At 37.4% G+C, this 57,671-nt stretch carries 40 protein-coding genes and 2 pseudogenes (2 of these 42 cut by a window edge); 10 read left to right on the forward strand and 32 right to left on the reverse strand.

What is annotated here, in order from left to right; translation table 11 throughout:
- On the forward strand, nucleotides 1–464 hold the 3' portion of the coding sequence (locus prwr041_RS03295; protein ID WP_207154941.1) for a helix-turn-helix domain-containing protein. The gene continues 436 nt to the left of window position 1, outside the view; 464 of the gene's 900 nt are visible here — the last part of the coding sequence; its start codon lies off the left edge, out of view; it ends in the stop codon at nucleotides 462–464.
- An 827-nt stretch (nucleotides 465–1,291) separates the two neighbouring features.
- On the opposite strand, the gene prwr041_RS03300 is transcribed toward prwr041_RS03295, so the two are convergent.
- Both prwr041_RS03300 and prwr041_RS13760 read right to left on the reverse strand, forming a co-directional pair.
- Entirely contained in the window at nucleotides 1,292–1,780 is a 489-nt protein-coding gene (locus prwr041_RS03300; RefSeq protein WP_025883598.1) for a C-GCAxxG-C-C family protein, read from the reverse strand.
- A 291-nt stretch (nucleotides 1,781–2,071) separates the two neighbouring features.
- A complete protein-coding gene (locus tag prwr041_RS13760; protein ID WP_394370805.1) occupies nucleotides 2,072–2,449 on the reverse strand; it encodes a 4Fe-4S binding protein in 378 nt (125 codons plus the stop codon).
- Here prwr041_RS13760 and prwr041_RS13620 point away from each other — a divergent pair.
- The 4 genes and pseudogenes from prwr041_RS13620 to eutC all read left to right on the forward strand — a co-directional run.
- A pseudogene (locus prwr041_RS13620) lies at nucleotides 2,349–2,593 on the forward strand (transposase); the annotation flags it as partial. The gene prwr041_RS13760 and the pseudogene prwr041_RS13620 sit on opposite strands and share 101 nt — an antisense overlap.
- 283 nt (nucleotides 2,594–2,876) lie before the next feature.
- Nucleotides 2,877–4,349, forward strand: a complete 1,473-nt coding sequence (gene eat / locus prwr041_RS03315; protein ID WP_018464445.1) for an ethanolamine permease — start codon at nucleotides 2,877–2,879, stop codon at nucleotides 4,347–4,349.
- The gene (locus prwr041_RS03320) at nucleotides 4,315–5,706 is read left to right on the forward strand and encodes an ethanolamine ammonia-lyase subunit EutB (protein ID WP_018464444.1); all 1,392 of its coding nucleotides are present in this window, start codon (nucleotides 4,315–4,317) and stop codon (nucleotides 5,704–5,706) included. The genes eat and prwr041_RS03320 overlap by 35 nt, the downstream gene beginning before the upstream one ends.
- Nucleotides 5,699–6,532, forward strand: a complete 834-nt coding sequence (eutC, locus tag prwr041_RS03325) for an ethanolamine ammonia-lyase subunit EutC (RefSeq protein WP_207154944.1) — start codon at nucleotides 5,699–5,701, stop codon at nucleotides 6,530–6,532. The genes prwr041_RS03320 and eutC overlap by 8 nt, the downstream gene beginning before the upstream one ends.
- A gap of 60 nt (nucleotides 6,533–6,592) precedes the next feature.
- Here the strand turns inward: eutC and prwr041_RS03330 are convergent.
- The 5 genes and pseudogenes from prwr041_RS03330 to prwr041_RS03350 all read right to left on the reverse strand — a co-directional run.
- A pseudogene (locus prwr041_RS03330) lies at nucleotides 6,593–6,874 on the reverse strand (transposase); the annotation flags it as partial.
- A gap of 98 nt (nucleotides 6,875–6,972) precedes the next feature.
- Entirely contained in the window at nucleotides 6,973–7,332 is a 360-nt protein-coding gene (locus tag prwr041_RS03335; protein ID WP_207154947.1) for a MarR family winged helix-turn-helix transcriptional regulator, read from the reverse strand.
- An 11-nt stretch (nucleotides 7,333–7,343) separates the two neighbouring features.
- Nucleotides 7,344–7,814, reverse strand: a complete 471-nt coding sequence (gene trxA, locus prwr041_RS03340; RefSeq protein WP_025883595.1) for a thioredoxin — start codon at nucleotides 7,812–7,814, stop codon at nucleotides 7,344–7,346.
- 211 nt (nucleotides 7,815–8,025) lie between these two features.
- Entirely contained in the window at nucleotides 8,026–8,976 is a 951-nt protein-coding gene (locus prwr041_RS03345) for an alpha/beta hydrolase (RefSeq protein WP_207154949.1), read from the reverse strand.
- Nucleotides 8,977–8,989: 13 nt separating this feature from the next.
- Nucleotides 8,990–10,492 carry an acetyl-CoA hydrolase/transferase C-terminal domain-containing protein gene (locus tag prwr041_RS03350; RefSeq protein ID WP_018464439.1) on the reverse strand — a complete coding sequence of 501 codons (1,503 nt, stop codon included), beginning with the start codon at nucleotides 10,490–10,492 and terminating at the stop codon, nucleotides 8,990–8,992.
- A 348-nt stretch (nucleotides 10,493–10,840) separates the two neighbouring features.
- Between prwr041_RS03350 and prwr041_RS03355 the strand changes: the two genes are divergently transcribed.
- Nucleotides 10,841–13,399 carry a DUF3943 domain-containing protein gene (locus prwr041_RS03355; protein WP_207154950.1) on the forward strand — a complete coding sequence of 853 codons (2,559 nt, stop codon included), beginning with the start codon at nucleotides 10,841–10,843 and terminating at the stop codon, nucleotides 13,397–13,399.
- 354 nt (nucleotides 13,400–13,753) lie between these two features.
- Here the strand turns inward: prwr041_RS03355 and prwr041_RS13700 are convergent, their stop codons facing one another.
- From prwr041_RS13700 to prwr041_RS03410, 12 genes are all read right to left on the reverse strand, one after another.
- Nucleotides 13,754–13,888 (reverse strand): four helix bundle protein, encoded by a 135-nt coding sequence (locus tag prwr041_RS13700; protein WP_262897003.1) that lies wholly within the window; start codon nucleotides 13,886–13,888, stop codon nucleotides 13,754–13,756.
- 67 nt (nucleotides 13,889–13,955) lie between these two features.
- Nucleotides 13,956–15,683, reverse strand: a complete 1,728-nt coding sequence (locus prwr041_RS03360; RefSeq protein ID WP_207154952.1) for a DUF4906 domain-containing protein — start codon at nucleotides 15,681–15,683, stop codon at nucleotides 13,956–13,958.
- Nucleotides 15,684–15,708: 25 nt separating this feature from the next.
- Complete coding sequence (locus prwr041_RS03365; RefSeq protein WP_237072291.1) at nucleotides 15,709–16,614, reverse strand: FimB/Mfa2 family fimbrial subunit; 906 nt, start codon at nucleotides 16,612–16,614, stop codon at nucleotides 15,709–15,711.
- A gap of 32 nt (nucleotides 16,615–16,646) precedes the next feature.
- Nucleotides 16,647–17,747, reverse strand: coding sequence for a hypothetical protein (locus tag prwr041_RS03370; protein ID WP_207154954.1), 1,101 nt, complete (start codon nucleotides 17,745–17,747; stop codon nucleotides 16,647–16,649).
- Nucleotides 17,748–17,880: 133 nt separating this feature from the next.
- Nucleotides 17,881–18,984, reverse strand: a complete 1,104-nt coding sequence (locus prwr041_RS03375) for a hypothetical protein (protein WP_237072292.1) — start codon at nucleotides 18,982–18,984, stop codon at nucleotides 17,881–17,883.
- A 44-nt stretch (nucleotides 18,985–19,028) separates the two neighbouring features.
- Nucleotides 19,029–20,498: a tetratricopeptide repeat protein gene (locus prwr041_RS03380; RefSeq protein ID WP_207154955.1), complete on the reverse strand. Its 1,470-nt coding sequence runs from the start codon at nucleotides 20,496–20,498 to the stop codon at nucleotides 19,029–19,031.
- A 28-nt stretch (nucleotides 20,499–20,526) separates the two neighbouring features.
- On the reverse strand, nucleotides 20,527–21,126 hold the full coding sequence (locus prwr041_RS03385) for a DUF3575 domain-containing protein (protein WP_207154957.1): 600 nt from the start codon (nucleotides 21,124–21,126) through the stop codon (nucleotides 20,527–20,529).
- Nucleotides 21,127–21,539: 413 nt separating this feature from the next.
- The gene (locus prwr041_RS03390) at nucleotides 21,540–22,418 is read right to left on the reverse strand and encodes a tyrosine-type recombinase/integrase (protein WP_207154959.1); all 879 of its coding nucleotides are present in this window, start codon (nucleotides 22,416–22,418) and stop codon (nucleotides 21,540–21,542) included.
- 1,530 nt (nucleotides 22,419–23,948) lie between these two features.
- Nucleotides 23,949–24,425: a hypothetical protein gene (locus tag prwr041_RS03395; RefSeq protein WP_207154961.1), complete on the reverse strand. Its 477-nt coding sequence runs from the start codon at nucleotides 24,423–24,425 to the stop codon at nucleotides 23,949–23,951.
- A gap of 290 nt (nucleotides 24,426–24,715) precedes the next feature.
- On the reverse strand, nucleotides 24,716–25,312 hold the full coding sequence (locus prwr041_RS03400; protein ID WP_207154963.1) for a porin family protein: 597 nt from the start codon (nucleotides 25,310–25,312) through the stop codon (nucleotides 24,716–24,718).
- A 119-nt stretch (nucleotides 25,313–25,431) separates the two neighbouring features.
- On the reverse strand, nucleotides 25,432–26,082 hold the full coding sequence (locus prwr041_RS03405) for a hypothetical protein (protein ID WP_207154964.1): 651 nt from the start codon (nucleotides 26,080–26,082) through the stop codon (nucleotides 25,432–25,434).
- Nucleotides 26,083–26,188: 106 nt separating this feature from the next.
- Nucleotides 26,189–26,731: an outer membrane beta-barrel protein gene (locus prwr041_RS03410; RefSeq protein ID WP_207154966.1), complete on the reverse strand. Its 543-nt coding sequence runs from the start codon at nucleotides 26,729–26,731 to the stop codon at nucleotides 26,189–26,191.
- A gap of 385 nt (nucleotides 26,732–27,116) precedes the next feature.
- On the opposite strand from prwr041_RS03410, the gene crcB reads away from it, so the two are divergent.
- Both crcB and prwr041_RS03420 read left to right on the forward strand, forming a co-directional pair.
- Nucleotides 27,117–27,494 carry a fluoride efflux transporter CrcB gene (gene crcB / locus prwr041_RS03415; protein ID WP_018463119.1) on the forward strand — a complete coding sequence of 126 codons (378 nt, stop codon included), beginning with the start codon at nucleotides 27,117–27,119 and terminating at the stop codon, nucleotides 27,492–27,494.
- 2 nt (nucleotides 27,495–27,496) lie between these two features.
- Nucleotides 27,497–27,862: a DUF190 domain-containing protein gene (locus prwr041_RS03420; protein ID WP_207154968.1), complete on the forward strand. Its 366-nt coding sequence runs from the start codon at nucleotides 27,497–27,499 to the stop codon at nucleotides 27,860–27,862.
- 21 nt (nucleotides 27,863–27,883) lie between these two features.
- Here prwr041_RS03420 and prwr041_RS03425 read toward each other — a convergent pair whose 3' ends face one another.
- The 4 genes from prwr041_RS03425 to prwr041_RS03440 are packed head-to-tail and all read right to left on the reverse strand — an operon-like array spanning nucleotide 27,884 to nucleotide 35,195.
- Nucleotides 27,884–29,830 (reverse strand): glycoside hydrolase family 97 protein, encoded by a 1,947-nt coding sequence (locus prwr041_RS03425; RefSeq protein WP_237072293.1) that lies wholly within the window; start codon nucleotides 29,828–29,830, stop codon nucleotides 27,884–27,886.
- A 9-nt stretch (nucleotides 29,831–29,839) separates the two neighbouring features.
- The gene (locus prwr041_RS03430; RefSeq protein WP_237072294.1) at nucleotides 29,840–32,437 is read right to left on the reverse strand and encodes a glycoside hydrolase family 31 protein; all 2,598 of its coding nucleotides are present in this window, start codon (nucleotides 32,435–32,437) and stop codon (nucleotides 29,840–29,842) included.
- 40 nt (nucleotides 32,438–32,477) lie between these two features.
- Nucleotides 32,478–33,788 (reverse strand): glycoside hydrolase family 43 protein, encoded by a 1,311-nt coding sequence (locus prwr041_RS03435; protein WP_207154969.1) that lies wholly within the window; start codon nucleotides 33,786–33,788, stop codon nucleotides 32,478–32,480.
- 39 nt (nucleotides 33,789–33,827) lie between these two features.
- Nucleotides 33,828–35,195, reverse strand: a complete 1,368-nt coding sequence (locus tag prwr041_RS03440) for a glycoside hydrolase family 43 protein (protein WP_207154971.1) — start codon at nucleotides 35,193–35,195, stop codon at nucleotides 33,828–33,830.
- A 289-nt stretch (nucleotides 35,196–35,484) separates the two neighbouring features.
- Between prwr041_RS03440 and mutY the strand changes: the two genes are divergently transcribed.
- Both mutY and prwr041_RS03450 read left to right on the forward strand, forming a co-directional pair.
- Nucleotides 35,485–36,501, forward strand: coding sequence for an A/G-specific adenine glycosylase (gene mutY, locus prwr041_RS03445; RefSeq protein ID WP_207154972.1), 1,017 nt, complete (start codon nucleotides 35,485–35,487; stop codon nucleotides 36,499–36,501).
- 249 nt (nucleotides 36,502–36,750) lie between these two features.
- Nucleotides 36,751–37,419, forward strand: a complete 669-nt coding sequence (locus tag prwr041_RS03450; protein WP_237072295.1) for a hypothetical protein — start codon at nucleotides 36,751–36,753, stop codon at nucleotides 37,417–37,419.
- A gap of 1,200 nt (nucleotides 37,420–38,619) precedes the next feature.
- Here the strand turns inward: prwr041_RS03450 and prwr041_RS03455 are convergent.
- The 9 genes from prwr041_RS03455 to prwr041_RS03495 form a co-directional block, all read right to left on the reverse strand.
- Nucleotides 38,620–40,731, reverse strand: coding sequence for a glycoside hydrolase family 43 protein (locus tag prwr041_RS03455; protein WP_237072296.1), 2,112 nt, complete (start codon nucleotides 40,729–40,731; stop codon nucleotides 38,620–38,622).
- Nucleotides 40,732–40,944: 213 nt separating this feature from the next.
- Nucleotides 40,945–43,557: a hypothetical protein gene (locus prwr041_RS03460; protein ID WP_207154974.1), complete on the reverse strand. Its 2,613-nt coding sequence runs from the start codon at nucleotides 43,555–43,557 to the stop codon at nucleotides 40,945–40,947.
- Between the two features lie 31 nt (nucleotides 43,558–43,588).
- Entirely contained in the window at nucleotides 43,589–44,521 is a 933-nt protein-coding gene (locus tag prwr041_RS03465; protein WP_207154975.1) for a BT_3044 domain-containing protein, read from the reverse strand.
- A 29-nt stretch (nucleotides 44,522–44,550) separates the two neighbouring features.
- Entirely contained in the window at nucleotides 44,551–46,533 is a 1,983-nt protein-coding gene (locus prwr041_RS03470) for a RagB/SusD family nutrient uptake outer membrane protein (RefSeq protein WP_207154976.1), read from the reverse strand.
- A gap of 15 nt (nucleotides 46,534–46,548) precedes the next feature.
- Nucleotides 46,549–49,620 (reverse strand): SusC/RagA family TonB-linked outer membrane protein, encoded by a 3,072-nt coding sequence (locus prwr041_RS03475; RefSeq protein WP_207154977.1) that lies wholly within the window; start codon nucleotides 49,618–49,620, stop codon nucleotides 46,549–46,551.
- A 39-nt stretch (nucleotides 49,621–49,659) separates the two neighbouring features.
- A complete protein-coding gene (locus tag prwr041_RS03480) occupies nucleotides 49,660–51,009 on the reverse strand; it encodes an NHL repeat-containing protein (RefSeq protein ID WP_207154978.1) in 1,350 nt (449 codons plus the stop codon).
- A gap of 744 nt (nucleotides 51,010–51,753) precedes the next feature.
- Complete coding sequence (locus tag prwr041_RS03485; RefSeq protein WP_207154979.1) at nucleotides 51,754–55,788, reverse strand: hybrid sensor histidine kinase/response regulator transcription factor; 4,035 nt, start codon at nucleotides 55,786–55,788, stop codon at nucleotides 51,754–51,756.
- Nucleotides 55,789–56,267: 479 nt separating this feature from the next.
- Nucleotides 56,268–57,050 (reverse strand): acyl-ACP--UDP-N-acetylglucosamine O-acyltransferase, encoded by a 783-nt coding sequence (gene lpxA / locus prwr041_RS03490; RefSeq protein ID WP_207155567.1) that lies wholly within the window; start codon nucleotides 57,048–57,050, stop codon nucleotides 56,268–56,270.
- A 100-nt stretch (nucleotides 57,051–57,150) separates the two neighbouring features.
- Nucleotides 57,151–57,671 carry the 3' end of an efflux transporter outer membrane subunit gene (locus prwr041_RS03495; RefSeq protein ID WP_207154981.1) on the reverse strand. Its footprint extends 880 nt past the window's final position, so the window shows 521 of its 1,401 coding nt (coding positions 881–1,401); the start codon falls outside the window, past its right edge; its stop codon occupies nucleotides 57,151–57,153.

A 57,671-nucleotide genomic window follows, 5' to 3' on the forward strand; every position in this document is an offset into this window, starting at 1 on the left:
TATTTCACAGACTTATAGAAGATGCATGGCTGATAATACATTCAAACAGTATTGACAAAGATACGTTCTTTTGTGTTACGAAAGCAATACTATGCATGTATAGCAACTTAAACAGCAAAACAGGAGTTAATGGCGAAGTGCATACTCATGAACGTGAGGTATTTCTTAAATTTATAAACCTTGTACATAAATTCAGTAAAAAAGAACGTTCACTTGGTTTTTACGCAAACAAGATGTGCATGTCGCAACGCTATCTTGGAACATTAATAAGTAATGCCAGCGATACTACAGCAAAAGAATGGATAGATAAATCGGTAATCGCTGAAGCTAAGGTTATGCTTAAACATTCAGATATGCAGGTTTCACAAATCAGTGAAGCGCTAAACTTTCCAAATGTAAGTTTTTTCTGTAAATTCTTCAAACGCTTGACTGGTACAACTCCACAAGGATATAAAAACGAATAGTTGAATCTTTATCATACAGCATCTGTTAAACATAATGACTGGTGCTATGAGAAAAATGCAAATTATGACTAATGCTATATATTATATAAATAATGTGCGCGCACATGCGCGCGCACTAAAGGGTTTTCAAAATACTAGCGTCGAACTGACGAAAAACTGACTATCAGCAACTTAGATATGATTTTCTCAAAAATGAAGTGTCGTAATATGCGTTATCAATTTTTAGAAAAACAAAAGCAGCTTTTTTTCATAATCCTCAATTTCTTACCTAAAAATAGATGTTTTTGCACCGTAAAAATCGCCTCTTTATCATGCCCTATTTTGCATTTCATCGATATAAAGCATAAAATTACGTCTCTTGCCTGATACTTATCTTCGCTAAAAAAGCATTCTAACTAACTGATACACAGCCATTAGACACTTTGACACTATTTATTTTAAAAAACTATAGGGGGAGATTATGCTAATCAGCAATATATGTAAATGGACAAAGCACTATAAATCGCATCTGAATTAAGACAAAACGATGCTTCTTATCATATTGTTACTGTTGACAAGAAGCATTTAAAGATTCAGAAATCCGTTTCTACGATATAAAGTTTGCGTTACTACGACATAAAGTTTACGTTTCTACGACATAAAGTTTACGTTACTACGACATAAAGTTTACGTTACTACGATATAAAGTTTACGTTACTATATGGAATACTGCAAAATAAACTAGATATCTTATTAAGAAATGATGTAAGATATCAACAATATGCGTAACATCCTAAAGCATAATTTTCAGCTACTCTTATTCCTCTAAAATATTGTTATCGCTTAAACTATTTCTGTTTATCCTCTGCTATGCCTTTACTTTTAAGATAATCTTCAAATATCTGAGCGGCTAACTTTACCTTCAATGCACACGGTCTGCCTTTATATGCTTCTGGTATTTCCTGATGCTGAGCAGGACCTTCAGCTTTAGCATATCCCTTCAAACCTAAGATTTCACCACATGTCACAGATCCATACTGCTCTTTAAACTTTTCAGTCATCATCTGTATAGCATTGAATGTAGTTTTCACCTTATCCTTTTCTCCAGGTACGGAATTACCATCTTCAAGCCCAGCCAAGACCCCCATTCCCATAACAGCACCACAAGTGAGTCTCTGGCGTCCCAATCCACCACCAAAAGCGGCAGTAATCTGTGAAGCCTGCTCCTTTGAAAAGCCATAACGTTCAGCAAAAGCCACAACCAAAGCTTGACCGCAGTTATATCCGTTATTATAATTATCTGCGGCTATATCCGCAAGAGTTCTTTCCTGATTCATATTTATTCTTTGTTTTTTAATTTGCAAATCATTTGTGTCATATTTCCCATTGGACAACACACACCATGTCTGCGGTCTATATATTAATGACTTTATATCCTTTGCTACAAGGACTGTTGCATAAATCATATTGAGAAAGAATGTCATGAAAAACACAAGGAAACCATTTCCGAACCATTTTGAAGACAACCATCTTGGTGCTGCCTTTCACTTAGACATTCTTAATTTGTTGCCAATAATAAGGAATATCTGTCCACGTCCACATATAATCATACCAATGCGTTATCTTCTTCATGCAACCTTAACATTATACATTACACCAGCTGGACAAGACTTTTCACACAGTCCGCATACTATACACACCTCGTCATTTACTATAACGTGAGTTCGATGAATTATAAATATGTAAAATTTGATGATTAGTGAAAATTGCTGTAAATTTAATGTGTTAAAAATCAAAACATTACAAACAATAATCACAATGATCACCGAGGACAAAGTTACTGAAATATTTTGTATTGCAGATGATTTCTGCAAGTTTTTTGATGCTATGATAGTAAAATACACATTGAAGAATAACATGAAAGGAGCTATTATGAAAGGCTCAGATAAGTTACTCTTAAGGAAAAGGGCTAACATTGAGACTATGAATGAAGAACTTAAGAACATTGCACAAGTGGAACATTTATGACATCGGTCTTTTGATAATTATATTATCAATACACTTGAAGCATTGGCTGCATACTGCCTTTTCCCTAAGAAGCCTAAATTAATGTTGAAAGAACTATTGATAGACAATTAACTTTGTTTTAAATTCGTCGAACTCACATTAAATAACAATTTAAACTTATAATCGCTATTTTGCTTACTATTTGCATACAAATAACAAGTAAAAAGTATCAAAAACGAATATTCGAATATTAATTACTTACTTTATGCTACAATTTATTTTGTTATCGTTTCAAAATGCTGTATCTTTGTACTATTAAGATTGCAACATGCTTTATATTTACACCATTAAGATTACAAAATGATATTTGCGGATATCATAAACAACACACACATAATAACACAACACAATTAAAACAAATTAGGTATGGGTAAGCAAAAGTCAACATTGAAGCGTAAGTTGAACGCTTTTCATTTGTGGGGAATAGCTGTAGGATTGGTTATTTCAGGAGATTATTTCGGATGGAGTTACGGTTGGGCATCAGGAGGAACCCTTGGGTTCTTAATAGCAACTTTATTTGTTGCGGTGATGTATGTAACTTTTATATTCAGTTTTACAGAGATGTCATGTGCTATTCCTCAAGCAGGAGGTCCGTTTGCCTATGCTCGCAGAGCGTTTGGACCCATTGGGGGATTCTTTGCGGGTACATTTACACTTATAGAATATGTTTGCGCACCTCCATCCATAGCATTAGCTATCGGAGCATATTTCAGTGATCTAGTACCAGGATTAAGCCCTGTTGCTATCGCAATTGTAGCTTACGGACTTTTTGTTGCCTTAAATCTTTGCGGAGTTTCAGCGGCTGCTACATTTGAACTCGCTGTTACGATAATAGCTATATGCGAGTTGCTCGTCTTTATGGGCGTAGTGGCACCTGGTTTTGAATTAACAAACTTTCTTTCACACGGCTGGGCCGGTTCAGACACATTCTCTATGGGGACGATAGGTGGTATATGCGCTTCAATACCGTTCGCAATATGGTTCTTCCTCGCAATAGAAGGAGCCTCTATGAGTGCAGAAGAAGCAAAAAATCCACAAGTTACAGTTAAGAAAGGATTTATTACGGGTATTATAACTCTAGTAATTCTTGCTGCTGGCGTAATGATGTTTGCTGGTGGATCAGGTGATTGGAAACAATTATCCAACCTAAATGACCCTCTGCCTAAAGCTATGATGATGGTAGTAGGTCAAAAGAGTAGTTGGGTACATATGTTAGTCTTCCTTGGACTCTTTGGACTCTTGGCTTCATTCCATGGAATAATAATGGAGGCTGGTCGTCAGATATTTGCACTGTCACGTGCTGGTTATCTACCAAAGTCATTAAGCTGGGTTAACATACGCGCTGTTCCACATTGGGCAATCATAAGTACAGCCGTTTTCGGTATCATCTGTGTTCTATGCAATGGTTTTGATCCATTCTTTAATGGTCAGTCGCTTACTGCAAATATTATAACACTGGCATGTTTTGGTTCCATCACAATGTATATCATATCAATGATGTCTCTATTCAGACTCCGTAAGACAGAGCCCAATCTGGAACGTCCTTACAAGGCAATCTGTTACCCTGCCTTCCCTATAATAGCATTGATAGGAGCTGTGATATGTTTTGTACTGATGATATACTATAATTTCAATGTATTTGTTGCATTTATAATAATAATGGCATTATGCTATGGTTACTATGTGTACAACCGTAAAGCTATAAAGGAAGACTTTGTTGTAATAGACGATAATGCGCCAGAGGTAGAAGACGAGATTGAGTCAGATGTAGAATCTGAAGGTGAACTAATAGGAGAGACAGTATATGTACAAGATAGCGATAGGAAACATAACATATAGATTTGATAATCTGAAAGATGTCATGGCAAAGGCAACACCAGCTCGTTCTGGTGATGACCTTGCCGGAATATCTGCTTCAAACATGGAGGAGAGGGTGGCTGCAAAAATGGTCCTTGCTGAAATACCACTTCAAAGATTCCTTGAAGAGCCTCTTATTCCTTATGAAGAAGATGAGATTACAAGATTAATTATTGATACTCATGATCAGAAAGCTTTTGCTCCGATAAGCAGTCTCACGGTGGGTGACTTTCGAAATTGGTTGCTAAACGACCATACCACAACCGACGATCTTTCGTATGTAGCTCCAGGGATAACGCCAGAGATTGCAGCAGCAGTTAGTAAAATAATGCGTAATCAGGATTTATTATTAGTGGCACAGAAATGTAGTGTCGTAACTAAGTTCAGAGATACAATCGGTCTGCCAGGCAGATTGAGCGTGAGATTACAGCCTAATCATCCTGTAGATGACCTGAAGGGTATTGCTGCAAGCATAATAGATGGACTTATGTACGGTTGCGGAGATGCTGTTATCGGTATTAATCCTGCCAGCGATAGTATACCGGTGTTGATGAACCTGAACTATATGTTGGATGATATAATACATAATTATGATATACCTACTCAGTCGTGTGTGCTCACACATGTCACAACTTGCACCGAATTGATAAACAGAGGGGCACCGGTAGACTTGTTGTTTCAGAGCATAGCAGGAACAGAGAAAGCCATGGCCGGATTTGGTGTTAATCTTAAGATGCTAGACGAGGGGTACGAAGCCGTAAAGAGTCTTCATCGTGGAACTATCGGAGAAAACTGCATGTATTTCGAAACAGGACAGGGTTCTGCTTTATCATCAGATGCAAATTTCGGAGTAGACGAACAGACGTGCGAAGCTCGCTGTTATGCAGTGGCCCGCAGGTATCATCCTCTTCTTGTAAATACAGTGGTTGGTTTTATAGGTCCCGAATACCTATACGATGGTAAACAGATAACAAGAGCAGGACTTGAAGATCACTTTTGTGGTAAGCTGATGGGAGTGCCTCTAGGCTGTGACATCTGTTATACAAATCATGCCGAGGCTGATCAGGATGATATGGACAATCTACTCACATTACTCGTAGCCGGTGGGGTTAACTATATTATGGGTGTCCCCGGAGCAGACGATATAATGCTTAACTATCAGAGTACATCTTATCATGATGCCCTGTATGTGAGAAAACTCCTGAACAAAAGGCATGCACCTGAGTTTGAAAGTTGGTTGAAAAAAATAAACCTAATAGACGAAAAAGGAGATATTCTGCCATTCAAACCAACAAATAAATTATTGCAAATAGAGAAAATGGAGGCTGTAAATGGATGAAAATCATTATTTAACCGTAAAGGCAGAAAATATAAGAGAGAACGACTGTTGGGAAAAACTAAAATCTTATACCGATGCTAGAATTGCCCTAGGTAGGACTGGATGCAGCATACTGACAAACGACTATTTGGCATTCAGTCTGGCGCATGCCAAGGCACGTGATTCTATAAAGATGCCTTTCGATAGAGATAGAATAGGAAAAGAATTACATGCAATGGGACTTGAAACTATAAATGTGGAAAGTTGCGCTGCCAATAGGGAAATATACTTGTGTCGTCCTGACTTTGGCAGACGACTAAGTGAGAGAAGTAAACTTCTACTAGATGAGCTGAATTATCAGGGAGCTGATGTATTGTTAGTTATAGGTGACGGATTGTCATCAAAAGCTGTTCATAAACAAGCCGTTCCATTCATACGGCAATTTTTACCATACATGGATGAACTTGGCATGACGGTTGGACCGGTGGTGCTCGCAAAGGAGAGCAGAGTAGCACTAGGTGATGATATCGCGGAGAGGATGCATTGCGGACTGGTTGCTACACTGATAGGCGAACGCCCTGGCCTTTCATCTCCCGATAGTCTGGGAGTGTATATGACATACAAGCCCTATTGTGGCAGGATGGAAAGCGAACGTAACTGTATATCAAACATACGTCCTGAGGGATTGAGCTATGGTAAGGCAGCATTTAAGTTGGCTTGGCTTATAGAGAATGCATATAATATGAAGAAAAGCGGCACAGCTCTGAAAGACCAGAGTGATGATATACAGCATTATCTTACATTGAAACCTCATATAAAAGATACAGATATACTGAATATTGTTTAAACAGAAAAAAAAATGTTGTTTGACTAGGCCATCTCCTAGATTAACGTGAGTTCGACGAATTTAGAACAAGGTTAATTGTCTATCAACAGTTCTTTCAGCATTAATTGTAGGTTTCTTTGGGAAAGGCTATATGCAGCCAATGCTCCAAGTGTACAGACAAGACCGATGTCTTGAATATTCCACTTGTGCAATGTTCTTAAGTTCGTCATTAATAGTCTCAATGATAACCTTTTCCTTTAAGAGTAACTTGTCTGAGACTTTCATAATAGATCCTTTCATGTTATTCTTCAACTTAAGAATGAGTTGTATGCCGTCAAAGAAAAGCCTTTCAAACAAGTATTTGTACATACACCACAGGCAACGCATCGCCCACGGTCATTTTCAGCTATATATTTTTTCTTTCAGCTTTTTGTAGCTTGTTATATTGATCAAGATACTAATCAATCTACTGATAAATTAGTAAGATTTTCTGGCAACTGGAATCTTTCGCAATTAACTTTGGCCAATAATTCCTCACCTTCTTTTGTAATTGTAAAACGCATGCAGCGCTTGTCTTCTTTACAAAGTTTGCGATGAATATACCCGGACTTTTCCAAAGAAGCAATTACCTTTGAAGCATTTGAATTTGAAAGTTCCATTTCCTCGGCAATCTCTCCTGAAGATATGTTTTCCTTTTCAGATACAATGCAAAGCATCGTTGCCTCATTTATATTAAGACCAAGCTGCTTTTGGAACTCGGTTTCAAAAGCAGCTATGGCACGATATACATTTCTTATTCTGCAAATACAATTTTTATTCATTATATCTTGTCTTATTTCAATAAAGTATTTTTTATTGCTTTTTCAAGATCTATTCTTCCCATTGCGCCAACCTGCATCTTTGGCTCGCCTTTCATCGGAATGAACAGCAATGAAGGTATTGAGCGGATGCCAAATATTGATGCTAGTTCCTGTTCCTTGTCAACATCTACTTTATAAACATCGATTTTACCCTGATACTCTTCAGCCAAACTGTCAAGGATTGGAGCTGTTGCTTTGCAAGGTCCACACCATGTAGCATAAAAATCTATTATTGCAGGTTTATCACCTTTAAAGTCCCAACTTTGAGGATTCTTCTCATAGTCCATCACTTTGTTTTTGAACTCTGATAGTGTCAATTCTGTTGTATTCATTTTCTTAGCCTCCTGTTTGTTTATTATTTTTTGTTTCTGTTTAGCGCTAGTGCAACTTGATGAAAAAAGTGCAGCTATCATCATAATCATTATAAATAATTTGTTATGCATAATTATTTTCTTTTAATTAATAGTTTCTACTGGAAAACATTTACAAAGGTATAAAATTAATTTGTTCAAACAAATTTCCAAAGGCAAACATTATAAGCTATAACAGACATTAACCAAATATATAACATCGTTAACATTTTCCAACGGAAAACAATATTCAAAGGATTACTTTAAGATCTAAACAGAGAACAATATAAACAAGGCAAATATATCATTTGATATACTTGCCTGTAAATTGCGCAACCTTATTGATGTATGCTTTTTGATTTAACTGGAATGACTTTGCATGTGGCGCCCCCTGCACAATCCATATTTCTTTAGGTTGCGGTTTTGCCTTATAAAGCGGATAAACCATTCGTGTAGGCACGTAGTCATCTGCCGAACCGTGAATAAAGAGCATTGGCAGTTTGCATTTCGCTACTTGATGCAAAGCCGAAGCCTCACCGAAACTCCAACCATACAATAGTTTGCATAATGCACTTGACGAATACATTAATGGAAATGCAGGAAGTCCGAACATCTCTTTTATCTCATAATTGAATTCATCCCAGACACTTGTATATCCGCAGTCGTCAACAAAGCATTTAATATAAGGTGGAAGTTTTTCACCAGACACCATCATTGTTGTAGCACCTCCCATTGAAATGCCATGCACAACAATTTCGGTATTGTTACCAAAAAGTGTATTTGCAAGCTTTGCCCATAGCAATATATCCTTGCGGTCTTTCCATCCCATGGTAACAGCCTTACCATCACTCTTACCATGGTATTGCAGATCTGGCAACAACACGTTGTATCCCAGTTCATGACTGTATATATACGCAATAGGCATCATGGTATAAGCACAGTCTTTATATCCATGAATAAGAATGGCTGTCTTACGCGTCGGTTTTGTCGACTTAATATAATAACCATTCAGTTTCAGACCTTCACTGTTGATAATCGTTGTATCATGAATTGCTTTAACCTTGTTAAGACTATCTGTCCAGGGTTTCATAAACGAATATATTGAATCGTTTTTATGAGTAACCTTTTCTACATTATCTTTTTCTGACGGTAGCAACGCAAAGTTTATCAGATAAAACGAACCACCTATTGTATATATGCAAAACAATATTACAACAGACAGTAATGTCCAAAGGATTATTTTCTTCTTTTGCATAATGTATATGTTCTTACAGATACTCGCTGAAATCAGTCAGTCGCATATCCCCTTTCTTCAGGAATGTATCGTGAAACGCAAGAGCAGCACGCATACTCTGAGGTTCGTGTCCGTGTTCTGCTATTTTAAGATAATCTCTCAGCAACGGGCGATAACTAGGGTGAGCACAGTTTTCTATTATTTCTTTTGCACGACGCAGAGGTCCCTTTCCTCTAAGGTCAGCGATTCCCTGTTCTGTCACAATCACGTCAACATCATGTTCTGTTGAATCTACATGACTACACATTGGAACAATAGCACTGATGCAACCATTTTTAGTTGTACTCTGTGTGGTGAATATACTGATATATCCATTACGTTCGTAATCACATGAACCACCGATACCGTTCATTAGTCTGCTACCACATATATGACTTGAATTCTCATTGCCATATATATCGCATTCTATTGCCGTATTCATTGCAATAACTCCAAGACGACGTATCACTTCTGGAGAGTTACTTATCTCACTTGGGCGAATTGTTATATGCTTTTTAAAATAGTCAATTTCACTATATATCTCTTGCAAAGTATCATTAGTCACTGTTAGCGACGAACAACTTGCATCCTTTATTCGTCCTTCCTTCATATACTTCACAACGGAATCCTGAACAACCTCCGTGTAAACTGAAAATACAGGCACCAAAGGGTTTTGACCTAATGCCTCAAGAACAGCATTACTTGTTGTGCCCACTCCACTTTGCAACGGAAGGAACTGTGAAGGAATAAGTCCACGTTTAAGGTCAGCTACAAGAAAATCAGCAACATTGTGTCCCATCTGCTGTGTAATTTGGTCAAGTGGTTTAAATGCTCTTGCCTCTTCAGGAATATTGCATTCAATAACACCCACAATTTTCTTGGCATCTATCTCAACATACTCTTTTCCTATACGATCACTTACCCCAAGAATTGGAATAGGTTGACGAAAAGGGCACTCACCTATTTCATATACATCATGAAGATAGCGTGAAGCCTTACTATGAAAGGCGTTCTTCTCAATTATAATCTTTTTTGCCAGACGCGCAATAGTCGGAACTATTCCTCCAGCACTGGTTAGGAAAGCCTTACACATGCTTTCACCCTCGTCAATATCACTGACTTCAATTATTGCCCAGTCTATTTCTCCGTAAAAGCCACGACGCAGACGTTCTGCCATGTGTCCCAGGTGCATATCTTCATAATCTATCTCACCTGCATTAGTATGGTTTCTAAAATCTTTATTAGTGGAAAACGGTGCCCTGAACTTTATAGCATTGACACTTGCCATATCGCCCTCAATACTCTGACTGGTTGATGCACCAGTAAGAATACCAACTTTAAAAGGTCTGCCAGCTTCATGTTCCGAAACGGCACGCTTTGAAAGTTCACGAAATACAGCTTTTGCTACGCCGTTTGGTGTGAACCCAGATAATCCTATATTATCATTATTATTTATCATTGCCGCACCTTCTGCAGCAGTAATTCTACTATATGCCATTTATCTTTTGTTTTTTCTTGGTGCAAAGATACAATAATTTTAATAAATATACTATATTTGAAAGAATATTTGCATATATATCATCATTACATGTATATATATACTATTTATATATCAAAATAGTCTTTTTTGTGCATAAATCGTTTGCTATTAAATCATGATATCACAGTTATTGGTTTCAAAGCAGTAAATTTATCTAATCTTTTTTGAAAAAGCAAGTCTTTATAGTTATTTTTATGTCTGCACATTTTATTTTGTAATTCCATACAACAATACTATTTTTGTAAGAATAGTTTTCATTTTTCATCTATTTTATTTATATTTGCATAAACTAAGAATTAACTTGTTATGAAATTAAGGCACCTGACATTGGCTTTATTCTTATTACTTGACATTGCATATTCAATGGCACAGCTATCACCTGTGAAGCGAAACACAAATATTGCATTGGGAATAAACAGAAGAGAAAAAGACAGTACCCTTGTTAGTAAGTTAAATATTGGACTTGTTTCCAACGTGGATTCTCTACACGGATTTCAGTTTGGTGGATTATCCAGCGTTGTAAGACGTGAGGCTAACGGATTAAACATTGGAGGGCTGTTCTCATATACGGCAGGTGATGTTAATGGAGCACAATTATGTGGTGCGATAAATTCTGTAAGCGGTAACTTATCTGGTTTCCAATTTGCTTTTATCAACAACATGGCTCATTCGCTAAACGGTGTACAACTTTCTGGATTTACAAACATAGCAACAAGTCCATTCCGAGGTGTGCAATTAAGTGGAATCACCAACATTTCTATGGGGGTGAAAGAGGGTATGCAGATTAGTACCATTGCCAATATCTGTTCTTCTTACATGCGTGGGCTTCAGGTTGCCGCATATAATTATGTAGATACGCTCAATGGTTCACAGATTGGACTGATCAATGTGTGCAGCTCGCATCCTAGAGGTGTGCAAGTGGGACTTATAAACTATAGCCGCGACACGATTGCGCACAAAGTGGGACTGGTAAATGTAAATCCCAAGACCAAAATAGACGTGATGTACTATGCCGGCACATCAACCAAACTGAACTTCGCCATGCGCTTTCGTAACCGAAGTACATATAGTATGGTCGGTGTAGGAACGCATTATATGGGACTTGACAAACGTTTTTCGGGAGCTTTGTTCTATCGTCTAGGTCAATATTTTGAAATTGCACCTCGATGGACAGTAAGTTCAGACATAGGATTTTTCCATATCGAGACATTTCAAAATAATGAGGATAAGCCGAAACGACTATGTTCATTGCAGTTGCGTGTGAACACAGATTATCAGATAAACAATTATATGAGTGCTTTTGCTTCTGTGGGATATGGAGACACTCGCTATTACCATCATCTAAAAGAATATCGCAATGGTGCTATCGTGGAAGCTGGTATAGCTGTGAGATACAATAAGAAGAAATATCCACTCATGACTGGTTATGAGGCCCCAAATGCAAAGACTACTAATAAAGAAGATGCAGACACGGATAGCACATACGCATATAATGCTCCTTACATGCATAGAAAATATTTATGGAAAGGCATTGCCGAGGCAACTGGAATAAATGTGGCTGTGCATTGTTTCGATAGGTTTGTGATGAACGAAGATTTTGCGAAAGTAAACCTTCACACTATTCATCATAATATAAAAACGGGCTTTGTATGGGACAACGACCAATTTTCTACTAATCTATTTGCACACCCTTATCATGGCAGTCTTTATTTTAATTCTGCCCGTTCAAGTGGAATGACGTTTTGGGAGTCGGCACCGTTTGCTTTAGGTGGAAGTTTGATGTGGGAGACATGTGGTGAAATTGAACCACCTGCTATCAACGACCTCATGGCGACAACATTTGGTGGTATATGTATTGGAGAGGTGACACATCGCATCAGCGACATCATTCTTAATGACAGTCAGCGTGGCTTCCGCCGCTTTCTGCGTGAGTTTGCAGCAACAGTGGTATGCCCAATGAAAGGTTTCAACCGTATCATTAGTGGTGATACATGGGCTGTAAAAAATAAGTATTATAAGTATCATGATTACAACCGTTTCCCAGTAGACTTATCTATATCGGTCGGTGATCGTTATCTTGCTGACAACGGAGCTTTATTCAGAGGAGAGCACAACCCATACGTAAACCTATTCATGGAATATGGCAATCCTTTCAATGATTCAGAAAACAAGCCTTATGATTTCTTTTATGCTGAGGCAACATTTGGATTCAGTGCCAACCAACCTTTAATCAACGGACTTCATATATTGGGACGTATATGGGGTGCCCCTGTTTATGAGAACAACAATATTCAGGCTGAGTTTGGTATATTTCAGCATTTCAACTATTATGATTCAAAACCTGTAAAAGACGGCACATCGCTTACACCTTATCGTATATCAGAGGCAGCATCGTTTGGTCCGGGAGTGATATTCTCTTTTCCACAGGTTGGTGCACTGACGCGTTTGGAACAGCGAGTATTTCTTTCAGCCATTCTACTTGGAGGAACAAAGAGCGATTATTATAATGTCATTGACAGAGACTACAACATGGGAAGTGGATTTTCAATCAAGACAAAGACTCACATGGAGTTTCACAATTTTGGACGTTTCATCATCCACACCGACTATTATCGCATTTTTACATGGAAAGGCTATGAAAACAAAGACTTGACAAAAGTTGATCCATTATATCTTAATGCGCAAGGCGACAAAGGTAATGCGTCTCTTCTTGTCCTCAATCCTATATGGGAACTTGATCTTAAGGGTTCATTAAGCGCAGTACTTTCAGGCACATACTATGTACGCGATACTTATTATAAGTATCACGACAACGTATATGCAAAGACTTTTGAAATAAGATTTGGACTTACGTATCACTTTTAAGACGGAGTAAATGCACTAAGAATATAAATTTAAAAAGACCTCTCCCCTCACGGGGAAAGGCTTTCGAAAGACACACACGCTTGTGTGAATTCCCCCTTTCAATGACTAATCTAATCAGGGGAAGATAGAATAAATGTTTCTATCTAATTATAGTGATAATTATTAGACGCCATCGGTTCTCACGAATCTTTTTTCTTCATGATGCAGCGATTGCTGCATCATTGACAGGCATCCGAATTGAGTTATATCTTTTTTATCTAATGCTATTGCGCATTATTGTTATATTTAATTAGAAGTTCAATCATCATGCTTGTTTTCGTAACAGCTGTTTGCTCTATAGATCAGAGACAATAGTTACAGATTAATATTCACCATCTTTTCGCCTATTGTGTAGCGATAGAAACGTGGATAATCTTTTACTCTGTTTATTACCATGCCTAGCATGGTGAAAGTATCCTTATAGATAGGAAGATGATCGGATTGCGACATTATAAGTATGTTTCGACCGCCAAAGGCGGTATTTTTAAATAGATAAAGTTTTAAAGAGATAAAGTGATTAATAAGCGAGGACAGCCCGAACATAGAAGCTGAAACTGTACGCCTTACTGTAGACGTCCACGTTGACGCGGCTACTGTAGAAGAGCACAATCACGGCGTTGTCACTATTGTACTCCGACGCGGACCAATAGTAATTATTATGTTTCAAAGGGCTGCCAGCTCCCCCTGCTGACAATTTCGTATCAAAAGTTGAATAATAACCTGTTTTTGATATTATAGTACCCATACCACTAGAATTTGCACGCTGGCTTTTTATTGTAGTCATTTCTGATGCTGTCCATGTACAAAGGTTCTCCATTATATCCCACCAATCACCAGCACTGGGAAGATACCATTTTCTATTTGCTAATAAACCAGTATGAGTAGTACCATCGCTGTAGGTTGTACAATAATACCATGCAGGATTATTAGTGTTAGTCACGTAGCTGCTATTGGCACTCAAGGCATCATAACCGCTGCTTACATCTTGAAAACTTGTTTTAAAATCCTGACAGTAAGGATAAACTGTCTGGTCTGGATAAGGAGAAACTTGAGAAGAACTATTTGTCCAGCTTAGAGTTCCATTATATGCATCTTTCAACGCGAGTGCTCTACCATGACGGCAACCTGCATTGTATTGGTTCTGAGTAAGTTCACTCGAATAGATGATACCAACTGTCTGACCTGACTTAAACGTAGGTCCATTAGTTCCATCAGCATAAAGATAATTACCTACAGTCGCATCGCCAAAATAAACATTTGTCCTTGTACTTGTTGTCGGAGTATATGTCACTCTCACATCATTTGCACCGCTGCCTGAAATTGCGATATTGCATTGATAATTAAAATCTCTATTTATATTGAAGTTGGTATAATCCAAAACAGGACTTGTTGCATTCGTAACTCCTCCCAAATATACTCTGTAAGTTGATGTCCAGCCAGCATTATATCCTGTTCCTCTTGCTGTTATCAGTAAATATGAAGAACCAGTCGGGGCATTAGCCGCTGTTCTTAATTCTGCAGTATTGGAAGCAGAAGCTGTGCCAGCCAAGTTCTCATAGATATAATATGGTCCTGCTGTGACTACAGTACCCGCATAAACAGGAGTTGCTACGGCATCATAATTCAATCCAGAAAAACCTGTTGTTGGATTTGATGTATTACCAGATGCTATATAGCATTCATTTGGTACATTGCAAAGCTGATAACCAGTTATTGCTATATCACTGGAAGGGGTTATTGTAAATGTGTACTTACTATATAATCGTCTTAAAGATACGGTCTGAGTATTTGCTCCGCTACTCAGCGTTACATCAGGAATCGTACCGTATAATATTTCATTGCTCTTTGCTCCCAGTGCATCCGCTGTTCCCAGTGCTGGAGTTACCTTTGCCTGAAGTTCTGTAAGTGTACTTATACCGTCAAAATAGGAACTGCTACCAGTGTTGGCAATGGCACAGACAGTACAGCCACTACCTTCCCTCGCCGAAACATAAACTGATGTTGGACTGCTCGAGGCGTACGTACTACCTATTAAATGTCCCTGAGCATCAAAGACAAGTACATTCACATTCTCTATAGCATCACTGATTGCACGCGTGACTGTAGTAGGATCCTGCTGTGCTATCTTTACTGTCAGTGTAGCAGCATCCTTGTTTTCATCAAGCATATCGTCCATCGTGTTACAAGAAGAAACGAATGCCAATGTAAATAATATATATAGTAGATATGATATTCTTCTCATCATAATTGTTTATGCCTAATTCTATAAATTACGGTATTACTACATGCTGTAAGTATTCACTCCAAGGCATGACCTTTAAAATCAGCTGCTTGCTGCTGCAGTCAACGATGATAACCTTGTCATCACCAGAATTAAGAGTTACCCTGTTGCCATAACTGTCACGGTTGGTACTCCAGATAAGCTGCGTCATCGAACTACGAGACTTGGCAGATCCGTCGGGATTACTGAACACCGATACTGTCACGTATTCTTTCTGCATGGTTGGAAAAGTATTGATACTGCTTGTCACCAGTTGATTAGATGTATCAAAAACTGCTGACGGGGAGTATTCTATTGAATCTCCTGTTATCTGTCCTGCGAAGGTCATGGTACTGCGGAATCCTGACAGGACAACCTTATAATTCCTGTCTCCGAAATACTCCTTGAGCTGTCTGATAACAACATGAACCGTTGCAGGTTTCTTCTTCATAACAATATTACCGTATACAGTACTTACACCTGCTGCTTGAGAACTGATGGCATAAGTACCATAATATAGTGAAGACGGGAGAATATATTCACCCGTGAGAGGGTCGCGCTTTACACTTACAGATATAGAATTCATGTCTGATCCTACTGCTGGTGTAAATATCTGAGCACTGTCTTTATCCGAACTGCCTATAGCCACTAAGGAAGCATTTCCGTTTCTGCCGTCATAGCTTATCTTATAACTGCTGTCAGGATCAGACGTAACGATGTGGTCAAACTTACCGTCTATGAAGAGATATGCCATCATATTACCCTTCACTTTTGTTGTCAAGGAATTACCTATGCTGTCCGTCTGCGATACAATCACAGAGCATTGGACGCAGTCGGAATAGTCATCGTTGATGCACGAGGCAAGCAGCGACAACAGCGGGAGCAACAGTAGATGATGGTAATATCTTAACTTCATAATACGATTTCGTTTTATTGTATCCTATATTTTTACTCGACAGTTACCTCCTGGGTATAATCTGTCCAGTTCTTGACATTCATTGTTATTGTTGCCGTAGCAGGAGTAATATTGCTGTCAGGACTGTCCATACCCTTACCCTTGATAATGATGCTTACATCATAACTTGTACTCTGCACAATCTTTGAGTCGTTTACATCAGCTTTGTCTATTGGCTTCCCATCCTTTGTGATAGTTGTTCCGCCCTGATACCTATTTACAACAATTGGATAGTAAACAACAACTGGTGATCCGTCCTTCGGAGTGAATGCACCCTTTATAACAATCTTTGTTGGAGTGGTTGCATCATTAGGAAACGTATAGAATGTATAGGCGGTAGGAGAATCCTCATTATAGCTTGCAATTACACCGGAACTCAGATAACAGAAGTCATTAGGACTTATGGAATAATTACCATCCTTGGATGTATTCTCACCAGTCTGTGGAGCAGAACCTGTTCCACCGAATGTACAAGTGGTGTTGGCGTTATACAGGAAGACTTCCTTTGGCACGAATGTAGCTCCTGCATAACCAGTTCCGAGAAAGTTTGTCTTGATAGAACTCAGCTTTATCTTCCCTACAAGGTTGTACATATCAACAGTAGGATTTGCTTTTGAATCGGTGCCGAAAGTAAGAGTTGCATTACCATACTTAGGAAGCAATTTAGCGTCCTGACTGTTTGGAGTTGTTGCAGCTGTTGTTGTACTGGCCAAGTCCGTTGTTACATCTTCAAGGTTTTTCTTATTTACAATGCCAGTAAATTTAGAAGTAGAAGTAGTACCAGGATTGGCAACTACGCTGACCTGAGTGGCTTGGGTTGTGGTATTGATAGTCGGAGTTGCAGCTTCGCTTGTCAAGAAGCTCTGAACAGTTCCGACTATTGCACCCGAGGCATCAAAGGCTGCCGCCTGACCACCAGAGATATTAGCTTCGTCAGTAGAAGCCGCAGAACGGGTCATAGCCTTACCGTTAAGTTCTAGGCTGACAACTGCTGGATTACCGACGGGTGTGTTTTCTTCCGTGTCGGAAGAAGAGCAGGATGTCATCATTCCGATTGACATCAGTACTGCAATAAGTAAATAATTCTTATTCATAATCTCACGTTTTTATTATTAATTCTTATTCTTAATATCTTCAATATATTATTATAGAGGCATGAGCCAACATGCTGGAACGAGTCTAAGCATCCTATATGAACCATATAGATAAAATAATCACCTATTATATTTATGAACCGAAATGTTCAGGAACGGTCACATTAGTCATATTATCAACACTCGTAGTTACGGTAATGCTGGTGGTGGTAATTTCATCGGTTACATTCGTCACACCGGTACCATTAAGAGTTACAGAAAGACCATAGGTAGTATTCGCACTTATCTTTGAGTCCCCTGTTCCACCTGTTATCGTTGAGACGATATTACCTGTAGGCGAACTGCTGTTTACCGTTATCGGATAATAGGTGGTGTATGTAGTGCCACTCTTTGTCTTGAAGGTTCCCTTGATCACCAACTTGGTCGGTGTCGTTGTATTGCTGTTAGGGAATACATAGAAATAATAAGGACCACTGAATGAGCTGATTGTTCCGCTACCCAGATATACAGTATTGGCATTGCCAGCGATATTCTCACCACTCACACTGCCGCTGACTGTCTTTGTATTCCAGTTAGTAAGCTGATTGCTTGCATTATACATAAACACTTCCGTCGGAGTGAAAGTGCAGCCGCTATATGAACCACTGAAGCTATAAGTTATATTAGTCAGTGCAACACGCGCTACCACACGGTTCAGTGTTACTGTCGGACTCAGAGTTGTACCTGATCCCCAGTCTAATGCCTTCACATCCGACATCATCGGAAGCGACGTCATACTCTGTGAGTTTGCCGTGGTAACGGCAGTCTTGGTCTTACCGTCCGCTGATGTGGTATAGCCTAGGTCCTGAGCCACCGTATAAAAGTCACTCAGCACATACTTCCCTGCAAATGCACTCATAGGCACATTGGCAAAGACAAGCATTTTTACTGCATCCGTACGGGTCGGAATGCTTTTATCTCCGCTGTAATCATATTCATACAGGGTAACCAGCTTGTCATTGGCATCAAAGAGTCCCACGCATATATGGTTCAACTTTCCCTCGTTGCTCCCCACGACCGAACCTTTGTCCGTCGGCAGCGCACCGTTGGCACGTGTATCGGCACCCGTGGAAAGCGAGAGGTTCACAACGGCAGACTTCGTGGAGCCATTCTCCGGTATGACGGTATTATCCGCCGCACAGGAGAACAGAAGCATACATGCCGCCAACATTGATGATATGTATAATGTATGTTTCATAAGGCTGTATTTACTATATTTATGATCAATCTTTAATTGCTTTGTTATTTGAGCTTCATGAGTTCGTTCAGGGCGTTGTCTGCCTGTTTCACTCCTGCTGCCTTTGCCATCTTCAGGTAAACTTCAGCCTTATCACGGTTGCCCTCGCTAAGATAAAGGAGGCCCATGTTGCAGTAGGCTCTTGGATCGGTCTCCCAACGCTTGAGATACTTATGAGCAAGGGTTACGTCATTGCGTGTCAAAGCTACGCCCGCTGCATTGATGTTTGCCTCGGCATTATCAGGAAAGAGACGGGCGGTCAGGTCCACGATATCGTTGTACTCGCGTGAACCCTTCTTATAGTATCCAGCTGTGGCATAGAGTTCACCCAGCGTCATTGTTGCAGGGTTTGAGCCCAGATGCTGCATAGCGGAATTACTGTCAAATCCATCGTGACGGAACGTCAACGTATATTTTATACGGTACACTTTTGGAAAGATGAAACGATTCATATAAGCATACGGCATACCCAGTCCCAAATTCTCAATTTCACGCTCACGACCGTTGACAACATCTATATTTTTGATGATATCAACAACAGCGTCACGGAGATTCATGCCACTACCCGCTACAAGCGAAGAGATGCTGTCCCAGTCTTCAGCAAGCCAGCCTACGGTGAGGTCGTTGCGGTTGGTGAGCTTCTGCTTCATCAGGTACTTCTTTAAATCAAGCGAACGCTCCATTGCCTCACTCTCATTGCGACGGTAATTGCCGATAGGAGCACCGAAGCCGTTAATATTAAGTCCCACAAGGCTAGTGCCATAGCGTTGAAGCTCGCTCTTAACGTCAGAGGCGATGGTGTTGAACACGGTGCGGTTGAACCTGCTGCCACTAAGTTTAGCGAGTGCCTTGTTGCCGAATATCTGAATCTCACCGCTGCGGTGGAACTTATCAATGTCTGAACCCTGAGGCTGAAGGAACTGGACGTAGTCCATCAGGTTATAATAATGCACATTCGGGTCGGGATTGTCGTTGCTCATGTCATGGAGGTAGATGTTCTTCAGAACAAGGTCCTCGTAGACATGACCTTTCCTGCCCTGACAGTTAAGTTCCTCACTCTCTACATACATGCGGCAATCCTGCATCCAATCCTTATAAGGAACGGTGGTGTCGTAGATGAAGTAGCGCTTTGCAGCACGGCTGTCCTTGACAACGATCGGAATATTGCGGCGGACCTCAGAAAGGACCTCCGTACGGTGAGCATCGCGCTCGCGGTCACGACCGTTGATGACCACTGAGGAAAGCACTGAGACCGCACTGTCCGTCTTAAGCACAGGAGTAAAGGTCAGCGACTCACAGCTACCCACCACGCTGCTGTCATAGCTTACCTTCATGCGCACACGAAGAAGGTCGCCCTGACGGGTGAAGTTCTCGGAGTTGACGTAGATCTGTCCGCCGTAGACAGTCTGGGCGGATGCTGTGGATGCTACTCCACAGAAGGCAAGAAGAAAGAATGCAGATTGTAATAGTTTCATTTCTCTATAAATATTATTTTCATTGTTATTATCTTATTATGTAGACCAGTGACACCGAAAGTCCCACAGGACCGAAGTAGTCGCTGCTCTTTGTATATTCATGGTAGCCGTAGCGCCCGTCACGGTAATGGCGATAGCGCAGATGCAGGTAGCCAGCTGAGACGGATGTCTCGATTCCCCAGTGGGGAGAAAGTATCCTGTGCCAGCCGATACTCAGACCGGCACCGTTGAAGTTACCCTCGGCGCGGTGGCGCGAAAGACTGAAGAAGGGAATGCGGCTCAGGTTGAAGCCGCCGTTGATACCGCATACGCCGACAAAGGGACCGTTGAAGGCCTTGCGGAACCAGTGGCGCAGCTCATACTGCACGGACCAGTTCTTCCACTTCCGGTTGCCATCGTAAGAGATGGGACAGTAGGTGGAACTGATACTCAGGGTAAGGGTGCTGTCGAGGCGGACCTCGGAACCAAGCGAAGGAACGGCAATGGCATCATAGACCAGATTGGACTTCAGTGCGACGTACTGCGCATGAAGGCGCAATGACGAAAGGGATACCAATAAAACCAAAAATGACTTTAATATAATATCACTAATTCTAAAATTCGTACTATGAAATTTTAATTTACTCATCCAATTTATCTATTCTATAATATACGTTCTGTTACTTTGTAAGTAATAGAAAGGATTAAAGAATAGAACAGTGAAAAGACAGGGCAAAACAAGGACTGGCCTGCAGGATCAAGGCATCCTGAGGCTGTCGAATATGTACATTAAATAATTGACAAAATGTGTTTAGATCAAAACGCCTTATAACTCAATTCGCTGTATTTATTGTATTTCTTTTTGGTATTTAGTTAATTATTGTGAATTATCATTTGAATTCATAAATTAATGACTACATTTGCGCAGTGATAAATTGTAGCCGTTACTTACAAAGTAATGGCTATTTTTTTGACCTATCCGATGATACGCTCAGCAGTTTATTCTATCTTGTAACCTATTGAATGCAAGAGGATTACAGGCTGCTTTGGAATACGGGTAGCTCATCTGCCGTCCATGTAACGTAGTATCTTTCTGTTCGCCTTTTCTATCTCCCCAACGTTGAAACCCTTCAGGTATATCTGGGTGGTTCTGATATCGCTGTGGCCAAGAGCTGAACTGATCAGTTCTACAGGCACATGGCTGTGAAGGGCTGTCGTGGCCCATGAATGGCGAAGCGTATAGGAAGAGACGTGCCCCTTTATGCCGAGCTTTCTTGCAAGGCGTGAAAGACCAGCATTGAACTTCCTCAGCAAGGACTGGTAACGGCGGTAGCCAGACTCGGTGTTCATATCTGAATTGCCAAGATCAAGGTCACGCAGGGTTCTGAGGATGTCCCCATTCACAGGAACGTTCACGCTCGTGCCCGTCTTGCGGCGGCAGTAGCTCAGCGCGCCGTCAGTAATGGAATCCATGCTAATTTGCTGAAGGTCCACATAGGGCATACCACAAAGTTTATACATGACACATGCCGTCTGCTGCACCTTGTTCAGGACACGGCTGCGGACAACTCCATTCAGAAGGACTCTCAGCTGCGGCATCTCAAGTGCCTTCTTGTGGCTTCTGTCTATACCGGTATAGACCTTATGAAACAGATGATGGATGTATTTTGTATGTCCTGCATCCACGGCCTTGTTATAGATGGCACGGAGCATACGCATGTAGGTGGAAATCGTGTTGAGCTTGTGCCTGCCACGAATCAGGTACTGCTCATAGCTTTTAAGCAGGCGGGGAGTGATCTCGCCGAATCCGACACTGTCCCGTCCAAGATACTCACACAAAGAACGGATTGAGTTACTGTACAGGCTGGCCGTGGAAAAGCGCCCGTCTCGTTTAAGGTCACACACGCAGTTTAATGCGAATGATGAAAATGATAATTGCATCTAAAAATAAGTTTAAAATAAAGATACAAAGTTACAACACCAAAGACGATTCACAAAGGCGATGGCATTAAAAAACATGAATGAAATATTGATAGCAAACTAGGATCAATCTGTCTGAAACTCTCACCTGTCAATAGCTAATGGATGACTGTAGACAAAATAAAGAAAAATAAAAAAAAGTGGTTCTTTATCAATTTAGGGGAGTGATAAATCTATTTCGGTTAAAGACACAATGCTACCAGAAAAAGTTTTTTCAATGTCACTAATGTCATAATGTCACAAACCCTTTGTTTATCGGGGTTTGGCGAGTGACATTAAGTGACATTATCGGCCTAAAAGTGGCATTAAATTGCAAAACTTACCTATTTTTGGCGATTTTTTACAAAATATGCAGCACATATATAGGCACTTTTTTGCTTATAATGGCCCTTTCTCGTCATTATGTACGCAATACTTCGCAATGTGTCTAGTTGTTATCTCAAAATCCAACTGTAAATATAGTGGTAATTGTCTGCAATCTTATTCTTGCAGTATTTCAGATTATGTTTTGGTTACCAGTTCAAGTAGTATTCTTTTTCATGTTCAACAATTCTATTATCCAACGTGTGTAATTGAATTACTCACGTTATGTAACACGGTTACACACGTTGTGTAATCGAGTTACCTACGTTGTGTAATCTTATTACACACGTACTGATGTAATCTTATTACACACGTACCGATGTAATCTTATTACACACATACTGATGTAATCTAATTACGCACATACCGATGTAATCTTATTACACACATACTGATGTAATCTTATTACACACATACTGATGTAATCTTATTACACACGTACTGATGTAATCTTATTACACACGTACTGATGTAATCTTATTACACACATACTGATGTAATCTAATTACGCACATACCGATGTAATCTTATTACACACATACTGATGTAATCTGATTACACACATACTGATGTAATCTGATTGCACGCATGTTAATGTAATCAAATTACACAAAAGGTTTTGAAATTTAGGTAAAAGTTTGTGTATTCAACTTCAAAAGCTATTTTCAAACTTTCAAATTGATTCTATCTCATCTGTTATTTGTATGTAGTAGCTTTTTGAATTTCCATGCTGTTTAGGACAGGCTATCATTATGTTTGATAAAACTCAATCAGTGTAAAATATATGTTTGGTGTAATTAGCATAATTGCGAAAAAACGCCAAAAATAGGTGTGCTCGATAGTTTAATGTCACTTTTAGACCGATAATGTCACTTAATGTCACTCGCCAAACCCCGATAAACAAAGGGTTTGTGACATTATGACATTAGTGACATTGAAAAAACTTTTTCTGGTAGCGTGTCTTTAGCCGTAATAGGTTTATATTTGTTATTAAATAAGTTGTCTAATCTTACCAGATTGGTTGTCTGTCTTTAGACAGAATTAGATTACTGATTTTAGCCAAAATAGATTTATCACTCCCCTAAATTGACGAAAAGGCTTATTTTTAAAAATATTTTTCCACTAACCTTACTTAGATGTTTTTTCAATAACACGTATATCTTTAACCAAAATGTCTTTTAAATGTAGAGCCATTTCTTCTAGAGTTTTATATATATCCATAAAATTAAAGACATGAATATTATATGGAGGCTCAAAATCGACATCAATATAGCATATAGCATTAATATGTTTATAAAATATCTTTTTACATTCAGCCTCTGTATACCAAGATAAAGCTGCCCCATTGATATACATATCTCCCCACTTATCATTCCAGGGAGATGTATTGTTTGGCGATAAGAACTTCAAGGGCAAGTCTAATTGATAGACTTTAAGCACCTCTGAAAATGGTTTACCTATAAAGTAACTTTTCTGATTTACAAAATTATGATTAAGATACTGCACTGTATCTACGACTTCAGACAAGGTATAATGTCTGAAATTTTGCGCACTCATACTTAAGGAAAGTAAAACAGCAATAAATATAAATACTATTTTTTTCATTGATATAGATGCTTTTTAATTAATACTAATAATGATTTATATCATTGCTGATTCTGACAAACTTATTCTGCAAAGATAATACTAATTTCATCATTGAACAAATTGTAGTTTCAATAAATGGTACAAAAGAAAAGCATATCGCCCATGTGATCAGTAACGAAGATAAGGATAGGATCATTGAGTGGAAAGAAATCAAAAATAATTCAGTAGATAAATAGTTTTGTTTAAGGAAAACGCTTGTCATTAAAGTCTTAGTGACTAAACGACAAGCGATTTCATCATCTATATTATTATAACTTAAATTTATAACCTAATGTGAATTGGAATACACTGTTTTTCTGATCATATCCTTTCTCGTAATTAGTTAAATCATAATTATCAATAAGACCATAATTATATCTTGCATCCAAACATATATTTTTATATTCGTATGACAAACCTACAGGTATGGATAAATCAAAAGACTTTGGAGTCATTGAAGATGATAAATTGTCATAAATTTTAAATCCGGGTTGTATACCAACTTTTACAGCTAGCCCTTTAAACAAATAATAATTGAAAAGAATTGGAATATTAAAATAATCCATTTTAAACTTATATGGATACAACTCAAAATCGTCGGACTGTGGAGAAACAAATAACATCGATTTATTACCCTGCTGTGAATACATCAAGCCAACAGAAATGCCAATCTTATTAGTAAGAGCATATTGTCCTTCAACTCCAAGACAAAGCCTAGCATAACTATTCTGATCATTGGAATCACCACGCCATGAAGCAATATTAAAACCTACTTTGGGTTGGATTGTAAAATCACCCTTAACTTGTTGTGCATTAATTTGTTGAAAACTAACAAATGCCAACATCAATAAAATAAACTTTTTCATACATAAAAATTATATTATGTAAATTTATTATAGCTAATCTCCGAAACTTTACGGCATTCTATTTTTGAGATTTTTATTCACTTGTTTTATATTCTGATGAAAAATAGAAGTAGAAAGCTCTATAATTTATAATGAATGGCAAGATAAACTTCGTTATTAAACTTGTGATTATCAAAAACAAGTTTCTGCCCTTCAACTACAATATTTCTGGCACTTCCAAAAACATCATAATCAGATACTCTATAACCTAGCGACAAGCCCCATATGCCACTCTCCAAATTCGCTGAAATATTCACGAAATTATAAACATTATATATACGGTTACTATTTGATACTCTCTTTTCATCATCCGGAATGAATTGTCCCTTTTCTGCTGGTGTGTAAACCACAACTCCCGAAGCCCTATTAGTCAAAGGAATAGTAAGACCATACCCTATACTGAAATTAAGATTATCTCCAACATTGTCCAATTTGATATTTGGCGTATATAGTTTCACTTGTGGTTGGAAAGCAACATGATAAGAAAAATCCGACAAATCATCTGTTTTCCAAGTATGGCTATGATCTATTGTCTTTCCTCCAAATATATGATCTTTACCAAATGATATATCAGTAAATCTTAATCCAGCAGATACTCCGAAATATTTTATGGGACGATATTCCATATCGACATCTACATCCCAAGAATTATAATTGCCTAAAGCACCCGAAAGCGATATTTCCAAAGGTCTATATCTGTCTTCATCATTGTCTTCCGCAGAAACATTCATAACCAAACTTAAAAATATAGCAGTAAATAAATATCTATAATATGTAAAAAACATGTTAGTATATTATGATTAAATATAAATTTTAGTATGCGCCAACTACATTAAATTATAAATGGATTTTATATCCTAATGTTATTTGCAAGAAACTATTTTTATAATCGTAGTTATCATAAACCTTTGTTAAACCTACATTATAACTGACATTAACTACAAACTTATTTATGTTATAAGATAATCCTATCGGTATCGAAAACGTTGTTGATTTTGCGTCACCAAACAAAAGAAAATCTTCTCTATTATCAGCAACATTCGCCCCTAATTGGACCCCAGCGTTTAAAGAAAAATTATCAGTAACATAAAGATTTGCCCGTAATGGAATATTAATGTAAGTTGGAGATAATTTTGCTTGACCATCTTTTGCTCCTTCGACTGAATAAATTGTCCCGAGAGACATACTTAAAGGCTTGGTTACTTGATATTCAATATTAACACCACCACAAAATCCAGTTTTTGAATTTAAACTTGCTTTTGTTAAGTTTGATACATTAAAACCTATTTGAGGTTCTATACTAATTTTACCAACTTCATTTTGTGCAAAAGAATTTAGTGTAAGAAACATTAAAATAATCAAGTATAATACTTTTTTCATTTCTAATTAATATATTATTTCGTATCGCAAATTTATAAAAAATAAAAATATAATAATTGAATATATTAGATTTTAACCTTTACATACTTTACATATTTTCACAAATAACTAACTATCAGCAATATACAGAAAAAGCAATAACAATAACAGTTTAGTTTTATTAACGTTTTTATTCAAAGTATTATGCTTAACAGTTTATATTATAAAGAGATAACTATAATTTTGAAGAGATGTGAGTTATAAGTTATGGAGAAGAACTAAGAAAGTTGAGTCCTTACTTTGTGATGAATTAAAATTCATTCCATAACAAATAGGTTTTTAACCATTTTAATGTGGCTAATCAAAATATTTTTATTTACTTTGCAGTGGAAAAAGATGATAAATTATGATTAGAACTTTGTTTTATATTGGTATTGGAAGTTGTACTGGTGGCATTTCACGCTACTTGTTATCAAAGTATGTTCAAAATATGACAAGTAGTGGCTTTCCTATTGGAACATTCATGGTAAACATAATTGGATGCTTTATCATAGGACTTCTTTACGGATTGTTTGATCGCGGCAACTTGATGAATACCAATCTGAAGTTGTTTCTTACAGTTGGATTCTGCGGAGGTTTCACTACATTCTCGACTTTCATGGGAGACAATTTCCAACTGATAAAAGCAGGAAACTTCTTCTACTGTTCTGTATATATGGCAGCTAGCATCATTTGTGGTTATCTATTCTTGTTTCTAGGTTATTCACTCATTAAATTAATATAGTTATGGAATCAAGTTCAAGAGAAAAAGTCTTAAGATTCTACGTTAGCAGTACTGATGTAGTGAAACATATTTCCGTTTACGAAGCAATTGCTGTTGCTGCCAAGGAACATGGATTGGCTGGAGCAACTGTGTATAAAGGTATTATGGGATTTGGAGCAAGCAGTAAACTCCACTCTGATAAATTCTGGGAACTCATAGACAAAGTGCCTGTAATCGTTGAAATCGTTGACACCGAAGAAAAGATAAACAGTTTTCTTGATGTAGTGCTACCTTGGATTAAACTACTACCAAAAGGTTGCATGGTTACATGTCAGGATACAGACGTTATCTTAATTAAAAACGGGCAATCCCCTTCATCTAAAGAATAGAGGAAAGGGATTGCCTTTAAATTATTCTGCGGTATTGATTACGACACCGCCATTTTTCGGGATGCTTATCGATAGTTTTCTTTTACCATTGATAACTTTTACTGATCCATTCAAGGAAGCATCATCTGTATATATCATCAACTTCTTTGCACCAGCAAGCATTGACAAATCTATAGTTTTCTTTAATGTTGTGGTTTCTGCATTAACTCCTGCTATATACCATTTATCACCATGTCGACGTGCTAAGATAATATATTTACCAGGATATCCATCTATATACTTCACTTCGTCCCAAGTTGTAGGAACATTCTTCATGAAATCTATAGCCCATGAAGGAGCATCTTGAAGATTATTTGGTGCTAATGCAAAATGCTGTACTGCACTTTGAAACAAAACTGCTGTTGCCAAAGCATATACATCAGAAGTAACACGATGATTACCATGCTTGTTGTCAGCATTATAATACTTATTAAGTGCACTACCTCCGAAATCCATACTACCTATCGTATTACGTACGAATGGATGAATACAAGCGTTTACAGCCTCATGATTGCAAAAATCCTGAGAGAAGTGAAGATTTTCACTTGCCAATACAGCCTCACTAGCTACATAGTTAGGATACATACGTTCCCAACCTCTAGGAATTGTACATCCGTGGAATATCACTTCAAGTCCATAGTCATTGGCATCAGACAGAATTCCTTCATATACTTGCATCATCATCTGCTTGTCACCACCGAAGAAATCAACCTTGATACCTTTTATACCAGTCTGTTGCATCCATTTCATCTCCTTTTTGCGCAAGATAGGATCATTCATTATCCCGCGGGGAGACTGAAAAGCATCATTCCAATAACCATTAGAATTATACCACAGATATAGTGAAACGCCCTTTTTAGCACCATATTCAGCAAGTTCAGCAATCTTGTCACGACCAATCTGAGTATCCCATAATGCGTCAACAAGTACAGACTGATAACCCATAGCAGCAGAAAAATCAATATACTTTTTCTGATCGTTATAGTTACAACTTGCGTCCATACCAATAATCCAACTCCATGAACCTTTACCATAAGTATATTTCTTAGATGGTTCATATTTTCTTTCAACTACATCGAAAGGAACTGTTGTCTCAACAATATTTGCAAGAGTATTTCCTAAAGTAATTGTACGCCATGGAGTCTTTCCAGGCAAAGAGATACCGGGAGAAACAGTGCCATTACCATTACACTCCCCTGCCTGCGGGAATCCTATACAATATGTTCCATCAGATTCTCCGAGAAGTCTTCCTGCGCAATAACCTCCGTCGACACCTGTTTCAGAAACAAGCATCCAACCGTCGTTCTGGTTTTTAAACAAGCAAGGGAATGTGTAACCTTCTCCCCAACCGTTTTTACCCATAGCTTCATCAAGAGTATATGATGTCTCATAACTTGGAGATGTGCCAGCAAATCCGCCCATAGGTTTAGCTTGCGGGCAAAGGAAAGTTGTACTTCCTGTTGCAGGTTTAAACTGTGTCAACTCTTTTGTTATCGTACAGCTAAGATGTGCGCCAGCAGGATGAATTACATATCTGAAAGCAACATCACGATTACTGACTCTAAAGATAACATCGAGTACATTTACAGTATCACGATAGTATTTATATACAGCCTCATTGGCTACATAATGCACATTGCTCTGTTTGATATTAGGCAATGAATAATTTTCATCCAACTTTGATGTTTTAACATCCTTCAATCGTAGATTTTCAGAATAATCGGCATGATTAGTTATGACACCCAAAAGAGAAGGTTGTATAAACACCTTATCGCCATATTTCACAGCATATTGCGGTTTCCCGTTATCATCAGTAACGGTAACACATATTTTCCCGTCAGGACTTTTTATCACATTGTTTAGTTGCTGACAAAAAGCCGTAAGACATGATAGTATGATACTACCGAATAAGAATAATGTTCGTTTCATATTAATTATTTAAAATCTTAAAGTTATTCCCTTACCAGAATATATTACTGTTTTTGATACATTCTGTTTTTCGCCATTCGTATAAACAAGTTTCAACTTACGCTTCTTACACATTCCTTTATAACAGCCCTTTCGCTGTCCTATCTCAAGAGTGCGAGAACTGTCTTTCCATGTTATTGGATATGTAGAATATGCGCCTTTCTCATAATTATAACTTGTTCCGTCATCTTCGTAAACAGTAAACGCTCCGTCGGCTCCTCCATAGACACGAATCTCCCATGGAGCATTGCGGTTTTCACAAGTGCTCTGAACAGACGGTCCTAACGGAATTATAGATCCAGCTTTTACATATACTGGTATACGTTCTTTTACGATAGGCATCTGGTAAGTTTCGCCGCCAACATACATTTTATTAGTAACAAAATCATACCATTTTGTGTCTTTAGGAAGATAAACCGACATTTGGCTTATTCCCTGTTCGAATACAGGAGCTACAAGCAAAGACTTACCAAACATATACTCGTCTTTCTGTTTCAAGGCCAATTCATCATTAGCAAAATCCATTATAAATGGTCGCATGATAGATGTTCCGTTCATTGATATGGCTGCCGCATTAGAATATATGTAAGGCATCAACCTATAACGCATATCAAGACACAGACGAGCATTATCAGACACTTTTTGACCATAATTCCAAAATTCGGTATTGCTCATATAACCATGGACACGCATCAAAGGCAAGAATACAGATGTCTGCATCCATCTCATGAAACGTTCATGATAAAGGGAATCACTGTATTGATTACCAGGACGGAAAAAGCCTCCTGCATCATAAGTCCACCAAGGTATTCCAGCTGCCATAAGTCCAAGCCCTGCTGTTACCTGTCGTTTGAAAGTATCCCAGTCGTTACCAACATCACCCGACCAGTTGGCAATACTATAACGCTGTATTCCTGTGTAAGAACAACGAGTAAGTATCATTGTACGCTGCATTGGATTGTCTCTGCGGCAACCTTCATAAACGGTTTTGTTTACCAACAGCGGATATGTATTTCTGAATACTTCTCCAGGTGTTGTACCATTGTTAACAAGTCTACCTGACAAGTCGTCATTTTCTGGTTCGGTTGCATCCTGCCACCATGCATCAATACCATAAGGTTTAAGCATACGCCTACTGAAATTACTCCAATAGAAATCAGCAGCCTTTGGATTAAAGAAGTCAACCCAGTTTGTATTCGGAATAAAATATCCCAAGCTATCCAATTCGTGTCCAAGTTCTGTTTTATGATCAGTATTAGACCAAACAGAGACCATAAACTTTATATTCATTTTATGTAGACTGTCGGTCATGGCCTTTACATTAGGATATCTATCTTCATCAAACTTCATGGCATTCCAACCATATTTTCCCCAATACTGCCAATCCTGAACCATCATATCAACAGGGAAAGATTCTTTACGGAATCGATTAGCCGTTTCGAGTATTTCATGTTGTGAATTAAAACGTTCACGACAATGAATATATCCCAATGCCCATAAAGGCATAATTGGTGCCTCACCTGTTACCTCGCGATAAGCTGCCATAGCCGCATCAGCATTACCGGCAAAGACAGTATAGTCTATGCTTTGCGAAACAGGCGAACGAAATACAGTCTCGTCTTTCACCTTATGATAATAGAGAATTGGCGAATCGTTGTTGGTGAGTTGTGATTTGACATGATGAATGCCTGCTGAAAGATGTGCTATTACAGATGATGTAGGTGGAAGCCATAAATTTTCCATGTTTATCAATCTTTGTCCATCAATTTCAAGGTTCAGTTTTCTAGCCATTTTCTGCCCTACATCAAGAAGAAAAGAATAATCTCCTTCTTGATCAATATTTACATCAGCCTCAAATACATTACTTTCGCGACGTTCTTTCTTATTTCCAGCTGTTGTTGTGACATTAACTTCTGTGACATCGCCACCCTCTGCATTCTTCTTTAGAGTAACATTATTGTCAGAAGGATTGAAATCGACGAGACCATAATTATTCCACAACAATCCATATCCTTTATTTGATAAGATCATTGGTATGGAAATCTGCGTGTTGACCTGTGTAAGTCGTCTTGACAATCCACGAACATCAAGATAGCCATCCTGAAACTGTCCTAATCCGTATTGATGTTCATTTGACGGAGAAGCAAAATGCTGTTCGGCAATATAAGTCTTCTCTTTGCCAACAAAAGAATGAGCAAGACTGCGTCCGTTTTCGGCAAGTATCTGTTTACCATTCTTGTTAAGATATACGACCAATCCAGTATTACGGTCTACCTCTACAGTGATATTCTTCAGACAAATTGATACTTTATCTTTACTATCCTTTATATTGAATGTAGGATTCTTCAAGTTTTCTACATAAACCAATTCAGGCATAACACGATATACCTGCTTACTGAATATCGTCCTTACGGCATTATCAGTAAGCGGTATTATTGTAAGAGTTCCGTCTATTGTAGTGATATTAACCTGTTTCTTATTGACATTATATCGCAAAACCTTCTGCGACATTGCAGCAATAGAAACCTGCAAGAATATCATTACAATTAATAATAATCTCTTTTTCATCTAACATTAATGTTTATGATTATATCACGTGAGTGAAATATCAACGTTTCTTCATCTGCCAATAATCCAACTTAAACAGTTGTTTGTCGGCATCGCCTTTGAATACTAGATATAAATCATGAACACCACTGATATTTGTCATACCTGCGATATAATTACTCCATTTATTCTCTTCACCTGCTATTTTGCAAGTGCCCAAAGATTTGCCATTTATATTGTCAATTCGAATTTCGACCGTACCTCCATTCAAAGGTGCTGCATTTATACTTATGCTTTTTGCTCCTTTACCGAAGTTAACACCCTTCAACATGATATAATCACCATTGTGGATATCATTTACGGCAACACAATTATTAATCTTCTCTGTCTTCACGCCTTTGCTCCAAGCCATAGTCTCAGCCTCAACACGCTTATAAGGATTAAGATGTCCTATCTGTGCTACGCCTTCCTTTGTCCAATATGGAACTTCCTCTATTGTTCCATCCTTACGATAATGCATCTCAGCTACAGAAACAGAACGACGCTCATGATGTTCCATTATTCCATGAGCATGCATAAGGTCGTAGTTAAGTCCAAAGACATAAGACTTTCCTTTATAATCCATGATTCCTGGATGATTTCCCCTACTCTTGTCAGTTGGAGACATGATATAGTTTTTGAATGTCCACGGACCTGTAGGAGAGTCACTCATTGCATATCCTATACCTTCAGGACAACAAGTAGAAGCATAAGCAAGATAATATTTACCTGCACGCTTATAGAACCAAGGTCCCTCCTGATAATGCGCAGGACGAGCTACTTTATGAATTTCTCCAGAATATGAAATCATATCCTTATTAAGTTTTACATAATATGGGTCTGGATTGCCCCAATACATATAAGCCTGACCATCATCATCAATGAACACAGTAGGATCTATATCATTCCAATTTTCTTTCTGCCAAACAAGCGGTTTGTTTATCGGGTCAACAAATGGTCCATAAGGACTATCAGAGACCAAAACACCTATGCCATTGCCATGAATAGGACAATACATATAAAACTTACCATTACGGGCGACAACTTGTTCTGCCCATGCGCCATTATCCATTTTAGTCCATGCAAAACTTTTAAGTGAAGCAACTACTCCATGATCGGTCCAGTTCACCATATCAGTAGAGGTATACAGCAACCAATCCTTCATCATGAATCCGTCAGCATTGTCCTCATCATGAGTAGTATATAGATAAACAGTGTCTTTATATACCATAGGGGCTGGATCAGCAGTATATTTTGTTGTTAAAATCGGATGTTGTGAGAAACAAGCCAAAGAGGATGTTGCCAACAACATAAAAGATAATATTCGTTTCATAATATTTAAGTATTAATTATTTATATGCAAAGTAACAGGTTATTTAAACTGCCACCAATCGAAATTGAACAATTTAGCACCCTGATTACCTTTAAAGAGAAAGTATAAATTGTGGATACCAGTTATCTCTTCATTTAGATTTGCGTCAACAGTTTGCCATTTCTCCCAACCTCCGGTATAAGGAGCTGTCAATGTACAGAGTAATTTTCCATCTGGCTTGTCGACATGAACTTCCATTTTTCCTCCTTGCAGAGCACTAGCTACACTTGCAGTGAATGTTTTTGGAGAAGTAGTTCCGAAATCCAACACACGTACAACAATAGAATCGCCATTGTGGATATCACTTACATAAACACCAGTTTCCTCATTCTGTTCAACTCTAACACCTTTAGAGAAAGCCATTGTCTCAGCTTCAACTCTATTCTTTGGGTTCATAGTTCCGATAGGTTCTACACCGGCACTTGTAGGTTGAATAATTGGGAACGAACCATCCTTATTATATTTAAATTCTTCAACTGCAACACTACGACCGAAACCTCCACCCTTAGGAAGTTTACCTGTATGGTAGAAGAAATAAGAATGTCCCTTGAAATCAGCAACGCCACAATGATTTGTGAAACTGCCTGTATTTGACAAAGGCATTACCTCACCCATATACTTCCATGGTCCAAATGGCTTCTTTGCCATAGAGTAAGCAATATGTTCTGGCACACCACCAGCGGCATACAACAAATAGTAATTTTTATTGCGCTTCATTAGCCAAGGTCCTTCAACATACGAATCCTTATATTTGACACCTTTCTGCCTTTCACTGAAAGTTGGACCACCAAAGCCTTCTGCTGTCATAGGAATCTTTTCAACTTGTCCATCAATGCTCACCATATCCTTATTCAACTTACAGAAGTAAATTCGTGGATTTCCCCAACATAGATAAGCCTGACCGTCATCATCTAACATGACAGTTGGATCAATATAATCCCAATTACCGTCTGCAAGAGGTTTACCAATAGCATCCTTAAAAGGTCCTGTAGGACTATCACCGACTGCTACACCAATAGCCATTGCACCGCTCAATTTAGAATGAGCGCATACATACCAGTAGTATTTACCATTGCGTTTTATTGTCTGTGCCGCCCAAGCTCTTCCATCAGCCCATGAGAATGACGCCAAAGATAATGGAGAACCATGATCAGTCCAGTTTACCATATCGGCACTAGAATAAACACGCCAATCGTTCATCCAGAAGAAGTTAGCATTGTCTTCATCATGACCTGTATATACATACATTCTATCGCCATCTGCCATTGGTGCAGGGTCTGTTGTATAATTTGTTTGCACAATAGGATTCTGAGCAAAGCTGACAGCTGCAGCTGTAGTCATGAAAATTGATAAAAGTATTCTTTTCATTTATAAGTATAGTATTAATAAAACTAAGTGCAAAATAACATAAAATATTTTAGAAACAACAATCACTATGTGTCTAAAACTTTGCACCCTGTATCATTTATTGTCCCAATAGGGTAAATTCGGGAATTTTAGGGCTAATTTTACATACATATTCATAAACTGTAGTAACTGAGTATATATCATTTCAAACTATTGATAAGCAGAAGAGTCTTGAAAAATAGTTTCAAGAAAAAACAATTATCAAGATTTTATTGTACCTTTGAAAAATAAATAAGCGCAAAAAAGATACATGACTAATAATAATTTCACATGGATATTGCTCAAATGGTTTGAGGAAAACGGACGCGACTTACCTTGGCGTGAAACGAAAGATCCGTATGCAATATGGTTGAGCGAGGTGATTTTGCAACAGACCCGCATTCAACAGGGTTATGCTTATTGGGAAAGATTTATGCAACGATTTCCGACAGTGAAAGACCTTGCTGATGCTACAGAAGACGAAGTGTTGCGCAATTGGCAGGGATTGGGCTACTATAGCAGGGCACGAAATCTACACACTGCCGCCCAGCAGATTGTATCATTAGGTCATTTTCCAAACACTTTTGAGGACATCAAAAAACTAAAGGGAGTAGGCGACTATACAGCTGCTGCCGTTGGTTCCATCGCTTTCAACCGTCCCGTTGCCGTGGTGGACGGAAATGTCTACCGTGTACTGTCACGTTATTATGGAATTGAAACACCTATCAATTCGACAGAAGGGAAGAAAGAGTTTGCTGCGTTGGCACAATCACTATTGCCAATAGACCAACCTTCATCTTTCAATCAGGCAATGATGGATTTCGGCGCAATTCAATGCACTCCTACATCACCACACTGTTTGGACTGTCCTTTGACAGAAAGGTGTGAGGCATTCCGCTCTGATAGGATTGGATTATTGCCTATAAAGATTAAGACTATTAAAATTAAGACAAGACATTTCACGTATGTCTATCTGCGCTATCAGAATCAGACTGCAATCCATCGACGTCCCGCAGGCGACATTTGGCAGGGATTATGGGAACCGCTTCTGATAGAGGACGGAGATATACCTGACTTCAAAGGAAAACTTACATTATTAAAGAAAGAAGTGAAACATGTGCTCACACATCAGATTATCTATGCAGACTTTTATCTTCTAGAAACACAGAGTAAACCAGAATTACCGAAAGACTTTATTTGGATTAACGAATCCGAACTAGACAATTATGCAATACCACGTCTGATTGAATTACTGACAGAAAATTTAAATCTCCTCAAAAATAAGTAGTGCATAATCACAATAAATTCTCCACGATATTCCTAAACAATAAGCAATATTCTACAGAATAGTTCGTGAGGAAAAATAAATCTGCCATATATCCATAACAATAAAGCAAAGTTATGATGCAAGATTGTTACGACGATGAAAAGAAGGTTTTAATAAAGCTACTTTATAAAGTTCCCCCAAATGCTGAGAAATGACAAAATAATCGTATCTTTGCATCAAGATAAAAACGAATTGTAATTTAACAACAAGATGATGAGATCAAAAGACTTAAAACCGTCTGAATCGGCAAAGATATTAGTGATAGGCGAAGATTCTAATTTACAATGGTCCGACACAGCGACCGAAGTAGCCATGTTTGCCGACTATTATTTTCGCAGTTTTCCGGAAGATGACGGAGAACGTAGTCGTAATGTGGAAGCACGCAATTTATTCAGTCATATAGCTTTCGTCACTCTCAATCGTGTCAAGCCCCAAGAGATGTACATTACTAATTTGTGTAATGACCAGTTAACTCCTGCTCCGAAGGGGAAAAGAGTTCTTATCACCGAAGAGTATGCTATTAAGGGACTGTCTCATATCGAATGGCTGTTAGAACAATATCCAACAATCGAATATGTGCTGACCATGTCTCTGCAAACCAATTATTGGTTACAGAAATTGGGATTCTATGGCGACGACAAGAGATTCATTGAAGAGGCTCAACCCCGTCGTAAAGGTTTCGAGGATATGTCTGCCCCTTTCTATCAACCGGTGAATGGAAAGGCTTTCGAATCCATCTGCGGCAATATCTATGACGCCAAAAATCATCCTGTCAAAGTGATACCCATCCTTGCAGCCAAAGATTATCCACTGAAAGGAAGAAACGAAGAGCTTTACACAGAGGCTTACGAAAAAATAAGAAACTCTTTTCGTAAATAATACATTCAAACAGCATTATGGAATAACATTGAATTTCTTCGATAGCCAGAAAAAGTTTTTTTAATGCCACTAATATCATAATGTCACAAGCCCTTTGTTTATAGGGATTTGACAAGTGATATTAAGTGGCATTAAAATTGAAATCTTACCAAATTTTAGCAAATTTCTAACAAATATGCAATGTTCATATTGTTCATTCTCATTCCATGCTTCCGATACTTGAAACATGAGTCAATTGAGTCTTGAAAATACATGCTACATATACACTATTTCCTTCTGCATATCCCCCCAAAAAATTGCTTAATCATGATTTTTTATTACGTTTCCATAAGAATTTGATACTCGAAAAAATAAAAATACTAAAAAGGTTCAAAACGAACAAAAACCTCCACTTCACGTGTAAACATCTATCCTGCAGTTCGTTAACCAGTGGAGGTATACCTCCACTATCATCCACTATCATCCACCTTTTTTGACAGAAAAGCCTATGTTTGCGTAAGGACTACACCATATATGTTTAATTACCCGAAATATAATAAAATAAAAATTATTTACTTATAAGTATTATCAAGACGTTTCTTCGATGAATTAAAAACGTTTGATCGTAGGAATAGAAACGTTATGGCGTATGAATGGAAACGTTTGATCGTAGGAATAGAACACCGGTAAATCCAATAGAAAAATAGTATCGTAAATCCACGATTTATTAAAAGTAACAAAGCACACAAGCATAACAATCTTATTATTCGTTTTCTCGAAATACGAGATAGTGATAAGGCCCTAATCACTCTGCAAATTACGAAGCAATACGGAGTGATTAGGGCCTAATCACTAAATAAAACACATTGAATTTTTCCACCCTATACTTTGAATCAGAGTACATGTAAGAAGCAGAAGCCTATCCATAATTTGGAAAAAATCACCAAAAACAGGTGTATTTTGGCTTTTAATGTCACTTTTACCCCGATAATGTCACTTAATGTCACTCGCCAAACCCCGATAAACAAAGGGTTTGTGACAAAGTGACATTAGTGACATTAAAAAAAACTTTTCTAGTAGAGTGTCTTTAGCCGGAATAGGTTTACATTTGTTATTAAATAAGTTGTCTGACCTTACCTGATTGGTTGTCATTCAATCCAATATGGTTGTCACCTTCCCGAATTAGTTGTCGGTTGATGAAAATTCTGTTACAAATATTTTTTATTTTGCTATTTCATATTTTAATACGCAACCGTTCTTTCGATCGGCATCAGCTCCTTGACAATCTGCAGAATAAGGACTTCCGTCATCAGGATGCTTACACAGATAGTGCTGCGTCTTCATTGACAGAAGCATAAACTGATTACCCAGCATATCCTGCCAAACAAAATCTTCTGCTTGATTCTTGTCAGCAATGAGTCTTACATCACCCGACATTCCGATTCCGGCAATATACACATATCTTCCGTCTGCACATTGCAAGTTCACCTTTCCGTTGCCTTTGTCAACAACGACAAACTGTGAATGACTTCCATTGCTATCACTTGATCCTTGCCATGTAGAGTGCAACATTCCATGAGGCATAGCATAAGCAGGATTATTATCAGCAAGATTGAATATCTTTATCGTTTTGCCATAAGGAATATTACCAGAACGATCTGCCATAGGTTCGTCTACAATGAAATCGTCAAAGTCAGCATATCCTCCATTGTTTCCCTGTGTGTTGTAAGCATAAAGGGCTGTGCGAACTCCTTGAAATGTACGCATCTGATATGATGATATGATTGTGTCACCAATATTTGTCCATGTTATATTGTCAAGAGAATAAGAATATCTTAATTTGCTCTCATCATAATTACCCCATAATCTTAACCAAACAGTCCTTTTAGTCAACGGCTGTTTTATTTCCTTATTCGTATTCTGATCATACCAACGAATATACATCTTACCCGCTGACTTTACTATACCCAACAATGCACTTGGAGCGTTGATAACTCCCAATCCACAATTGTCACCGTCTTTAATTCCTGATAGGTCAACCTTTACAGATGTCGTACTAACCGGTCCTATCGCACGCTGTGTAAGTGAATTCTTCGCCCACAACAGTTGGTTGGCAAACATTGAATGCAATCTCAGTACGCCCTTCTTTTCTGACAGCGACCACTTATTTTCAACAGGATTATGATTCCATTGCCATATTGGTTTCAAGGTCTTACCTTCAAAATCATCGCATCTATCATAAGGTGCTTCTGGTAAAGGAGTAGAATTATTAGGTTTGAACCATGTTCGTGGACTACGTCCCAAATTCTTTTCAAGACCGAAATATGGCCATCCATCAACCCAAGTAACTGGTGACAGACAAGTTGTACGTCCCACAGCATTGAAGTCCTGCATAGAAATACCCCACCATTTACCATCTTCAGCCTGTACAATACCACCCTGATGGATAGTTGAAGCCGATAGAACAGTCGGATTCGGTTTGTTTTGTGTAAACTTAAAACCTTCCTCTGGTATAGGACTTCCTAAACTTACGTTGCCAATTGTCCAAGCAGCTGAATATCCAAACGATTCACGAGCACTGATTACACAAGTCTCATAAGGTCCGAATATATTCTTGCTTCTTGCACACTGCATTCTACCCATTGGAGAATAGTCTGCAGAAATGATATAATACATTCCATTTATTTTATATATATGGTGCCCCTCTCCCATTGCATTACCTTCTGGAATAATTATTCTCTCAGAACCTTCAACAGGTCCGCTCAAATCAGGTTTCAACTGGGTACAAGTTACGTTGCCATACTTATGTATTGCGTATATTTTACCATCATCATCAAACAATACAGACAAGTCATATATATCTCCGTTAATACGTTTATGAGTCCACGGACCATTTATGTTATCAGCAATATACACATGAAGTCCATGACCGTTTATATTAGAGAACACATAAAACTTGCCATTATGATAACGGATGCATGGTGCCCATATTCCTTGTCCGTAAACAGTCTTTCCTTTATCAAGATTAAACTCAGGAAAACTTCTATCAAAACGATCAAAACAATATGAGGCAAACTTCCAGTTAACCAAGTCTGTAGAATGCAATATGACTATTCCTGGAACGCAATGCATAGTCGTGCCAGCAAGATAATAATCCTTACCAACACGAATTATGTCAGGATCAGAAAACTCATCATAAAACAAAGGATTGGTATATGTTCCATTACCATTGTCTGCGCTCCACGACTTATGCTTTATGACTTTTTGCTTATTACCCGCAGAAACATTACTCACAGATAATAATACTAAAAAAAATAATAGTTTAAATTTCATTCCAATCTATATTATTTCATTCATACTTTATAAGCTACAGCCTCATTGAAAGATATATTCTTAAACACATTTATATACAATACATCAGCCATTAACACCAATATTTTTTAAATACCTCGAGTTAGTTATTAATATATTGTCATTACGATTTCTCATAAGGCGCTTACAAATGTAACTAAAAAAGCCATCACAATAGATATTTATATGTTACATTTATTTATCCTCATGAAACAAATACCGCGAATAGCTATCATAACCAACATTATAGAACTCATTTTTATCATAAAGAACAGCATCAATTAAAACAGAGGAAGTATTTGATGAATTATACAAATCAACGGTTACTTCTCCGTTATTATCTGTACATAAATTCGGATTCCAATATAATGTTCGGCGCTTATCGGAGGCATTTATCTTCTCTGGTTCATATTGCGGCGAATGAAACTCAACAGGTGCACTATATCCCTGCACAAAAGTATGCCTAATACCACGTGTCCTTCCATTCTTTCGTTCGGCATCCCAGTCTTCATCTGTAGTTATTGAACATATAACAACATCATTGATGGAGTTAATGTCATGTTCATTATTCAACTCTATTCCTGACCAATAATCGGTCTGCTGTTTCCTCGTCATATTATTTCCACTAATATTATAAACATCATCGTTATTACCAGTATTATCCTTATAAAGACATAATGACTTAATCTTATCTACATCATTTTTTATAAAAAGGAAGCCTACTTTTTGACCATTTACATAAAAAGTTATAGGCATATTCCTATAAGTAATAGCATCAGAGTGATTGCTATTATAGGCACTAGTATCTGCATCAGAATAATACGATATGTTTACATGAATATTATCATTCAACTTTTCAAGCAAATCAGGTACATCCATAATTTCTCGACCTTCATCTCGTTCATTATCTATGAATCTTCTTACATCATAATAACCTATAAGATTGCGGTTGAAAATCTTTGTGAAATTATTCACATTTAGTTTTTTCTTTCCTAAGACAACAACATCATCGAGGATTATCGCATTATCAGCCAAAGACTTATTATATACAGAGTCAACAGCCATAATACTCTTTTTATTAATTAGTATATTGTCCCAAACAGGATGAGTCTCTTGGAAATCAAAGCTTCTTAAAGTTGGAGCAAAATTTCTGGATAGCAATACGTTTGCCCAACGATTATTTTGCTTCCCATCTTTTTTCGTTTGTATGAATGTTTCTGCCACACCTTCAAGATTATCTATCGGGACTTTAAAACTACCAGTTGAGTCTGTGGTAATCATTCCAGCATAATAATTAGAATCTTTGCGCAACACAAAACTAGTATTCAGGTTCTTTTGTAATTTCCCGAAAAGAGACTTCACCTGTCCTGTAAGTTCCAATCTATCTTCCGGCTTATACTTTGGTAAATTATTGCTACTATATATTGAAGAATAATCATATTTTCCAACAGCCCGAACAAGTAATAAATTGTCTAATTGTCTTCTTCTATTTACATTTTTGTCAATCAGGTAATAATGTGGCGACTCTACATATCCTCTTAATTCAGATGTAAGTGCAAATTCTGTTGCAACGTCATTATCATATTCCTTATAATCAGACAAAATATCATTCCTAACAGACATTGACAACCGAGCGTTTCTAATAGGCTTATTGTCTTCATCCGTGAATTTCAATTTACATGTTATTTTTTCATAAGGTTTATATATTGATTTATCAGTAGAAATTAGACTATTAACTCTTTTTGAAGAATATATAAAACACGGACGGTCGCAGATTACTTTTCCCGTAGAGTTTACCAATAGCACGTGGCAAACACCAGCAGAAAGCCCTTTTGTGTTAATATGCAAACTGATGCTATTATTGTCCTTGAAATATAACTCATGATACAGTAAAGGTACTGATTTTGAAAAGACAAACAATGCTATAGGTTCATTTTGTATAGTAGATCTACGGCATACGGATAATTCGAGCACGCTATCACGGTTATCAACATGCATAACATAACCTGAATCAACAGCCATTGGTTGGAAAAACTGGTATTCTTTACCTTTGTATTCAACCTGCACGTATGATAGTTTATCACCAGGACAATACATAAAACTACCTATTCCGTTATGTAATGAAGTTATAGGGGTCATAGCCTTACCATTTTCATCACATAACATGCCTTTAATATCAACAAGTCCACTATCTTTACTTTCTGTTTCAAAAGCGACCATAGAAGGGATGCCTTTAACCAGTTGTCCTCCTTCTGGGAAAAAACGCATTAATAAACTTGGAACTTTCTCAATAGGACGTTTATTCATACTATTATCCAAACCATAACTGGCAATTGTTCTTGGCTCTTGAAGGTTTTTCCTTTTATTATATACTAGTATAACTTTTGAAAAACAAGAATTATTAAATCCAAGCATCCATTTTGTAAAAGCCCTAACCTCAAAATAGCCTGTAAAGAAAGCATTACTCAAAGGTATACAGCAAGTCCCTTCCCCATTAGATAGTTTAACGATTCGCCTATCAACAACATTTCCTAGCTGATCAAGCAATTCTATATAAAGAGGTCTGCTTATTTGACTCAAGCTATCCTTAGATACATCCACAACATACGCCTTTATCCATATTGAGTCTCCCTGATAATAACTAGTATTATCAAATTGCAGAAATACTTTTTCGGCAGGACATGTTTCTGAATAAAGGCGTGCATTATCAAATAATCGTGCAAAAGCATTTCTCTCCACAGGCATAGCGCCTATGGAGAGATGCCAAACAACCCAAACTATAATTACAAAGATAAACTTTTTGCTCATATAGATTTTATTAAAAAGAATCTACTGATTCTCATTTACTTCTTTGTTCTTCTATCCAATCTTTTACGATTCGTAGTTCATCAGAAGTCTTTCTTTCCTTATATAAATATCCCTTCGTTTTCCAGTGAACGCCTGTTGAAGGGTCTACATATTCATACCACAATTCATATATTTTCATATCAGGATGATAAACACCGCCACCATCTATAATATTAAACTTATCAAATGTAGAGAAAGACAAAGTATTATCATCGTTAACCTTTATCTTAAAAGTATAAGAAGAACGATAATCCTGATTCTTTGGCGTTCCATCATTCCATTCATTACGATAATGGAACATTCTTATGGTCTTTCCGTCGTCTATAGCAGAAAGATAACGAGGCATTACATAATTCAAAGAGTCATTTGGATTACTCAAGTTCTTAATCATACCATCCATATAATACTGTCCAGAATACTTATTTGCCAGATTAAATCTAACCAAAACTGTAGTATCGCCCTCGGCAATATTATAGGCTGATGTAGATTTTATGCGAAGTCCCATCATATACATGGAATCACATTCCAAGCTCTTAGGATTTACATAAATATAAAACCTACCTGTAGCATTTCCAGCCTTTACCGTAATATTCTTCTCTGGTATCGAATATATATCATTAGAAAGGAAATTAAAATGTCTACCTTCGGCTGACAGTTCTCTATCGTTATACCTTATTACGGCAGCAGAATCTTGACATATACTAGCCATCACATCCTTAGATAATGAAAGCGAACCACTCACGCCCAAAGACATGATAACAGTATCTTTATCATAAGAAAGATCAAGAGACTTATACAATATTTTCTCGTGAGCACCGACAATATATACTTTTTGCGGATATTGATCGTTGTCCAATGGCCAATCGTAATCACAACTTGTTAATGTCACTACGGCCACGAATAATACGAATAATATTTTTTTCATTGTTATTTCTAAATTAAAATGTACACAAATTATTCCCATCCAGGATTCTGAACTAATTTCTTGTTACGCTCCAATATACCTTGATCTATTGGATAGAAATACATCTTGTTCTTAAAAACTCTTTTCATAGTTTTCTCTGTATTCCAAACTTTTACAGTATAAAATTGTCTGCGTTCTGCCATTTTAGCAGAGACATCAAAACCTGTAACTGGTTTATTATACTCAGTATAAGCATCTTTCCATCTGCGTAAATCATAATAACGATGATCCTCAAAAGCAAACTCTACTCTATATTCCTGTTTCAGTAAAGCCTTCATTGTTTCATAATCGGCAGCCTGAATATCAGTAATTCCAGGTAAACCTGCGCGGTATCTTACCTGATTGAAATAATAAACCATTTGAGATACATCTCTAGAGATTGTATTTCCTGTGTCAGGATCCTTATATGGAGACTTCAATTCATTCATAGCCTCAACATATCCCAACAAGACTTCGGCATAGCGCACTATTGGATATGTTTTAGCCTTCACATCACCCTGCCAGCTACGAATATCCTCTTGATTTACCCATTTACGAGATGTATAACCAGTACGATTATAGTCAACCTTTACAGTGCCTGTAGGTTGTGCATTACCGTCTTTATAATACGTACAAACAAAGTTCTTGAAGTTTTCAGTTCCTCTGTATGAAGAACAAGGCCATACACAATAGTTAAAACCAATTGACGCATAAAAGCGAGGTTCACGATTATCATCACAATGAGCTCTTTCTGGTGCCAGAACATATTCTCCAGAGAAAGATTTACCCTGACCGACAGCCTCCCAAGACTTTTCATCATCAGTAGCTTCGCTAAACTGTCTGCCATCAGCCATCCTATAAGAGTTTATCATATCCTGAGTAACACTATATCCATTAATACCACCGAGTGTATTAGGATAAACGATCCAATCGTCATTACCATTATTACGAGTATAGAAATATATCAACTCCTTATTATGCTCAGGTTGGACAGTTCCATCAAACAGCGATTTATAACTCTTATATGGATCAATGTTGCCTGCTCCATTAGGGAAATCAGAATGTGACACCGTTGATGGTAATTCAAGAGTTCCAGAGGTGTGAGAGTTACCCTCTGTACGTTCCACCGTGTTAAGTGCGTATTTATTCAGATCAATAACCTGCTTATATACTGCCGCAGCCTGTCCCCATCTTGTATTATCTTCCTGTTGAGAGATAAACGGAGTCCCATCAGTGCGCTTCCAATCAGCATAATAGGTATTGCCATTAAACAAAGGGCTTGCCCAAGTAAGCAACACGCGAGCTTTCAGTGCAAGCGCAGCACCACGTGTTGGTAAATACTGAAAAGCCACCTCGCGTTCTAAAGGTAGATTATCGGCTGCCTTTGTGAAGTTTCCAACTACATATCTGACACAATCGTCATAAGAAGAGCGCTCTACAGAAGCTTCATTAGCTGGTGTATCGGAATCATAAGCCTCATCAGGTTCAATAGGAACAGGACCGTAAAGTCTCATAAGCTGATAATAGAAATAAGCTCTTAAGAAATATGCACGTCCCATATAATCACGCAACTCATAATCAGTGAGTTCTTTACATTCGTTTATTCTCTTTAAAAGTATATTGGCTTTTCTGATACCTTTATAGTAATTTTCCCATGGATTAAACTTTGTATCACGTGGTGTCACTTCATCAATAAGTAGATACTCACCTCTGTGATTGCCGTCAGCCCAAGGTACAATAGCTTCATCTGCGGCTAGTCCACTTGGAGAATAAGCATCGGTAGACCAAATCATTGATTCATCAGGTAAGAAAGAAGATGAACCGTTAATATACTGCGTGAGTCTGTCCTTTGAAATGAATACTGAATCGATAGTAACTTGGTCGTATATATATTTATCAATATCCAGAAAAGACTCACAAGAGCTGTTTATAGCTATGCCAGTGATAGCCATAAAACCACAAGATATCTTTATTACTTTATTTTTTAATTTCATAGCTTTTGATTATTATTAGAATGAAACATTTACTTGCAATGAGAATACTCTTTGAAGTGGATAAGTTGCACCATTTCCACTAGCTTGTGCAGGGTCGAAGATCTTATCACCTTTATCCCAAATCCAAAGATTATCACCTATCAAACTTATTGTAGCACTGTTCATACCAATTGCCTGCATCCAAGGTTTCTTAAGCAAATATGAAATCTGAATATATTTTAGTCTCAGATAACTACCGTCTCTAAGCCAGAATGTTGAAGATTGGTCATTGTTATTATTTGCACCATAAGAGAGTCTAGGGAATTTGGCATTTGGATTCTCTGTAGCAGGGTCACCTGATATATCACGTGATGTCCATCTGTTTCTCTGGTCGCCAACTATTGTAAGTATATTACCAGTCTCTTTATTTATGAATGGAATGTAACCAGTACCACCAACCATATAATTCACTCTTGCAACACCTTCAAACAAAACACTCACATTCCAATGCTTATAATTGAATTCCTGTGCAAAACCATATTGTATCTGAGGTACAGAACTATATTTAAGAGGAACAATATCATCACTGTTAATAACACCGTCACCATTGACATCTTTATACTTTATATCACCTGGACGAACAACACTTTCAAATTGCTGTCTTGGACTTTCACTGATTTCTTGGTCATCCTTGAACAAGCCCAATGCAATAAGTCCACGGGGAATACCATAAGGGACTCCTGTCCATCTCTGATAAGGATACTTCTTTATTGTCTCTTCCCAGTTAGTAACCTTATTTTTAGACTGTGTAAAGTTTGCACGCAATACAAGATATGTGTCACGTCCAAGATCTTGCTTATACGACATGTGACCATCTATACCCCAGCTCTTCATCTCACCAACGTTTGCCCAAGGAAGAGAAGGCAAACCCATTTCGGCAGGAGTGCTTGCACGCTGCTGATAAATTCCAGAACGAACATCACGGAAGAAGTCTACTGTCATATCAAACTTCTCATTAAACATCTTCAAGTCTACACCTAGATTAACCTTTGTGGCTTTCTCCCATCTCAAGTTGTTAGAGCCGATCTGTGTTTCTGTCAAACCAGTTCCTGCATTCCATGGACCAGAACCTCCTGTGCCCATTAAATAAAGATATGGGAAACGAGTACTGCCACTTACACGGTCGTTACCAACGATACCATAAGAACCTCTAAATTTCAAATAACTTAAAAATGGCAAAGCCTTCTTTACAAATTCATACTGAGTAGGAATCCAACCACCAGATATAGCAGGGAACAAGCCAAAACGATGTCCTTTCTCAAAAGCCTCAGAACCAGTATATCCTAAGTTGAACTCAGAGAAGTATGTATCCTTATATGAATATGTGAGACGTGATGACAAAGCCACATATCTTTTAGGAATGGCTGTAAGAAGAGTTGTGTTTGCAGAATTAGTATAATCTTCACAATAGAAGTGTATCAAACCAGAAGTACGATGGTCCTGACCAAATACACGGTCATAATTAAGATGTGCCTCGAAATAATATTTTTTATCGGCACCAACGCTATTGCCATATGCCTGTGATTGATAATCTCTCTTCTTAATCAAATCAAGTGAACCATCACGTTTACGCTGAGAAGCATAATACAAAGTAGGCCATTTTGTTCTACTCTCGTTGATATTAGAATTTGCGTCAAAGTTAAACAACACAGAAGCCTTCAAACCTTTTGTTATCTTGCTCAAGTCCTGGTCTATAGATACCCTTATCTTTGTATTGTTTCTGTAAGTATTACGATAACCCGTTAGATTAAGAAGCACATAAGGACTGATCTGATTGTTATCTGAACCGTAAGCAGGATATTCACCAGAAGAATAACGCAAAGGAACTGTTATTGGAGTAAGATTTGAAGCAGCCTGCCACAAAGCATCTGTGCTATTTCCATATCCAGGGTAGTTCTGTGTCACGATTGTTGTTTCCAATCCTAGATTAAGGATAGTAGACTTAGTCATGTTTACATCTACATTAGCTCGGAAATTATACTGACGATAATTCACGTTTGTGCTATATGGATTCACACCTTTTGCCTGTTTCATCAACGCCTCCTTGTTGATAAAGCCTAAACTCATATAATAACGAGCTACTTGTCCACCACCAGAAGCACTTAAGTGGGCCTGCTGATTCCAAGAGTGGTCTCTTAAAATAGTATTATGCCAATCTACGTCTGGATGCAAGTCTGGATCAAGTCCATTTTTAAACAAAGCTAAATCCACATCATTAAATATAGGGTCCATCTCTCTTGACGCTGCAGCCTCATTTGCTAGTCTTGCGTAATCATAAGCTCTTAGATATTCAGGCATTCTTGGAGAATAAGAGTAGCCTACATTTGCCTTCGCATTTATACTTAATTTTCCAGCAGAGCCTTTCTTGGTCGTAACTATAATTACACCATTTGCACCACGTGTACCATAAACAGCCGTAGCTGAAGCATCCTTTAACACAGAAAAACTCTCTATATCTTCAGGATCCAAATCATTGATATTTCCTTCAACACCATCTATTAGCACTAAAGCACCTGCATTAGCACCGAATGTACTGATACCTCTGATCCAGAATTGTGAAAAATCATTTCCTGGCTCACCAGTTCTCAAGACAGAGATAATACCAGGAACACGCCCACCAAGCATGTTAGCAACAGATGTGGCTGGGGTAGTAAGATCTTTTGTTGATACGGTAGTTATAGCTCCTACGACAGAGATCTTGCGCTGTGTTCCCTGACCGACAACAACAACCTCATCTGTACTTTTCACATCTTCACTCAACACCACGCGCATTCTTTCATCATTTTTCTTTACAGATATATTAATTGTGACATAACCTATATATGAAAAAGTAACAGTTTGACCTGTCTTCAAATTATTCAATCTGAAATGTCCGTCGGCATCAGTAATGACTCCCGTACCAGGCTGTCCCTTCACTTGAACAGTGGCACCAATCACGGGTTCTCCATCCTTTGTCATCACCTGTCCTGCCAGAGCCACAACAGACTGTGCAGACATTGTACAGACACACGACAACAACAACACTATTATAAACAATAGTTTTTTCATAGACTTTATTTTTTATATGTTTTAGATGATATTATTCTTTCACTCAATAGACATCTTTCTTACTGTACGATCCCATCCACCAGCAATATAGAAATTATCTTCACTGTCAACTGCTATATCCTGAGGAGAATTAAAACGTGCATCGGTAGGTTCTGTATCAGAATTTACCTGACCACTATTACCTGGTTTACCGGCAACGATTTCCACTTGGTCACCAACAACCTTATTGATAAAGCTACCTCCACGATTAATTACATATAACTCACCATCAGATGTACAAGCCATTCCATAAGGCTCGATAAACTGTGCATCTTGCAAGCGATGTCCTGTTGCAGAACCATTTCCATTGAAGCCTGCATATTTCTCCATACGCCAACTACCATCAGAAGCCTGATATACTTTATATATACCACTCATCTTATAAAAAGATGCAAAGAAGCATTTATGATATTTGCTATAAATCATTTGACTTCTGTCCTCATCCTGATTTGGAAGATCACCTGTCAATTTTATCATCTTATAAGTCATATTGTCCAAATCCACCTGACAGAAGTGAGCTTGTGTATCCATAAGATATAAATATCTATTGTCCTTCTCCGTAAAAGCTCCAGACCATATCTGTCCTGGCATATCGCTTTTCTGAATAACAATTCCTGTTGATTTTTCAGCCCAACTGTCTGAACGTGAATATGACTTTATTGTACGATCTTCAGACCAATGCGATAAGAGATAGAATTTCTCGCGAGTGTTGTCTACAATTGGAGTTCCGTAACTACCAGTCTGTCCCAATGTAATAACTTTATTATCATCATTTGAAATAAGACTTACGCGATTGTTCCACCAAGACTCAACCGCAATAACATTATCACCTTTGGTACCTTTGACACATGCGATGTTTGATACTTCTTTAAATCTCGCTGCAGTGAAATCACCATCGGCATAAGATGAACTTCCAAAATCACCACACAGTGTCTTTACAGACTTTCTCTGATTGTACTTAAACAGCATTCCTTTTGGGGCAATACTATCTTTTCCAACAACTATTGATACTTGATTTCTACCCGCCATTTGCTTCGGAATTACACCTAGTATGGTTTTTCCATCCGTTGCAACAAGGACCGCTCTTTTACTAATTAATGTTGATGGGTCGCTTTTATTAGTATAATAGTTAAAATAAACTTTCATACTATCAACAGGACCTTTAAAATTACCTTCCACCACAAATGGTTCATCAATAATGCCAAATGTTGGTTTAAGACAATCAACTGACATTCCCATACCTGAATCGTATTTATTCGGTACTGTGGGATTTGTCTCAATGAATTCCTTATCTGTACAGGAGCATGCTGCAAGACATAGAAATAAAATCAAAGAATTTCCATTTTTCATTTTTACTGATTATTTAGATTAAATTATTAAATTGACCCAGCAAATATATAATTTGTATTAATGTAAAACAAGAATGAATGTTACATAGACTTCTAAATACGTACCATATTAAAAAAAATATTGAAACACAAAAATATTATATATTATGTACGCGCGCACTAGTGAATTCTCAAAAGACAAGTATCAATATGGTGACAAACTGACTATCAGCAACTTAGATAGTAATTTAGCCTGAAACCAAGTGTTGCGTTAAATATCATCAATTTTTGAATAACAAAATCAATTTAAATTCCAGATTTATCTCTTTTTTGTGTAAAAACACATGTTTTTGTACAGTGAAAATCACCTTTGAATCATATCTTATTTTGCATTTCATCGATAAAACGCTTAAAATTCCGTCTTTGCGTTGACACCTCACTTATTGCTAAAAACGCTCTAACAGATTGCTACACAAAGGTAAGACAAGTCGACGTTATCTTTTTTAAAAACCATAAGGAGGGATTACTTTAATAATTAATAAATGAAAACTAGCTAAGCACTACAATTAGACCTTACTAACTAAATGAGTAATAAATAAGATCACGCTTTTTGCTGTAGAAGGAAAGCACTTTAAAAACATGAAATTTCATTTCTACAATCAAACGTTTGCGTTTCTACGATATAAAAATTCCGGTTCTATATGGAAAAAGTTAATACCAAATCATCTAATTCTGTCAACTCGTGTAATAACAATGATAACTTATTTTATTCTTTACATTTATTAGTACCCGTATGCTTTGCATCCCTATACGCTAGCGGAGACATACCATACATATTCTTAAACAAAGTAGAGAAATTGGAAACCCTTGTAAAACCAGTCATCTCTACAACCTCAGATACAGAATACTTTTTCTCACTTAACAAAGTTGCAGCCTGCTTCAATCTCACATTTCGTATGAAATCACGCATAGACTGATTAGTTAATTCTTTCATCTTGCGATAAAGGTGAACTCTGCTTATACCAACTTCTTGAGTAATCATTTCTACATTCAATTCAGGATTACTTATATTGCTATTAATAACCTTCATTATACGGTCCATGAGTCTATCATCAGGAGATTTAGCCTCCAACTTTGTTATCTTATCAAGTTGTTCCTGTTTGCCAGTATAAGCATTTCGCAAGACTTCCCTACCGTTCACCAAATTTTCCACCGTTTTTCTTAATATGATCATATTAAACGGTTTTGTGATATAAGCATCAGCACCAAGTTCAAGTCCTTCCAGATTATCATCAACTGTTGTCTTAGCTGTAAGAAGAATAACTGGCACAGAGTTGATATTAGGATTCTGTCTAATTTTCCTGCACAATTCAAATCCGTTCATTTCAGGCATCATAACATCACTTATAATTAGATCAGGCTTTTTATCAAGAATTTTTTGATAAGCATCTTTACCATCTTCACTCTCTCTAGTATTAAATTCTGGTCGTAACTGATCACAGATATACTTTCTTATGTCTTCGTCATCTTCAACTACAAGAATATAATGTTTAGTCTTTCGCCTAATTATGTTATTCTCAACTATCACTTCGGGCACTTTGTATTTCACCTTTTCTTGCTGCTGAATATTTGTCTCGTCTATTTCATCCTTACGAAGATGCTTGTTTCCTAAAGGTAAATGTATGATAAACTTGCATCCAAGCCCATTGGTATTGTTCTCTGCATGTATATCACCATGATGTAATTCTACTAGGGAACGAGTAAGATGCAGACCTATACCTGTTCCAACGTTTGAATTATTATGACTATTTCTTATCTGATAGAAACGTCCGAATATTCTTTCTATATCCTTTTCATCAATTTTAGATCCACTATCGGAGATTGTTATTTCTGCTATATCCGTCTTCTCGACAGTGATTGATATATTACCGTTTACAGGAGTGAACTTCATTGCATTTGAAAGAATATTTATTATTATCTTATCGAAATTACTACGATCAACCCACAGATTTAAGGATTCCATCTCATGATGAAAATCTAATGATATATTTTTAATTTTCATTAGTTGTTCAAAGTCACCACAAACGTTATTAATAAGGCTGATGACATCATTCTCACTAAACATCAGTGTCATCTGCCCCTTATCAATCTTTCTTATGTCCATCAATTGGTTGATAAGCCCCAATATGCGCTGCGCATTTCTATTGATAATGTTATAATTTTTCTGCCTGCCCTCATCTTTATCAAAAGACATAAGCTGTTGCAAAGGACTTATTATCAACGACATTGGAGTTCTTATCTCATGAGAGATATTTATAAAGAACTGCAATTTTGCTTCATTTATTTTTTCAGCCTGTTGCCTTTCAGTCAATTCATGTTGCTTCTGCTGATTTTCTTTCTTGAAAGCCCACCACTTCTTTACTACAACGAGCAATATTATAACATATAAGATTACAGCCCACCACGATGCATACCACGGGTAATGAATCACTATCGTTAGATTTTTTATGTCTGACGAAGTATCTCCATCTATAGACTTTATGCAGAAATGATACTTACCTGGGCTCATATTATTGAAGGTAACACGATTTACGCCAGCCCTTTGTATATTCCAAGGACCACCATTAATAGAATATGCATACGAAATTCTCTCTGCGTTATAGAAGTCCATCGCCGACAATTCGATAGTTATGTTATTATCATTATATGCCAAATCAAATCTATCTGATTCATATACAGCCTTTTCTGTTATAGAATAACTCCCCGACTTCATACCAACACAAACTGATTTATCGTTAATATAGAAATCCACCAGTTTTATTTCTGGTTTCTTTGCCTGCAGTTTCAATGTGTTTACGTTAAAATACGTCACGCCACCAGATCCACCAAAATAAACATTACCCTTACTATCAGCAAACGAAGAGTTTCTACCAAACTCGTTGCTTTGCAGACCATCATTTGAATAGAAGTTTACAAACTTATTTGTTGTTGAATTAAAATGAGATAAACCATAATCAGTACTTATCCAGAGTCCATCTTTTCGGTCATCCTGAATATCACAAATAGCATCGCTCGGCAACCCGTTGCACATTGTATACATTCTACATTTACCATTTCTCTTGTTAAGACGAATAAGACCGTCAGTTGTTCCTATCCATATAGAACCTTGTTTGTCTTCATGAATCACATATACTATAACACCCGGCAATATACGATTCTGTTTGAATGTATTTACAAAATTATCAGTTTTCAAATCGAGGCATCCTAATCCGTCACATGTACCAATATATAATTTTCCATTATAATATTTTAGTGTTGATACCCAACGTGAATGAAGTGCATTGTCGTTTACATTATTCTCTTTTTTTCCGTTAAGACATCTTACAGCAAATAGTTTGTTTCTACGCATATCCCAACGAAACAATCCACCTCCCATTACACCTATCCATAAATTTTTATGATCATCTTCAACTATAGACGTTACGCCCTTCATCTTTTTACCTTGATAAAATGTAGGTATATTGATGCATTTTCCACTAGAAGGATCAAAACGGAAAAGTCCGTCAACAAGCGATACCACCCAATAAGAATGATTAGAATCCTGTAATATTCCACTGACAAAAGGAGGCAGCATACCTGCAGAATGTCCACCTTCATAATGAGTAGAAACACCTTTATTAGAAACCTTATATAATCCATCGTTGGCTGTACCTAACCAAAGATTTGAAGCATTATCTTTAAATATCGAGATAATGCGATTGAAACCTATCTTGTCATTGTTTATTGAGCGTGACCCGATGTATTTGAACTGTCGACATTCCTTAGGCAACAATACAACGCCTGTACCACTTGCGCCTATCCAAAGATTGCCATACACATCTTTAAGAATAGAATGCACCTCGGATGTTCCAAAATCAAAAGTATTAAACTTTATCTTACTGTTAGCGACATCTCCACTAGAAATATCATAAACTAGCACTCCCCTTCCTATAGTTCCAATATATAAATGTCTGTCATCAATTTGCAACATACAGAACACTGGTATTCTGTTATTCCATTTTTCTGGAACGACAAAACATCGTGCCTTTTTATTTAACTTTGCTAAGCCAAAATCAGTACTTGCAATATAAATATTGCCTCGTGAGTCTTGATAGAGGTTACTTATATTAATGTATCTGTCATAACCCAAAACTTGATAATCATAACTTATTTTACCATGCGAAATATTTATTAACCCTTTATCTGAAGTAGCAAGCCATAAATCATGATTTCTGTCTTCAAACATCGTATTAACATATATAGCCTTGATATTATATTTTGACTTATGTAATGAGTATGTTTCGCCATTGGCAACAAGTGAATAAATGCCATGTCCAGAAGTTCCTACTAATATATCACCATTCCTTCTTACCAAAATAGATGTCACGTAAGCCCCCATACTTTTTTCGTTCTTAAATCCAAAAGCCACATGTTGAAATGTTTCAGTTGCCTTGTCATATATCTGTAAGCCACGTGCTGTCCCTATAGCTATCTTTCCTTTCTGTAATTCAACCAAAGATAATATACGATTATCAACTAATGAATTTATTACACCTAACATGTGTTTTAGTTTTCTAAACTTCGCACCATCATAGCAGTTTAGTCCATCATCAGTACCTATCCATATAAAACCTGATTTATCTTGATAAACCAAGCTAATGTTGCTATTTGACAGATCTTTTTCTACAGTAAATACTTTTCCTGATTGTGCCAATGACATAATCGGGAATAATAAAAATAGCAAATTTAGCAATTTCTTCATTTTAGATTATCATTATTTGGCCGTAATTTTTGCGCTCACTTTATACTCCACCCTTATCTTAAATATCTATACATCTAACAACTTTTCTAATCCAATTTACTTATACACCTAACAAATATTTATGAGAACGCCTATGAATAAGATTTTAGCTTTGTAGTTAACTTAAAGATAGCGTTATGCGATTCCGCAGCCATGATGAAAGATGATCCCCCATAAACATTTTTTAATGTTGCAAGTTAATCATATACATTAATTATTATTAGCTGCAAAAGTAACAAAAAAAGCGATAAGAATAATAATCTATTTGTTACACATACTTTTTCTAATGAATCACAAATAACAAATAATAGATAAAATCTATGTAAATAAAAATATATTTGTCGATAAAAAAGACAAATACATAACATCAAATAAAAAGAAGGGCTTACCTCACGGCAAACCCTTCAACCTAATTATAGGGAAAAATGTATAGGTATGAATTACATTTTACTGATTATTCCCAATTTCGTAGCCTTTATAAAACTAACGATGTTGCGTATCTCAGCACTATCAGGAACCTGTTCGGTTATCTGAATTACAGCGTCAAAGATACTTGTCTGTCCATGAAAGACAAGACGATAGGCATTGGCAATATGTTTTTGTATTTTCTTATCGATATTATACACATTCATCATAGTGGTATTTGGACCACCATAAGTCACAGGCTTTCCGCCTGCAATGATATAGGGAGGGACATCCTTAGAGAATGCGGTACCAGCCTGAATCATTGAGTAATCACCGACACGTGTCTTTGCATTCTCGATTACACTAGAACTGAAGATCACTCCATTTCCAATAATGCAATCACCAGCTATCTTTGTACCATAACCAAGAACACAATTATCTCCAACCTTGGTATCATGAGAAATATGTGCACCCTCCATAAGGAAGTTTTTATTACCTATAACGGTACTTGATCCCTTATGTGTAGCACGATTTACGACTACATTCTCACGTATAATATTGTTATCACCAATAATAAGCTGACTATCCTCCCCAAGGAAATTGAAATCCTGTGGGAGAGCGCCCAATACTGCACCTTGAAATACTTTATTACCCTTACCCATTCTTGTACCGTTAAGAATACTAGTGAAAGGAAAGACAATACAGTCATCACCTATCACCACATCATCCTCAATATACGCAAATGGATATATCTTGCAGTTTTCTCCAATCTTTGCTTTCGGAGATACTTCTGCACGTGGACTTATTTCACTCATAATATTACCACCCCTAATCTTCCCGAAAGAAGATGTCCAGATTTACTACGGGGTATATCTGGTTGTGTTATTACTCTTTTATCCAACGCTAATCCGTATGCTGCTATTTAGCACCACCGCCAAGAGCATAATACAGATTCACAACAGCCTGCATCTTATAAAAATCATCGGCAACTTTTGACAATTCTACATTGAGCAGACTACTCTGTGCCGTTATAACTTCTAGATACGTACTTCCAGCACTTGCCATAAGAGACTTCGTATCCTCAACATTCTGTTTTAAGACTTCAATCTGCTTTGACTCAATTGTTGATTTCTCGGCAGAAGAGTTATAAAGTACGAGTGCATTACTAACTTCACTACCTGCTGTAAGAATAGAATTCTGCCATGTATTATATGCTTGCTGATATTGAGCCTTTGCTACCTTTAAACCAGCAACGAGCTTACCATTTTGGAATATAGGCTGAGTAAGAGACCCCACAGCTGTGAGCAACAAATTACCTGGATTTACGATTCCCATACCACTATTATTAGTGAATGCTCCGCTAGCATTGATATTTAATGCTGGATAAAAACGACTTCGTGCTGTCTCTATATTATAGAAACATTGAGCAAGTTTCATCT

The organism is Prevotella herbatica (genome assembly GCF_017347605.1).
GTDB classification, from domain to species: Bacteria; Bacteroidota; Bacteroidia; order Bacteroidales; family Bacteroidaceae; genus Prevotella; species Prevotella herbatica.

Excerpts from the sequence above, each read along its gene's own strand:
- prwr041_RS03480 (WP_207154978.1), bottom strand. The coding sequence starts at position 51,009 with ATGAAAAATGGAAATTCTTTGATTTTATTTCTATGTCTTGCAGCATGC.
- prwr041_RS03360 (WP_207154952.1), bottom strand. The coding sequence starts at position 15,683 with ATGATGAGAAGAATATCATATCTACTATATATATTATTTACATTGGCA.
- prwr041_RS03375 (WP_237072292.1), bottom strand. The coding sequence starts at position 18,984 with ATGAAACATACATTATACATATCATCAATGTTGGCGGCATGTATGCTT.
- prwr041_RS03370 (WP_207154954.1), bottom strand. The coding sequence starts at position 17,747 with ATGAATAAGAATTATTTACTTATTGCAGTACTGATGTCAATCGGAATG.
- prwr041_RS13760 (WP_394370805.1), bottom strand. The coding sequence starts at position 2,449 with ATGTTCTTAAGTTCTTCATTCATAGTCTCAATGTTAGCCCTTTTCCTT.
- prwr041_RS03430 (WP_237072294.1), bottom strand. The coding sequence starts at position 32,437 with ATGAAAAAGAGATTATTATTAATTGTAATGATATTCTTGCAGGTTTCT.
- prwr041_RS03410 (WP_207154966.1), bottom strand. The coding sequence starts at position 26,731 with ATGAAAAAAGTATTATACTTGATTATTTTAATGTTTCTTACACTAAAT.
- prwr041_RS03470 (WP_207154976.1), bottom strand. The coding sequence starts at position 46,533 with ATGAAATTAAAAAATAAAGTAATAAAGATATCTTGTGGTTTTATGGCT.
- eat (WP_018464445.1), top strand. The coding sequence starts at position 2,877 with ATGGGTAAGCAAAAGTCAACATTGAAGCGTAAGTTGAACGCTTTTCAT.
- prwr041_RS03335 (WP_207154947.1), bottom strand. The coding sequence starts at position 7,332 with ATGAATAAAAATTGTATTTGCAGAATAAGAAATGTATATCGTGCCATA.
- prwr041_RS03425 (WP_237072293.1), bottom strand. The coding sequence starts at position 29,830 with ATGAAACGAACATTATTCTTATTCGGTAGTATCATACTATCATGTCTT.
- prwr041_RS03365 (WP_237072291.1), bottom strand. The coding sequence starts at position 16,614 with ATGAAGTTAAGATATTACCATCATCTACTGTTGCTCCCGCTGTTGTCG.
- prwr041_RS03475 (WP_207154977.1), bottom strand. The coding sequence starts at position 49,620 with ATGAAAAAACTATTGTTTATAATAGTGTTGTTGTTGTCGTGTGTCTGT.
- prwr041_RS03355 (WP_207154950.1), top strand. The coding sequence starts at position 10,841 with ATGAAATTAAGGCACCTGACATTGGCTTTATTCTTATTACTTGACATT.
- prwr041_RS03380 (WP_207154955.1), bottom strand. The coding sequence starts at position 20,498 with ATGAAACTATTACAATCTGCATTCTTTCTTCTTGCCTTCTGTGGAGTA.
- prwr041_RS03460 (WP_207154974.1), bottom strand. The coding sequence starts at position 43,557 with ATGAGCAAAAAGTTTATCTTTGTAATTATAGTTTGGGTTGTTTGGCAT.
- prwr041_RS03465 (WP_207154975.1), bottom strand. The coding sequence starts at position 44,521 with ATGAAAAAAATATTATTCGTATTATTCGTGGCCGTAGTGACATTAACA.
- prwr041_RS03400 (WP_207154963.1), bottom strand. The coding sequence starts at position 25,312 with ATGAAAAAGTTTATTTTATTGATGTTGGCATTTGTTAGTTTTCAACAA.
- prwr041_RS03390 (WP_207154959.1), bottom strand. The coding sequence starts at position 22,418 with ATGCAATTATCATTTTCATCATTCGCATTAAACTGCGTGTGTGACCTT.
- prwr041_RS03420 (WP_207154968.1), top strand. The coding sequence starts at position 27,497 with ATGGAATCAAGTTCAAGAGAAAAAGTCTTAAGATTCTACGTTAGCAGT.
- prwr041_RS03385 (WP_207154957.1), bottom strand. The coding sequence starts at position 21,126 with ATGAGTAAATTAAAATTTCATAGTACGAATTTTAGAATTAGTGATATT.
- prwr041_RS03320 (WP_018464444.1), top strand. The coding sequence starts at position 4,315 with ATGTACAAGATAGCGATAGGAAACATAACATATAGATTTGATAATCTG.
- mutY (WP_207154972.1), top strand. The coding sequence starts at position 35,485 with ATGACTAATAATAATTTCACATGGATATTGCTCAAATGGTTTGAGGAA.
- crcB (WP_018463119.1), top strand. The coding sequence starts at position 27,117 with ATGATTAGAACTTTGTTTTATATTGGTATTGGAAGTTGTACTGGTGGC.
- prwr041_RS03440 (WP_207154971.1), bottom strand. The coding sequence starts at position 35,195 with ATGAAAAGAATACTTTTATCAATTTTCATGACTACAGCTGCAGCTGTC.
- prwr041_RS03345 (WP_207154949.1), bottom strand. The coding sequence starts at position 8,976 with ATGCAAAAGAAGAAAATAATCCTTTGGACATTACTGTCTGTTGTAATA.
- prwr041_RS03485 (WP_207154979.1), bottom strand. The coding sequence starts at position 55,788 with ATGAAGAAATTGCTAAATTTGCTATTTTTATTATTCCCGATTATGTCA.
- prwr041_RS03395 (WP_207154961.1), bottom strand. The coding sequence starts at position 24,425 with ATGAAAAAAATAGTATTTATATTTATTGCTGTTTTACTTTCCTTAAGT.
- prwr041_RS03450 (WP_237072295.1), top strand. The coding sequence starts at position 36,751 with ATGATGAGATCAAAAGACTTAAAACCGTCTGAATCGGCAAAGATATTA.
- prwr041_RS13700 (WP_262897003.1), bottom strand. The coding sequence starts at position 13,888 with ATGTCGCAATCCGATCATCTTCCTATCTATAAGGATACTTTCACCATG.
- eutC (WP_207154944.1), top strand. The coding sequence starts at position 5,699 with ATGGATGAAAATCATTATTTAACCGTAAAGGCAGAAAATATAAGAGAG.
- prwr041_RS03455 (WP_237072296.1), bottom strand. The coding sequence starts at position 40,731 with ATGAAATTTAAACTATTATTTTTTTTAGTATTATTATCTGTGAGTAAT.
- prwr041_RS03350 (WP_018464439.1), bottom strand. The coding sequence starts at position 10,492 with ATGGCATATAGTAGAATTACTGCTGCAGAAGGTGCGGCAATGATAAAT.
- trxA (WP_025883595.1), bottom strand. The coding sequence starts at position 7,814 with ATGCATAACAAATTATTTATAATGATTATGATGATAGCTGCACTTTTT.
- prwr041_RS03300 (WP_025883598.1), bottom strand. The coding sequence starts at position 1,780 with ATGAATCAGGAAAGAACTCTTGCGGATATAGCCGCAGATAATTATAAT.
- prwr041_RS03435 (WP_207154969.1), bottom strand. The coding sequence starts at position 33,788 with ATGAAACGAATATTATCTTTTATGTTGTTGGCAACATCCTCTTTGGCT.
- prwr041_RS03405 (WP_207154964.1), bottom strand. The coding sequence starts at position 26,082 with ATGAATGTTTCTGCGGAAGACAATGATGAAGACAGATATAGACCTTTG.